The organism is Barnesiella propionica (genome assembly GCF_025567045.1).
GTDB classification, from domain to species: domain Bacteria; phylum Bacteroidota; class Bacteroidia; order Bacteroidales; family Barnesiellaceae; genus Barnesiella_B; species Barnesiella_B propionica.
The window spans coordinates 230686-288356 of sequence record NZ_JAOQJK010000003.1 but is presented as its reverse complement, the minus strand read 5'-3'; the positions used below and the strand labels follow the sequence as shown (position 1 = coordinate 288356).

General features: G+C 40.6%; 52 protein-coding genes (2 of these 52 only partly in view). 27 read left to right on the top strand and 25 right to left on the bottom strand.

Translation table 11 applies throughout. From position 1 onward, the window contains the following. From OCV73_RS05925 to OCV73_RS05880, 10 genes are all read right to left on the bottom strand, one after another. A protein-coding gene (locus OCV73_RS05925; RefSeq protein WP_147550307.1) for a zinc-dependent metalloprotease crosses the window boundary here: on the bottom strand, positions 1–1216 show its 5' portion. Its footprint begins 1361 nt before the window's first position; 1216 of the gene's 2577 nt are visible here — the first part of the coding sequence; the start codon lies at positions 1214–1216; its stop codon lies beyond the left edge, outside the window. 159 nt (positions 1217–1375) lie between these two features. Continuing rightward, on the bottom strand, positions 1376–2164 hold the full coding sequence (proC, locus tag OCV73_RS05920; protein ID WP_147550304.1) for a pyrroline-5-carboxylate reductase: 789 nt from the start codon (positions 2162–2164) through the stop codon (positions 1376–1378). A gap of 11 nt (positions 2165–2175) precedes the next feature. Continuing rightward, a complete protein-coding gene (locus OCV73_RS05915; RefSeq protein ID WP_147550301.1) occupies positions 2176–3297 on the bottom strand; it encodes an aspartate aminotransferase family protein in 1122 nt (373 codons plus the stop codon). A gap of 18 nt (positions 3298–3315) precedes the next feature. Further along, positions 3316–4284, bottom strand: coding sequence for an N-acetyl-gamma-glutamyl-phosphate reductase (gene argC / locus OCV73_RS05910; protein WP_147550298.1), 969 nt, complete (start codon positions 4282–4284; stop codon positions 3316–3318). A 55-nt stretch (positions 4285–4339) separates the two neighbouring features. Next, complete coding sequence (locus tag OCV73_RS05905) at positions 4340–5539, bottom strand: argininosuccinate synthase (RefSeq protein WP_147550296.1); 1200 nt, start codon at positions 5537–5539, stop codon at positions 4340–4342. Between the two features lie 27 nt (positions 5540–5566). Then, complete coding sequence (locus OCV73_RS05900) at positions 5567–6112, bottom strand: GNAT family N-acetyltransferase (protein WP_147550293.1); 546 nt, start codon at positions 6110–6112, stop codon at positions 5567–5569. A 53-nt stretch (positions 6113–6165) separates the two neighbouring features. After that, entirely contained in the window at positions 6166–6645 is a 480-nt protein-coding gene (locus OCV73_RS05895; protein WP_147550290.1) for an arginine repressor, read from the bottom strand. Positions 6646–6913: 268 nt separating this feature from the next. After that, complete coding sequence (locus OCV73_RS05890) at positions 6914–7696, bottom strand: M48 family metallopeptidase (RefSeq protein WP_147550287.1); 783 nt, start codon at positions 7694–7696, stop codon at positions 6914–6916. Positions 7697–7718: 22 nt separating this feature from the next. Then, a complete protein-coding gene (gene surE / locus OCV73_RS05885; RefSeq protein WP_147550284.1) occupies positions 7719–8492 on the bottom strand; it encodes a 5'/3'-nucleotidase SurE in 774 nt (257 codons plus the stop codon). A 140-nt stretch (positions 8493–8632) separates the two neighbouring features. Further along, on the bottom strand, positions 8633–9484 hold the full coding sequence (locus OCV73_RS05880) for a nitroreductase family protein (RefSeq protein WP_147550281.1): 852 nt from the start codon (positions 9482–9484) through the stop codon (positions 8633–8635). 381 nt (positions 9485–9865) lie between these two features. On the opposite strand from OCV73_RS05880, the gene OCV73_RS05875 reads away from it, so the two are divergent. The 6 genes from OCV73_RS05875 (at position 9866) to OCV73_RS05850 (ending at position 18097) form a co-directional block, all read left to right on the top strand. Further along, complete coding sequence (locus tag OCV73_RS05875; RefSeq protein ID WP_147550278.1) at positions 9866–10630, top strand: ParA family protein; 765 nt, start codon at positions 9866–9868, stop codon at positions 10628–10630. Between the two features lie 18 nt (positions 10631–10648). Further along, positions 10649–11524 (top strand): ParB/RepB/Spo0J family partition protein, encoded by an 876-nt coding sequence (locus OCV73_RS05870; protein WP_147550275.1) that lies wholly within the window; start codon positions 10649–10651, stop codon positions 11522–11524. A gap of 113 nt (positions 11525–11637) precedes the next feature. Beyond that, positions 11638–12303 carry a DUF5683 domain-containing protein gene (locus OCV73_RS05865; RefSeq protein ID WP_262512886.1) on the top strand — a complete coding sequence of 222 codons (666 nt, stop codon included), beginning with the start codon at positions 11638–11640 and terminating at the stop codon, positions 12301–12303. A gap of 10 nt (positions 12304–12313) precedes the next feature. Next, the gene (locus OCV73_RS05860; RefSeq protein ID WP_147550272.1) at positions 12314–13861 is read left to right on the top strand and encodes a lytic transglycosylase domain-containing protein; all 1548 of its coding nucleotides are present in this window, start codon (positions 12314–12316) and stop codon (positions 13859–13861) included. A 244-nt stretch (positions 13862–14105) separates the two neighbouring features. Then, on the top strand, positions 14106–15251 hold the full coding sequence (locus OCV73_RS05855; protein WP_167551217.1) for a toll/interleukin-1 receptor domain-containing protein: 1146 nt from the start codon (positions 14106–14108) through the stop codon (positions 15249–15251). Between the two features lie 2 nt (positions 15252–15253). Further along, positions 15254–18097: a tetratricopeptide repeat protein gene (locus OCV73_RS05850; RefSeq protein WP_167551216.1), complete on the top strand. Its 2844-nt coding sequence runs from the start codon at positions 15254–15256 to the stop codon at positions 18095–18097. A gap of 112 nt (positions 18098–18209) precedes the next feature. Here OCV73_RS05850 and OCV73_RS05845 read toward each other — a convergent pair whose 3' ends face one another. Together OCV73_RS05845 and cls are read right to left on the bottom strand one after the other, a co-directional pair. Then, on the bottom strand, positions 18210–20453 hold the full coding sequence (locus OCV73_RS05845) for an inorganic phosphate transporter (protein ID WP_147550263.1): 2244 nt from the start codon (positions 20451–20453) through the stop codon (positions 18210–18212). Between the two features lie 157 nt (positions 20454–20610). Further along, on the bottom strand, positions 20611–22050 hold the full coding sequence (gene cls / locus OCV73_RS05840; RefSeq protein WP_147550260.1) for a cardiolipin synthase: 1440 nt from the start codon (positions 22048–22050) through the stop codon (positions 20611–20613). A gap of 225 nt (positions 22051–22275) precedes the next feature. Here cls and OCV73_RS05835 point away from each other — a divergent pair, with 225 nt between their 5' ends. From OCV73_RS05835 to OCV73_RS05790, 10 genes are all read left to right on the top strand, one after another. Next, a complete protein-coding gene (locus OCV73_RS05835) occupies positions 22276–23706 on the top strand; it encodes a GDSL-type esterase/lipase family protein (RefSeq protein WP_147550257.1) in 1431 nt (476 codons plus the stop codon). Next, positions 23696–24940 (top strand): GDSL-type esterase/lipase family protein, encoded by a 1245-nt coding sequence (locus tag OCV73_RS05830; protein WP_167551215.1) that lies wholly within the window; start codon positions 23696–23698, stop codon positions 24938–24940. Before OCV73_RS05835 ends, OCV73_RS05830 begins: the two co-directional genes overlap by 11 nt. Then, on the top strand, positions 24912–26417 hold the full coding sequence (locus OCV73_RS05825; protein WP_147550251.1) for an MBOAT family O-acyltransferase: 1506 nt from the start codon (positions 24912–24914) through the stop codon (positions 26415–26417). The genes OCV73_RS05830 and OCV73_RS05825 overlap by 29 nt, the downstream gene beginning before the upstream one ends. 56 nt (positions 26418–26473) lie before the next feature. Then, on the top strand, positions 26474–27625 hold the full coding sequence (locus OCV73_RS05820) for a DUF6359 domain-containing protein (protein WP_147550248.1): 1152 nt from the start codon (positions 26474–26476) through the stop codon (positions 27623–27625). Positions 27626–27680: 55 nt separating this feature from the next. Next, entirely contained in the window at positions 27681–29666 is a 1986-nt protein-coding gene (gene pulA / locus OCV73_RS05815) for a type I pullulanase (protein WP_147550245.1), read from the top strand. Positions 29667–29795: 129 nt separating this feature from the next. Continuing rightward, positions 29796–30089: a hypothetical protein gene (locus OCV73_RS05810; RefSeq protein WP_147550242.1), complete on the top strand. Its 294-nt coding sequence runs from the start codon at positions 29796–29798 to the stop codon at positions 30087–30089. 8 nt (positions 30090–30097) lie between these two features. Next, on the top strand, positions 30098–30400 hold the full coding sequence (gene zapA / locus OCV73_RS05805) for a cell division protein ZapA (protein WP_147550239.1): 303 nt from the start codon (positions 30098–30100) through the stop codon (positions 30398–30400). A 107-nt stretch (positions 30401–30507) separates the two neighbouring features. Next, positions 30508–32049, top strand: a complete 1542-nt coding sequence (gene rny / locus OCV73_RS05800; protein ID WP_147550236.1) for a ribonuclease Y — start codon at positions 30508–30510, stop codon at positions 32047–32049. Positions 32050–32179: 130 nt separating this feature from the next. Next, complete coding sequence (locus tag OCV73_RS05795) at positions 32180–33532, top strand: PSP1 domain-containing protein (RefSeq protein WP_147550233.1); 1353 nt, start codon at positions 32180–32182, stop codon at positions 33530–33532. 13 nt (positions 33533–33545) lie between these two features. Next, positions 33546–33986, top strand: coding sequence for a gliding motility lipoprotein GldH (locus OCV73_RS05790; RefSeq protein WP_243764731.1), 441 nt, complete (start codon positions 33546–33548; stop codon positions 33984–33986). Between the two features lie 161 nt (positions 33987–34147). Here OCV73_RS05790 and OCV73_RS05785 read toward each other — a convergent pair whose 3' ends face one another. Beyond that, positions 34148–34963: a C40 family peptidase gene (locus OCV73_RS05785; protein WP_147550228.1), complete on the bottom strand. Its 816-nt coding sequence runs from the start codon at positions 34961–34963 to the stop codon at positions 34148–34150. Positions 34964–35044: 81 nt separating this feature from the next. After that, complete coding sequence (gene rsgA, locus OCV73_RS05780; protein WP_147550225.1) at positions 35045–35977, bottom strand: ribosome small subunit-dependent GTPase A; 933 nt, start codon at positions 35975–35977, stop codon at positions 35045–35047. Between the two features lie 126 nt (positions 35978–36103). On the opposite strand from rsgA, the gene OCV73_RS05775 reads away from it, so the two are divergent. Then, entirely contained in the window at positions 36104–37771 is a 1668-nt protein-coding gene (locus tag OCV73_RS05775) for a formate--tetrahydrofolate ligase (protein ID WP_147550220.1), read from the top strand. Positions 37772–37841: 70 nt separating this feature from the next. On the opposite strand, the gene OCV73_RS05770 is transcribed toward OCV73_RS05775, so the two are convergent. From OCV73_RS05770 to pyrH, 4 genes are all read right to left on the bottom strand, one after another. Further along, positions 37842–40034 carry an LruC domain-containing protein gene (locus OCV73_RS05770; protein WP_147550217.1) on the bottom strand — a complete coding sequence of 731 codons (2193 nt, stop codon included), beginning with the start codon at positions 40032–40034 and terminating at the stop codon, positions 37842–37844. A gap of 239 nt (positions 40035–40273) precedes the next feature. Next, positions 40274–40834 (bottom strand): ribosome recycling factor, encoded by a 561-nt coding sequence (gene frr, locus OCV73_RS05765; RefSeq protein ID WP_147550214.1) that lies wholly within the window; start codon positions 40832–40834, stop codon positions 40274–40276. 98 nt (positions 40835–40932) lie between these two features. Beyond that, positions 40933–42039, bottom strand: a complete 1107-nt coding sequence (locus OCV73_RS05760) for an acyltransferase (protein ID WP_147550211.1) — start codon at positions 42037–42039, stop codon at positions 40933–40935. A gap of 232 nt (positions 42040–42271) precedes the next feature. After that, entirely contained in the window at positions 42272–42985 is a 714-nt protein-coding gene (gene pyrH, locus OCV73_RS05755; RefSeq protein WP_147550208.1) for a UMP kinase, read from the bottom strand. A gap of 207 nt (positions 42986–43192) precedes the next feature. Here pyrH and OCV73_RS05750 point away from each other — a divergent pair, with 207 nt between their 5' ends. After that, a complete protein-coding gene (locus tag OCV73_RS05750) occupies positions 43193–44086 on the top strand; it encodes a tetratricopeptide repeat protein (RefSeq protein WP_147550205.1) in 894 nt (297 codons plus the stop codon). Here the strand turns inward: OCV73_RS05750 and OCV73_RS05745 are convergent. Genes OCV73_RS05745 through OCV73_RS05735 form a run of 3 tightly spaced genes read right to left on the bottom strand, consistent with a single transcriptional unit; the run spans position 44072 to position 45559 of the window. Further along, positions 44072–44812 carry a biotin--[acetyl-CoA-carboxylase] ligase gene (locus OCV73_RS05745; protein WP_147550202.1) on the bottom strand — a complete coding sequence of 247 codons (741 nt, stop codon included), beginning with the start codon at positions 44810–44812 and terminating at the stop codon, positions 44072–44074. The two genes, OCV73_RS05750 and OCV73_RS05745, sit on opposite strands and share 15 nt — an antisense overlap. After that, a complete protein-coding gene (locus OCV73_RS05740) occupies positions 44809–45183 on the bottom strand; it encodes an MmcQ/YjbR family DNA-binding protein (protein WP_147550199.1) in 375 nt (124 codons plus the stop codon). Before OCV73_RS05740 ends, OCV73_RS05745 begins: the two co-directional genes overlap by 4 nt. 1 nt (position 45184) lies before the next feature. Beyond that, positions 45185–45559, bottom strand: a complete 375-nt coding sequence (locus tag OCV73_RS05735; RefSeq protein ID WP_147550196.1) for a YraN family protein — start codon at positions 45557–45559, stop codon at positions 45185–45187. A gap of 472 nt (positions 45560–46031) precedes the next feature. Here OCV73_RS05735 and OCV73_RS14555 point away from each other — a divergent pair, with 472 nt between their 5' ends. From OCV73_RS14555 to OCV73_RS05710, 7 genes are all read left to right on the top strand, one after another. Then, positions 46032–46202: a GmrSD restriction endonuclease domain-containing protein gene (locus tag OCV73_RS14555; protein ID WP_394802948.1), complete on the top strand. Its 171-nt coding sequence runs from the start codon at positions 46032–46034 to the stop codon at positions 46200–46202. Further along, positions 46183–47478, top strand: a complete 1296-nt coding sequence (locus OCV73_RS05730; RefSeq protein WP_394802947.1) for a DUF262 domain-containing protein — start codon at positions 46183–46185, stop codon at positions 47476–47478. Before OCV73_RS14555 ends, OCV73_RS05730 begins: the two co-directional genes overlap by 20 nt. After that, entirely contained in the window at positions 47382–47666 is a 285-nt protein-coding gene (locus OCV73_RS14550) for an HNH endonuclease family protein (protein ID WP_394802950.1), read from the top strand. The genes OCV73_RS05730 and OCV73_RS14550 overlap by 97 nt, the downstream gene beginning before the upstream one ends. Positions 47667–47927: 261 nt before the next feature. Further along, positions 47928–48641, top strand: a complete 714-nt coding sequence (locus tag OCV73_RS05725) for an SIMPL domain-containing protein (RefSeq protein WP_262512884.1) — start codon at positions 47928–47930, stop codon at positions 48639–48641. An 81-nt stretch (positions 48642–48722) separates the two neighbouring features. Then, a complete protein-coding gene (locus OCV73_RS05720) occupies positions 48723–49160 on the top strand; it encodes a nucleoside deaminase (protein WP_147550193.1) in 438 nt (145 codons plus the stop codon). Between the two features lie 148 nt (positions 49161–49308). Next, entirely contained in the window at positions 49309–51102 is a 1794-nt protein-coding gene (rpsA, locus tag OCV73_RS05715; RefSeq protein WP_147550190.1) for a 30S ribosomal protein S1, read from the top strand. A 127-nt stretch (positions 51103–51229) separates the two neighbouring features. Further along, positions 51230–52153 (top strand): ribonuclease Z, encoded by a 924-nt coding sequence (locus OCV73_RS05710; protein WP_147550188.1) that lies wholly within the window; start codon positions 51230–51232, stop codon positions 52151–52153. Between the two features lie 3 nt (positions 52154–52156). On the opposite strand, the gene OCV73_RS05705 is transcribed toward OCV73_RS05710, so the two are convergent. Then, complete coding sequence (locus tag OCV73_RS05705; RefSeq protein ID WP_147550185.1) at positions 52157–52666, bottom strand: cob(I)yrinic acid a,c-diamide adenosyltransferase; 510 nt, start codon at positions 52664–52666, stop codon at positions 52157–52159. Positions 52667–52931: 265 nt separating this feature from the next. Between OCV73_RS05705 and OCV73_RS05700 the strand changes: the two genes are divergently transcribed. Both OCV73_RS05700 and OCV73_RS05695 read left to right on the top strand, forming a co-directional pair. After that, positions 52932–53135: a winged helix-turn-helix domain-containing protein gene (locus OCV73_RS05700; RefSeq protein ID WP_147550182.1), complete on the top strand. Its 204-nt coding sequence runs from the start codon at positions 52932–52934 to the stop codon at positions 53133–53135. 224 nt (positions 53136–53359) lie between these two features. Further along, positions 53360–53551: a CDGSH iron-sulfur domain-containing protein gene (locus OCV73_RS05695; protein ID WP_147550179.1), complete on the top strand. Its 192-nt coding sequence runs from the start codon at positions 53360–53362 to the stop codon at positions 53549–53551. 163 nt (positions 53552–53714) lie between these two features. On the opposite strand, the gene OCV73_RS05690 is transcribed toward OCV73_RS05695, so the two are convergent. The 3 genes in view from OCV73_RS05690 to OCV73_RS05680 are tightly spaced (at most 12 nt apart) and all read right to left on the bottom strand, a layout consistent with a single transcriptional unit that may run on beyond the window. Beyond that, positions 53715–56708, bottom strand: coding sequence for a glycoside hydrolase family 3 N-terminal domain-containing protein (locus OCV73_RS05690; RefSeq protein ID WP_147550176.1), 2994 nt, complete (start codon positions 56706–56708; stop codon positions 53715–53717). 7 nt (positions 56709–56715) lie between these two features. Beyond that, positions 56716–57483: a 5'-nucleotidase C-terminal domain-containing protein gene (locus OCV73_RS05685; protein ID WP_147550173.1), complete on the bottom strand. Its 768-nt coding sequence runs from the start codon at positions 57481–57483 to the stop codon at positions 56716–56718. 12 nt (positions 57484–57495) lie between these two features. Further along, on the bottom strand, positions 57496–57671 hold the 3' portion of the coding sequence (locus OCV73_RS05680; RefSeq protein ID WP_262512883.1) for a bifunctional metallophosphatase/5'-nucleotidase. 703 nt of this gene lie beyond the right edge of the window; only the last 176 of its 879 coding nucleotides appear in the window; its start codon lies beyond the right edge, outside the window; it ends in the stop codon at positions 57496–57498.

The window sequence follows — 57671 nt, the reverse complement described above, 5'->3', positions numbered from 1 at the left end:
GAGAAATAATGTTATGATACCAGATGACGTCTGCGGTAAGTATTTCACCGCTTCTCGGGTCTATGAAACTGGGACCCATTGCATTCGCTGTTTTTGTTGTAGCATACTTGACACAACTGAAACGCATATCGTCGGGATCGAAAGACGAATTGTTTTTAGGATAGTCTTGTGCCCTGACCGCATTTTTAAATCCGGCATTTTCAAAAGCTATATTCCAGTCTTCGATACCTTGTTTTATTGCGTTTCTCCATTTTTCGGGGAAAGCGGAATCCACATAAAATACGATAGGTTTGCGGGGCTCTACCAACTCTCCTTTCAGGTAGTTGTCCATTTCATCTTCTTTAGGTTCCAGTCTCCATCGGTGAATAACGGAGAATGGAATTATTTTGTCTTCGGACGATGTATAAAGATTTTTATTGGAACGGAAAAATCCTATCCGAAAGTCATGTAGACGTGCCCGCATGGGTTCATCAGGCAAAAGGATAATAGAACGGTTCACAATAACAGTGTAAGGATTGTTTCCCTGTGATGTGTTATAAGTGAGTATACTGCGTATCTCTATGTTGAAAGGAAATGTTTTTGTGGCTATTATAGCTGATGCGTCCGAAGAAAACGAGCCTTTGACCGGAGAGTTGCTGCCCAGCGTTTTTTCAAGAGGGCTTGCTGGCTTTACGGGACTTATGATTTTTTCATTTCCTCCGAAAAATGAAGTAACGTCGATAACTATATTTTTTCCGTTCCGGGCTGTAATTTTAAATCCTTTCAGGATAGGGCTTAAAAAGTTTTTATTGAATGCACTGGATATAGGATCATTTTGCCCGACGATATTCTTCGTTTGTATTAAATGCATATAAACGCTATTTTCGTTTTTACTAAAATTTATCATTATGGGCTGTGTCGCCATTTGTCCTGCCACGAAATCCTGAGTGTTACTGGTCTCCGCGATGCGGTTTGAGAGAAGATAGGTGTGGTTGAAAACCGAGTCCGGAAGTTCAAAATACAGTTTTCCTGATTTTGTAAAATGAGTAGTAAAGAGTCCGTTTTTTGTAGTGGCTCCTTTTATTATTTTTGAGTAATCGGAATTTACCGGAACGGAGTCTTTCTTTATTTCGATAGTATTTTTTTCTTTTTTGTTTTTGTTGGATTTGTTACGGCTGTTTGCTGGAAAAGGAATTACTAATGCTGTTAAAAGCAGGGCTATAATTATTTTTTTCATAAAGGATCCGGGTATATGTTTATGGTATGTGCGCAAAGATATTAAAAATAAGGAAAACAAAGAGATGAGTTTTTATTCTTTCTGTTTTTTGGGAGTATATCAAAAATCCCGTCCCATGTTTTAGTTTCCCGGACGGGATTTGTTCCTTTGTTTTCGGTACTATTTGCTGGCTTTAAGGCCGCGTATCACAGCCGATGAAAATCCTGCAGATTCCATTTCATTAAGTCCTTTTATAGTAATACCTCCCGGGGTGGTAACTTTGTCTATTTCTGCTTCGGGATGGGCATTATGAGCCAAGAGCAGTTCCGCCGCTCCTTTTACTGTTTGTGAAGCGATAAATTTTGCCTGTTCCGGATACAAACCCATTTCAACTCCGCCTTCCATTGCTGCCCGTATATAACGCAGTGCGTAAGCTGTCCCGCATGAACAGAGAGCTGTTGCGGCAGTCATGAGCCGTTCTTCTATAACGATGGTTTTTCCTAATTCGTTGAATATTCCGGTGATAGTTTCAATTTGTGCTTCTGAAGCTTTGTAAGCGGAGATGACGGTCATACTTTGTAGTACGGATATGGCTGTATTGGGTATGAGCCGGAAGAGAACAGGCGTTTTTTCCTGTACCTGGAATATTGTTTCCAGATGTTCGAAAGGGACTCCTGCAACGACTGATGCCACTATTTGGTTTTTTGGATTTAGGGATTTGCATATTTCTTTGGCAACCGAATCAATGAGCCATGGTTTTACGGCGACAATGATCAGTTCCGCTCCTTTTACGGCTTCGGTATTATCGGTAGTAGTATGGAATTCGGGATATAATTTTTTGAGCTGATCCAGTGTTTTCTCGGTCTTTGCTGTAATTGTTATATCTTTTGCGTTAATGAGACTGCCTTTTGCCAGTCCCCGTGCAATAGATCCTCCCATATTTCCGGCACCGATAATTGTTATTTTCATGACTTATGCGTTTATAATATTTTTTTTAGTCGTTTTATGAATTCTTCAGCTTGTTGTGTGGTAAGTATCAGGGGCGGAAGCAAACGTATTACGTTTGTTCCGGATGCTCCTGTAAAAACTTTTTGTTCATATAACAGTTTTTTTCTCAATTCTGTTGAAGGCTGTTCGAATACCAGTCCTAACATCAGCCCTTCTCCTCGTACTTCCTTGATCTGCGGTAGTTTCTCAAGTTCTGTTTTCAGGTAAGATCCTACGCGTGCCGCATTTTCAATTAGATTTTCATTTTCAATAATATCGAGGACAGCTGATGCGGCTGTACAGGCAAGATGGTTTCCTCCGAAAGTTGTTCCCAGCAATCCGTAGGACGGAGTGAACATAGGACTTATAATTAGTCCGCCGACTGGGAAACCGTTACCCATACCTTTAGCCATCGTAATAATATCGGGGCGAATGCCGGCATGCTGGTGAGCGAAGAATTTTCCGCTCCTTCCATAGCCCGATTGAACTTCGTCCAGAATTAGTACGACACCGTGACGCGTACATAATTGTCTTATTTTTTGCAGAAAGCCGGGATTCGGGATTTGTATGCCTCCCACACCTTGTATGCCTTCTATGATTACAGCACAAACGTCTCCTTTGTTTATTTCCTGTTCGACCGTTTCGAAGTCATTTAGTTCAGGGAATACAACCTCGAAAGTATCGTTGATAGGCGCTACTATCTTAGGGTTGTCAGTAACTTTTACAGCGGCGGAGGTTCTGCCGTGGAAAGCTTTGCGAAATGCGATGACCTTTTTCTTTCCGGTATGGAAAGACGCCAGTTTTAGAGCATTTTCATTGGCTTCGGCTCCGGAATTGATAAGGAACAGAGAATAATCGTCATATCCTGAAATTCGTCCCAGTTTTTCAGCCAGTTTTATTTGAAGATCGTTAATGACCGAATTTGAATAAAATATGAGCTTGTGTGCTTGTTCGGTCAGTTTTTCCGTATAATAAGGATGTGTGTGACCGACAGAAATAACAGCGTGTCCTCCATAAAGGTCGAGATATTCTGTTCCTTCCGTATCGTAAGTATAACATCCTTTACCGGAAACGATGTTTATATCGAATAACGGATATACGTCAAATAATTTCATTTCAATTGTTTTTTATAATTAAAAGGCTGACGGCTTCAGGTGTAAACCTGTTTTTTCATGAAGTCCGAAAAGCAGATTCATATTGTGCACGGCTTGTCCGGATGCGCCTTTTAACAGATTGTCAATAACGGAAACGATCAGTAATTTATCTTCGTGTTTTTCCAGATAAAGCAGGCATTTATTAGTATTGACGACCTGTTTCAGGTCAGGAGCTTTATCGGTGACGAAGGTGAAATTATGGTCGTCATAGTAATTTTCGTATAATTCCCTTATCACATTTAATTCAACCGGACAATTCAGATATAATGTAGAAAATATACCCCGGGAGAAATTTCCTCTTACGGGAATAAAATTTATAGCTGAACTGAAACTTGTCTGGAGTTGCCCGAGACTCTGTTTAATTTCAGCCAAATGTTGGTGTGTAAAAGGTTTGTATATGGATATATTGTCGTTCCTCCAGCTAAAGTGCGATGTTGAAGTTGGTTTCTGTCCGGCACCTGTAGATCCGGTAATGGCGGTTACCTGTATTTCGTTGTTCAGCAAGAGATTTTTTGCCAATGGTAACAGAGCAAGCTGTATAGCTGTAGCGAAGCATCCGGGATTGGCTATACGGTTTCCGCGAACGATACGTTTGCGGTTCAGTTCGGGAAGTCCGTATATGAAGCCGTGTTCAGGAGACTCTATCCGGTAGTCCATAGACAAGTCTATAAGCTTAAGATCGGGAGGTAATGTATGTGATTCTATAAATTTACGTGTATCTCCGTGGGCCGTGCAAAAAAACAATACGTCTATTTCTTCAAAGGGAGTTTTATCGGTAAAATACAAGTCGGTTTCTCCATAGAGCCCCGTATGTATATCGGTAATCTTATTCCCGGCGTTGCTGGAGCTGTTGACGAAAATGATTTCGGCATCGGGATGATTGATTAACAACCGGATGAGTTCCCCCGCCGTATATCCTGCTCCTCCTATAATACCTGCTTTGATCATTAGTTTTTTCTTTAGTTACTACTGGATTGATTTAGGTGCTAAAGTACTATTTTTTTTATTTTTTCTTACTTTGTACGGAATGAAAAATCTTCATCTGGTTTCCGAGTATCTTGGTAAATCCTTTTACATCATCGGCACTCCAGGCTTTATTTATCTCTCCGTATTCGCCGAAATCGGATTTCATTAAATCATATTCACTGTCTATTCCTACCAATACGTAATGATAAGGCTTTAATTGTATCGTTACGCGTCCGGTTACATTTGCCTGGGAACTTTGCAGGAATGCTTCCATATCGCGCATAACCGGTTCCAGGTATTGTGCTTCATGCAGGAACATACCGTACCAAGTGCCGATCTGGTCTTTCCAGTATTGCTGCCATTTGGTAAGAGTATGTTTTTCCAGCATTTTATGGGCTGCAATAATCAATATGGGAGCCGCGGCTTCGAAACCTACACGACCTTTAATGCCTATTATCGTATCTCCAATATGCATGTCCCGGCCTATTGCGTGTTTAGAGGCAATAGCCTCGACAGCCTGAATGGCGGCGACTTTATCGGTATATTTTATTCCGTTCACTCCTGCGATCTCTCCCTGTTCGAAATCGAGGGTTAGAGTTTCTTCTTCGGTTGCAGTCAGTTGTGACGGATAGGCTTCCTCAGGTAAAGTCTGATCGCTTTTGAGGGTTTCTTTTCCTCCAATACTTGTTCCCCATAATCCTTTGTTAATGGAGTATTCCATTTTCTTGAAATCGGCCGTATATCCATGTTTTTTAAGATAATCTATTTCATATTCCCGGGTCAGAGTCATATCCCGGGTCGGAGTCAGTATTTTGATACCGGGAGCTAATATCTGGAACGTCAGGTCAAAGCGTACCTGGTCGTTTCCGGCTCCGGTACTTCCGTGGGCGACATAATCGGCTCCGATCTCTTTGGCGTAATTTATGGTTGCTATAGCCTGAAAAATACGTTCCGAACTTACCGATATGGGATAAGTGCCGTTTCTTAATACATTACCGAAAACCATGTATTTGATACTTTTATCATAATATTCCTGGGTTATGTCGAGTGAGACGTGTTTTACGGCCCCCAGTTTATATGCTTTTTCTTCTATGAGCTTCAAATCTTCATCGGTGAATCCTCCGGTGTTGGCGATAGCGGTATAAACATTATAACCGCAATCTTCCGAAAGATATTTTACACAAAATGAGGTGTCCAGTCCTCCGCTAAAAGCCAATACTACTTTTTCTTTTTTCATATCATTCATCATTTATGGTCGGTAAAATTATTCTTTGTGCTCTTTGGGATCGTAGAGCATTCCGGTACACAGGCACATGCGTCGTCCCGTTCTCTGGAGAATGTCATAATTTACGCAGCTTTGACAGCCTTTCCAGAAAGCTTCGTCGTCGGTAAGATCGGCAAATGTAACGGGACGATATCCCAGTTCTGAGTTTATTTTCATTACGGCTGCGCCTGTTGTTAATCCGAATAGTTTTGCCTCGGGAAATCTTTCTCTGGAAAGCTCGAAAGCTTTTCGCTTGATTTTCTTGGCAAGACCGTGTCCCCGGAATTCGGGAGAAACAATTAATCCTGAGTTCGCTACGAATTGTTTATTACTCCAGCTTTCGATATAGCAAAATCCGGCAAATATACCATTACAAAGGGCGATGATCGCTTTTTGCTCCAGCATTTTCTGCCTTACATATTCAGGGGTACGTTTGGCGATACCTGTACCTCTAACCTTGGCAGCTTTCTCGATTGTTTCGAGAATAGTTTCCACGTAGCCAATATGTTCTTCGCCGGCTACAAGAACTTCGATATTATCTTCCATCTCTTTAATTTTAGGCCTGTCCGGCCCGAACCGTCTGCTTGTATTGTAAATGTTTACTGTATACCGGGAATTATAGGAACTAAAGTTTGGATAACTTGTTGCTGTGTAGCACCTTCCTGTAATACCAGCAAGATGGTATCGTCACCGGCGATGGTTCCCAGTATAGTGTCTTTTTCGTTGGAATCGATGTCGTATGCAATGCCTCCCGCGTATCCGGGACGCGTTTTTATTACTGCGAGATTCCCCGAAAAATTTATGGAAATGAATCCTCCTGCGAAAGAGGTATGCGGAGAAATCATTTTTGCATGCATCATTTTTCCTAAGCCGGCGACTTCGGGCAGCACGTATACGTACCCTCCGTCATTTCCGGGTACTTTTGCAATTTTAAGTTGTTTCAGGTCTCGCGATAAAGTCGCTTGTGTCAGATTATAACCATTTGCCGATAATAGTTGCAATAGTTCTTCCTGGCTGCCTACGCGTGTATTGATAATGATCTCTTTGATAGCTTGCAGCCGGTTGACTTTCTTTTTCATTCTTCCTATTATTGTGTATAATTATTCTATATTCTCGACAAATATAAGTATAAAAATTTGTTTCTAATGTTTTTTTGAATAAAAAACGTATAACTTTTGTATTAAATTTACGATATGCGATGAATAGTTGCATATTTATGCAATAAAGAGTATGTGATTTTTACTCCCTGTAATTCATAAAATTCACAGGGAGTAAAAATGTTTTATTATAATAAAGGACTAAATTTTTTTGAGATGATTAAGCGTCCGAAAAAGAGTAACCGGATTACTATTTATATTTTCTGGCTTCTGGGATCGCATCTTGTAAAGCTTTAATACGGTTCCCGTCAGCAGGGTGAGTGCTCATGAATTCCGGAACTGTTGCTGAATTTGCTGCCATACGTTGCCAGAATTCCGGTGCTTTTTCGGGAGTATATCCTGCCATGGTCATGAATATAAGTCCTAATTTATCTGCTTCGTATTCCTGGGTTCTGGAGTAAGGGAGCATAACACCGTATTGTGCTCCTAATCCGTAGATGGTTGAGGCAAGTTTTTTTGATTCGTTGCTTTTTCCGGTCATAAGTGCGTCTATTGCCATTTGTCCGTATTGTGCCATCATTTGCTGGCTAAGCCGTTCGCTGCTATGTTTAACTACTGCATGGGCTATTTCGTGGCCCAGTACGACGGCCAGACCGTCATCATCTTGGGGGTATGGGAGTATTCCGTCATTTACGACAACTTTCCCCCCTGGTAAAGCAAAAGCATTCGGGGTTTTGTCTTTTACCAGAATGAATTGCCATTGGTAGTTAGCCGGTTCGTTGCCCAATCCCGCATTTTTGAAATAACGGATAACAGCCTGTACAATTTTATTTCCAACCCGGCTGACTTGTTGGCTTTGAACGGTATTGGAAGATATTTTTGCCGTTTTCATATAGTCGTTAAAACTCTGATTACTCAGAGAGAGGACTTCTGCATCCGATACGAGATTGAACTGTTTTCGTCCGGTAATGGGAACAGTTCCGCATGCTATCGATAGAAAGACAATCGGTAAGATGTATAGATATTTTTTCATGTGCCTGGCTGGTAAGGTCGTTTTAATCATGCAGTAAACTATCGATCATACCGATCTGATGGAAGCCCGTACGATCTCCGAGCACAGGTACTACGGTCGCTATTCCCCGGGATAACAGATATTCGTCGGTATCTTCACATTCCGGTTCCATGTTGTGGAAATGTCCGGTCAGCCAATAGTAATTGTGTCCGGCAGGGTCGGTTCGTTTGTCATATTCTTCGGTCCAGTGCCCTCGGGCCGCTCTGCATACTTTTATTCCGGATAAGGAACCGACAACCGGAATATTCACGTTAAGGCCGGTTCCTGCCGGAAGTCCTTTCCGGAGCACTTTGTTGCATATTTCGGTAACGACACTTTCACAGACAGAGAAATCCGCATCGGGTTTATGCGAACATAAAGAGAACCCTATGGAAGGAACTCCCAGCATACAGCCTTCAAACACGGCGCCCATAGTACCCGAATAAATAACGCTTGCCGCAGAATTGGAACCGTGGTTGATTCCCGATAAAAGTAAATCGGGTTTTCGCTCGAGTACGATGTTCATGGACATTTTGACGCAATCGACCGGGGTCCCGTTTGTGGTATATATTTTATATCCGTTTTTATTTTCTTTCGGAATGATACGCATGGGATTGCCGACCGTAATGGCACAGGATTGTCCCGACCGGGGTCCGTCGGGAGCTACGATGATTATCTCTCCTAACGGGGAAACAAATTTGGCAAGTTCGTGGATACCTTTGGCGGAAAAACCGTCGTCGTTTGTTATCAATATAAGAGGCCGTTCTTTTTTTTGCATTGTATATAAAATTGTATAATAAAAAATTAAAATGAGGAACAGGTGATTTGATATTTCAGAATTAAACAGTGAGGCTTTATTAAGATTTCGTATCCCAACAAGACGGAAGTGATTTTTCTCTCTGGTTTAAATTTCTGTTATTAAATCCGATCCACATATTTCGGATATTTGAATGCCGGTATGCCGAGAGCCATGATAGCTTGTATTTTTCCGTCAATTCCTAACATTCGGGAAAAGGTCTTTTTTTTGTCTTGTTTAATAGCAGTAAGTATAAATCCCATATAAATCTGACTGATTCCTAATGACTGAGCCATTAATGATGCATTTTGGTAAGCCAGGTTGGCATCTTCACAGCCGAAACGATTGGAATAGGGCGTGTGAATAATTAATAGGGCCGTTGCTTTTCGAAGGATAGGGTCTTTGCCTTCCAAATGTTTTTGTTTAAGGATTTTAAATGCAGGGACATATTTATAAACATCCGGCATAAAGGGTTTCAGTAAAATTTTTATGGCCGGATTCGTCAGTTTTTTTACCAGGGATTCGAATGTTTCGATGGTGAAGTTACTGATTTGACGCAGTTTTTCTGGATCGGTAACAATCGTAAAAGCGACTTGTTGTGAATTTGTAGCGGTCGGGGCATACCGGGCTGCTTCAACAATTTGCTCTAAACTCTTTTTGTCAATGGGTTTGGATGTAATCGTCCGGTTGGAACGGCGCGATTTGACCAATAACATGATTTGTTCGGGGGTCGGCAGCAGTGAATAATTGATAGGGTGTATCTTTTCCGGGGGGAAGTCGCTGTGTATCACCGAGCCGGTCGGGCATACATCCACACAATGTCCGCAGCCGATACAAAGACCGACCTGTTCCAAGCGAATTTCTTTCGTGGTTTTATCTTGAATCATTATTTCGGCAGGGCACACTTGTGAACATTTTCCGCATTTGATACAACTATTTTTTTCGATATGTATCGTTCTGTTATTTGATTCCATTCAATTTCTTTTATTATATGAAAACATTGATTTTCCGGTCTGTTTTTTTGTTTTGTAATATATTGAAAGTTAGATGTATAGTCTGAATATACCCGATCCTTTCATGACCGGTGGTTTCAATAACTCTTACTTTACAAAAATAGCTTAAAATATAGATATATCAAAAAGTAATATTTTTTGTTGTACTAAAATAGATAAAACGCTTTTCGGCCATCGGATAAAAATATTATCTTTGTCATCAAACATCTGTTAAAAAAGATGAGGGTCACAGGGTTATTAACAAAAGAACCGACTTTTCAACAATTAGGATATTTTGTAGGTGCATGTTTTAGTTATGCAAATAAAAAGCATTTTCTTTGTTCCTGCATAAAATACTAAGTTATGAGTAAAACAATAGCTATTGCAAATCAAAAAGGAGGGGTAGGAAAAACAACCACTTCAATAAATTTGGCCGCATCGCTTGCAGTTTTGGAAAAGAAAGTGCTATTGATTGATGCCGATCCGCAGGCTAATGCTTCTTCCGGACTGGGCGTGGATCCCCGTTCAGTAACGACTTCGGTATATGAGTGTCTGGTGAATGGCACTCCAATTAAAGAAGCGGCAGTGAAGACGTGTATTGACGGATTGGAAATAGTGGGTTCCCGTATAGACTTGGTGGGGGCTGAACTTGAATTACTCAATGTCCCGGGCCGTGAGAAGGTATTGGACGGGTTGTTAACGGATGTGAAAGATAACTATGATTATATACTCATTGATTGCCTGCCTTCTCTGGGACTGATAACAGTGAATGCGCTTACCGCTTCGGACTCGGTTATCGTACCGGTGCAGGCTGAATATTTCGCGTTGGAAGGTATTAGCAAATTATTGAATACGATAAAAATAATAAAGTCTAAACTAAATCCGAAACTGGAAATAGAAGGCTTTTTGCTGACGATGTATGACGCCCGTTTGAGACTGGCGAACCAGATATATGAGGAACTGAAACGTCATTTCGGAGATATGGTTTTTTCTACTGTCATTCAGAGAAATATAAAATTGAGCGAAGCTCCCAGCCACGGTTTGCCCGCTATTCTTTACGACTGTGATTCGAAAGGTAGTGTGAACCATATGCAACTGGCGAAAGAATTGATAAAGAAGACCAATTAAAAAGGTTTAGAGAACGATATGGCAACACAGAAAAGAAGCGCATTAGGAAGGGGACTGGATGCCCTGATAACGATGGATGATATTTCGACCAGCGGCACATCTTCTATTAATGAAATAGAACTTTCCCAAATTACACCCAATCCGGATCAACCCCGTAGGGAGTTTGACCGGGAGGCACTCGAAGAGCTGGCAGCATCCATTCGTGAACTGGGTATCATCCAGCCTATTTCGTTGAGACAGACCGGTATGAATTCGTATCAGATTATTGCCGGGGAACGAAGATACCGTGCGGCATTGCTGGCCGGACTTGCTTCGGTGCCCGCATATGTGCGTACGGTTGAAGATGAAACTTTAATGGAGATGGCTCTGATCGAGAATATTCAGCGGGAAGATTTGAACTCCATAGAGATAGCCCTTACTTTTCAGAAACTAATAGAACAGTATGCCCTTACTCAGGAACGTCTTAGCGAACGCATAGGAAAAAAACGAACTACTGTCGCCAATTATCTGAGACTGCTTAAATTACCGGCAGAAATACAGATAGGGCTTCGGGATAAACGGATAGATATGGGTCATGCGAGAGCATTGCTGTCTATAAATGATCCGGCAGAGCAGCTGAGCTTATATGAAGCGATACTTACTGATAATCTTTCGGTGAGAAAGGTGGAAGAACTGGCCAAGGCGATAGCCGAAGGAGGGAGTGTGAAGAAAAAGGCCAAGAAAAAAATGGTCATGAATAGGGAATATGATATTCTTAAAACTCATCTTTCCGATTTTTTCCGGACAAAGGTTCAGTTTAGTTGTGATGAAAAAGGAAAAGGAAAAATAAGTATTCCGTTTAAAAATGAAGAAGAGCTGGAACGGCTTATTGCCTTGTTCGATAAACTGAAATAATTTTGTTAAAAGAGAAAAATAACATAGAGCGGTTTCAACGGCCCGGCGGTAGTCGGGCTCTGCTCGTTTTATTATTTATCTGTTTCTCGTTATTTTCAGGACATTCCCGAGAAATGGAGAGGACTGTTTCTCCGGTTAAGAATAACGGGACGAAAGAAATAGCACCCGGACTGGAAGAAACGCCTGTCGTATTACCCGATTCCCTGAACGGTATATATAATGACAGTATTCCGTTATTATTGCCCGATTCTACATTGACCCGGGTAACGATAGAGAACGAAAAGGTTTTTAATCCCGATCCGATGCGTGCCGTATGGTTATCGGCTTTATGCCCGGGATTAGGGCAGATATATAACAGGAGATACTGGAAACTCCCTATCGTAATAGGCGGATATGCCGGACTTATTTATGCTACATCCTGGAATGGAAGGATGCTGAAGGATTATCAGAACGGATACAGGGATATTATGGACAGCGATCCTGCCACCAATAGTTATATGAATTTTTATCCTTCTACCGTAAAGGAGGAAGATATAGATAAAGATTATTTGAAGAATGTATTGAAACAAAGAAAAGATTTCTACCGGAGGAACCGTGATTTGTGTATCATATCTATGGTAGGAGTTTATCTGGTATGTATGATAGATGCTTATGTGGATGCACAACTCTATCATTTCGATATTACACCCGATCTTTCCGTACGCTGGAACCCGGCTGTAATAGAATCTTATCAGTGCGCATTGCCTTCGGTGGGAATACAATGCGCTATAACCTTTTAAATTTGACATTATGCGACGAATTCTATTATCCATTACCGTAGCAGGAGCGTTTCTTTCGGGAACGGCTCAATTAAAATATAATGTACCTAAAACGGTGCAAGATACCATAACCGATGAAGATATCGTTTATCCGGAGAGCTTCGAGACGGATGTACAAAATATGATGACGGACTGGTATATGCAGAAATATGCCGTATTGGATGACAGTTGTGTAAAACACAGCTCGATTGTGACATATCCCGATTCTGTATATATACGGAAATTATCCCAGTTGCCTACAGCTATAGAGATGCCTTATAATCAGATCGTACGCAGTTATATCGACATGTACACCGTGAAACGCCGCATGCTGGTGGAAAGTATGCTGGGGCGGAGTACTTATTATATGCCCATTTTCGAACAAGCGTTGGAAAAGGCCGGTTTGCCTATTGAATTGAAATACCTTCCTATAATTGAATCTGCTCTTATTCCTAATGCGACGTCCCGGGCCGGAGCTGCCGGCTTGTGGCAATTTATGATAGGAACAGCTAAGAATCTGGGCCTGGAAGTGAACAGTATGGTGGACGAGCGCCGCGATCCGTATAAGTCGTCCGAGAAAGCGGCCCAATACCTGCGCGACCTGTATGCCATATATCACAACTGGCCTTTGGTAATCGCTTCATACAATTGCGGTCCGGGTAATGTAAATAAAGCGATTCGCAGAGCTGGAGGAAAAACCGATTACTGGGAAATATACGAGTTTCTGCCGAAAGAAACCCGGGGATACGTGCCTGCTTTTATCGCGGCAAATTATGTAATGCATTATTACAGAGACCATAATATTTGCCCTGTATTGACGAAACGGCCGTTAATTGTCGATACGATAAATGTAGACCGCCAGGTGCATTTTCAACAGATCGCCGACGTGTTGCAAATACCTATAGAACAAATCAGGGATTTAAATCCTCAATATCGTAAAGATATTATACCGGGCCATATCAAACCGTATATGCTCGCTCTTCCCTCCCAGCAAGTGTTTTCCTTTATCGAATCGCAAGATACGATCTATGCACACAATGCCTCTGATTATACCCGCCGTACTACTGTGGAGCCTGCCAGTTTTGCGGCTGTCTCTTCTGCCGGGAACAGTACCGGAAATGTCAGATCGGCCTATCATCGCGTCAAGAGAGGCGAGAACCTTTCCGTTATTGCCAACAGGTATGGAGTGAGTGTGAGTAATCTTCGTAAATGGAACGGGCTTAAAAATAATAATATACGGGCCGGACAGCGTTTACGCGTAGGTTCGCGGGCTGTGGCGGCTAACGACGATTCAGTGCCGGATTCACCCGGACCGGAAACCGTACAGAAAAGTGTGAAGAAACAGGAGGTTAAATCGACAAAATCTAATCAGAAATCCCCGGGGGGTAATTTCCGTTATCATACGGTCGTTTCGGGAGAGAGCTTATGGTCTATTTCCCAAAAATATAAGGGGGTAAGCGATAAGGATATCAAGAGGGCCAATAACCTGCGGAATAATTCTATTCGTCCCGGACAAAAATTAAAAATTCCCCGTACCTGACTTTAAAAAATAACGGGAGAAGTAGAGTTAATAAAGAATAGATTTTTATTTAAGGCGGTTCACATGAATTCGAAGATTGTGTGAACCGCCTTGAGTTTTTGTATGAGTGTGGTTTAAGTAATAATATATATATATTTAATAGGAAATATAGAATAATGAATATATATTTGAAAACAAAATTTTAATTCGTTTTAAACATTCTTCTTTTAACGGAAATGGAAGAATATATGAGATAGAATGTACCGTGGAAGAAAAATATAAATATTATGCTTTTATCAGCTACAAGCGTGAAGATGAGAAATGGGCGAGATGGTTGCAGTATAAAATAGAAAATTACCGTCTGCCTTCGACTATCCGTGTCACAGATAAACGATATCCCCGGAAATTAAAACCTGTTTTCCTGGACCGTACCGATATACAGCCGGGGTTTCTGAAGGATGAATTGCGAAAGGAGTTGAAGCAGTCCCGGTATTTGATAGTTATATGTTCATCCCGTTCGGCTAAATCGGCCTGGGTAGGCAAAGAAATATCCGATTTTATCGCCATTGGGCGCGGAAAGAATATAATCCCTTTTGTTATAGAAGGAATCCCGTACAGTAACGATCCTCAAACGGAATGTATTCATCCGGTTCTTAAAAGCAAACTTCCCGAGTTGATAGGAATAAATATTCATGAGGAGGGACATGACAACCGGTTTATAAAGAGGGAAAAAGCTTTTGTCCGGGTACTTTCGGCAATTCTCGGCGTTTCTTTTGATTCGTTGTGGAACCGCCACCGCAGGCGTATCATAAAAAAAATCGTCGCGGCTACTATCGGTTTGTTGGCTGTATTGTCGGTCATATACGGAGTCTGGAGATATAACCGTCCGTTCGATGTAAAACTTTTATTTGAAGAGACAACTTTCCGGAATGAAAGTCTCGGTTTTCCCGAAGACGGCGGACAGGTGCTGCTTATCTATAATAAAGATACGTTATGCAAAGTGATTGGCAGCCTGGAGAACCCCGTGTCGTTCAGTGACATTCCGGGGAGATATTCCGGAAAGAATGCCCAAATAGTATTCCGGTCGTGGGGATATGTATATACGGATACCGTCATGCCGTTGAAGCCTTCTCTCATCCTGCCGGTAAGCCGCGACAATACTTATGGGACGGTGCAGGGTTTTGTGAGGAATGCCGGTTCCGATATGCCCGAGGAAGGAGTGGTGGTGGAAATTGCCGGAAAAATATCCGTTACGAATCACAACGGATATTTTTCCATGGATATACCGCTATGTGCGCAAAAGAAACGTTACGAAGCAGTTATCCTGAAAAAAGAGAAAAGAGCTGCTATTCAAACCGTTTATCCTACACAAGGAGAAGAAAAACTTTTAAATACTGTATATATACAATAGCTATGAAATACAAAATAAGCTTTTTGGTTATTATGTTTTTTCCCTCTCTGTTATTCTCCCAGATAATATCACAGCCAGGGCACGTGAGGAAGATCTCTTACAATAAATCGAACCAGACGGTTCCGGTCTCCGATGTCCGTTTAAAAGTAGAGACGGAATCCCGGAGTGATGATAAGGGCGATTTTACCTTATTTATTACATCCAATAAGCGGGACACATTCGTTTTCGAGCGAATTTACAAACAGGACTATACTCTTATTTCTCCTCCGGCAAAAGAGCTGAGCAGTACAAAATACGCATTGAACCCTCACGTAAAAGTGGAAATAGTAGTTGCGAATACCAAAGAGTTGCAGGCCGAGCGCCGCCGGATAGAGACGAATATACGTACCCGGAAAGAATCAGAGATAGCCCGTTATGAAAAAATAATATCGGAAAAGGATGCGGAGTTGTCGGCGATGAAAGAAAAAAATGCCCGTTATGATCAGTTGCGGGCCGAACGCGACAGTTTGGAAAAAGTCTTGAATGAATTTTCCGTACGTTATTACGATTCGGATAAATATATACTGGAAGAGGCGGATAAATTATCCCGAATAGATTACCAGTCCCTGGATTCGATAGAAATTGTTAACACGGACTTGCGAAAACAAGGAAAAGGCCGCGAGATGGTAGAATATAATAAAAGTTTGCTGCCGGTGAATGAAGCCTCAATTGCGGATTTCCTGCCGGATATGATTGCCCGTACCGAGTCTGATCTGAAAAAACAGAAAGAGTTACGTGATTTTCTGGCTCAGCGGTATAAAGATATTGCCGACGGTTTCTGGCTGGAGTATCAAAATGATTCTGCATCATGTTATTTGGAAAAAAGATTAAATTTGGAGCCGGATAATTATGATTATCTGACGGAGTGCGGTAACTTTTTTCTAATATATATAGCGGATTATAAGAAAGCAAAAGAGTATATAACCCGTTCGTTAGATATCGCCCGTAAAGAGAATGGAGAGGAGAGTAATCAAGTTGCCACATCGTATAATAATATCGGGCTTGTTTATAGTTCCCTGGGCGATTATGTAAAGTCTTTGGAATATTATCATAAGTCTCTGGTGATACGTGAAAAGGTCTTCGGTCCGGACCATCCCGATGTTGCCACATTGTATAATAATATCGGGCTTGTTTATAGTTCCCTGGGCGATTATGTAAAGTCTTTGGAATATTATCATAAGTCTCTGGTGATACTTGAAAAGGTCTTCGGTCCGGATCATCCTGATGTTGCCACATTGTATAATAATATTGGTGGCATTTATTCTTCTCAGGGCGATTATGCGAAGTCACGGGAGTATTATCATAAGTCTCTGGTGATACTTGAAAAGGTCTTCGGTCCGGATCATCCTGATGTTGCCACATCGTATAATAATATCGGGCTTGTTTATGATTCTCAGGGCGATTATGCGAAGTCGTTGGAATATTATCATAAGTCTCTGGTGATACTTGAAAAGGTCTTCGGTCCGGATCATCCTGATGTTGCCACATTGTATAATAATATCGGTGGCATTTATTCTTCCCTGGGCGATTATGCGAAGTCGTTGGAATATTATAATAGGTCGCTGTCGATACTTGAAAAGATTTTTGTTCTGGACCACCCCAGTGTTGCCACATCGTATAATAGTATCGGGTTTTTTTATTCTTCTCAGGGCGATTATGCGAAGTCGCTGGAATATTATCATAAGTCTCTGGTGATACGTGAAAAGGTCTTCGGTCCGGATCATCCTGATGTTGCCACATCGTATAATAATATCGGGTTTGTTTATTTTTCTCAGGGCGATTATGTAAAGTCTTTGGAATATTATCATAAGTCTCTGGTGATACGTGAAAAGGTCTTCGGTCCGGACCACCCCGATGTTGCCACATTGTATAATAATATCGGGCTTGTTTATAGTTCCCTGGGCGATTATGCGAAGTCGTTGGAATATTATAATAAATCATTGTCGATACTTGAAAAGGTCTTCGGTCCGGATCATCCTGATGTTGCCGCATCGTATAATAATATTGGTGGCATTTATTCTTCTCAGGGCGATTATGCGAAGTCGCTGGAATATTATCATAAGTCTCTGGTGATACTTGAAAAGGTCTTCGGTCCGGATCATCCTGATGTTGCCACATCGTATAATAATATCGGGCTTGTTTATAGTTCCCTGGGCGATTATGTAAAGTCTTTGGAATATTATCATAAGTCTCTGGTGATACGTGAAAAGGTCTTCGGTCCGGATCATCCTGATGTTGCCGCATCGTATAATAATATTGGTGGCATTTATTCTTCTCAGGGCGATTATGCGAAGTCGCTGGAATATTATAATAAGTTACTGTCGATACTTGAGAAATCCGGCAAAGATTCTCCGGATGTATTGGACGTGCGTAATATCGTAGCGCTTTTATTATCCCAATTAATAGAGTCGGATTTGATCGAAAAGAGTTTAAAAATATCTTATAAAGAAAGATTATGCAAACTTTTGGCGGAATGTGTCTTTACGGGAGAGGTAATAAAAGGCGATCATCAGGCCTATCGTAAAGGTTTACGCGGAAAATATTATATATTATGTTGTGGCGGATGGGAATGTATAAATAACGATAACCTTTTTGTGTATAAAAATCAATTAGAAAATAAACCTAAAATGGTAATATTTATGCAGGACGGGAAAATTATACAAGAGTATTTCGGGCCTGAAGCAGTCGGGTTGAAATTTTCGTTAGAACTTTTATCCGGAACGGATAAGGAAAAGTTATTGAACCGGTATAAAGATTGGAAAAAAAGGAACGGGTCTGTTGTGGACGAAGTCATGATGGCACAATGATTTAAACAGAACGTTTTTTGTTGTGTAAATGTAAAAAATATTCCTGATTTTCTCTAAATAATCATTGGAGAAAATCAGGGATATTTATTTCGTGATAAAAAATTATAGCGGCTTATTCTTCCTGGAATTTCTGGTCTATTTTGAGCAGGTTTATCGCCAATGCCACAATATTTTGGGATTCCTGTATCATCGTGAGGAATACCATACCTACTTTAATATAAGAGGATTGTTCTTGCATGTGGTGCATTTCTTCCCGTTTTATTTGTGCCAATTGGTTGATCAGTATATTCCCTGTGGAGATGAGGTCTTTGAAGCCCTCGCCTTCGTTGCGTGCGATCCACAATTCGCAATCTTTCAGGAATTGCGAAATGCCTGCGGCTATTTCGGAGAAGTGTACTTTTTGTTCCGGTTCGAGAGGATTAAAGTTGTTGTCGGTATGTTCCAGTGCGGGTTCACAGATACGTTTTACACTGTGTAATATATCGGTGGCAAAATCGTTTCCCTGAAAAAGATAGAGGCTCTTTTCAAGAGCGTCTTTATCACTCAGTTTGGAAATCCCCATAGTACCTATTCGTTTGACCTGTTTGAAATAGCGGCGTTCCACTTCGATATGGTTCATCGCTTTGCGCAGGGTACGGTAACTTTCGTTGATGAATCCTGTTACCATTTGATTATAAATAACGGAACTCCATTCCATGAGTTTTGCATATTCTTCCCGGCTGAACTGGCGTAAAAGTACGAGTGCTTTATTGTTGTCTGTGTTTGCCAGCATTTGTTTAACGAGAGTATCGTTCTTTTCTACTTTCATTTTACGTTTGTAAACGATCTGGCTGCGGATGAGGAGATAAGCGACCAGAGCTCCGAGCAGGATAATAGCGATTGTTCCTCCGAAATAAATGAGCATGGTTACCATGAAACAAATCATGAATGCGGCTCCTGCCGTAATGAACCATCCTCCGATGACAGAGATAACTCCGGTTATGCGGTATACGGCGCTTTCCCGTCCCCAGGCACGGTCGGCCAGCGAGCTACCCATCGCGACCATGAATGTAACGTAGGTAGTGGAAAGAGGAAGTTTCATTGATGTTCCTAACGCAATAAGCAAACTGGCCAGTACCAGGTTTACGGACGCTCTTATGAGGTCAAAGGAGGCTCCGTTTTCCAAGATAACATCATCTTTATCGAAACGGGAATTAAGCCAGCTCCTTACCTTAGGAGGAATCGCATTGATAAGATTGGATGTGGAACCAGTAGTCAGCCTCACCAGCTTCCGGGCTATGGGAGAAGTACCGAATGTTTCTTCTCCTTCTTCCTGCCGGGACAGGTCGAGAGCTGTTTTTACAACGTTATGGGCTTTTTTGGATGTAAACAATACATATACCATAATTGCTCCCGACGATATGAGGAATATAATCGGGGTCTTTGCCGATTGGGTAAGCGAGGTCATCAGGAAACTGTCCGGTGTTGTTCCGTTGGCATTATGGATAAAATCGGTATAGGAAGAGAACGCGGCGAGGGGGACTCCGATAAAATTGACCAGGTCATTTCCGGCAAATGCGAGCGCCAGTGCGAAAGTTCCTAATAGAACGACGATTTTAAGTATATTGATTTTGAGCCATTGGAATATTTGCATCAGTACGGTGAATCCGATGAAGCACACGCCCAGGATATGAGTCGTATACTCTTGTATAAGTTGTTTGATTTCAGAGGTCATGAATGACGATTCTTTCAATCCCTTAAAAAGAATGAAATAAATGATCGCGGTAGTGGCAAATCCTCCGAACAGGGCCCCGAAATATTTGAGCTGCTTTTTATAATTGAATTTAAAAATAACCCGGGATATATATTGTACGATAGTTCCGAAGAAAAATGCAATGGCTACCGAGACGAATATCGCCAGTATGACCGATAAGGCTTTGTCCGTATTGATAAGGTCTCCCAGCACGAGATTGCCATTGGATTTGATGGTTTTCACCATGGCCATGGCAAACGTTCCTCCTAATAGCTCGAATACCATCGATACCGTTGTGGAAGTGGGCATTCCCATAGAATTGAAAATATCCAGCAATACCACGTCGGTAAGCATCACGGCCAGCAATATGCACATTATTTCGTCGAAATAAAAATATTGCGGTTGATAGATTCCGTGTCTGGCTATATCCATCATGCCGTTTGAGAAAGATGCCCCTATAAAAATACCGATACCGGCGATGATCATTACGGTTCTGAAAGATGCTGCTTTGGAACCTATGGCGGAATTCAGGAAGTTGACGGCATCGTTACTTACACCCACAGCCAAGTCAAATATAGCTATAATGAAAATGAATACGATAATAGCCAGATAAAAAGTTTCCATATGAAGTGTTTAACGTTATATCTTTTTTCGGTTGCAAAGAAACGACTTTCATGTTACAAAACGATTACAATATTGTATCTATCCTGTTTCCGGAAATTATTGATACTCTGTATTTGATACAACTCAGTATTGTTAAAGTTCGGCCTATATTGATTTTTTATAATACCGGACTCATAAGACGCACGACAGATTCTTTAAATTTTTCCCAGGTGGGGCGTCTGCGCCATACGGATGGTTTAATACGCTGGCAGTTTTCCAGGTCTTTAAAGAATATTTCTTTCATTTCTATCGCTTTTTCCTTATCGTACATAAATGCGTTTCCTTCGAAATTATGTTCAAAGCTGCGGAAATCTAGATTGGTGGAACCGATGGTGAAGAATTCGTCGTCCGATACGATGGTTTTCGCATGAAGAAATCCGCCTTGGTAGAGATATACTTTTACACCGGCTTTTAACATTTGGGAGACATAAGAAAATGTAGCCAGTCTCAAAATCATAGAGTCGGAACGGTCGGGTATCATCAAGCGTACGTCTACTTTGGAAAGAGCCGCCGTTTGCATCACTTTCAGCAGTGCCTCGGTGGGCAGGAAATAGGGCGTTTGTATATAGAGATAGCGTTTTGCATTGGAAATGGCTCTTAGAAAACCAAGAGCAATATTACTCCACTGTCCAATGGGACCACTGGTGACTATTTGTATCCCGGTATTGCCGCACATGGTGGTAGGAGGAAAATAATCGGGACCTGCGAGAAGTTCTTTCCGGATAAAACTCCAGTCTACCGAGAAGGATGCTTGCAGACCATGTACGGCCGGTCCGGTGATACGCGCATGCGTATCGCGCCAGAATCCTAATTTCGATTCCGACATATACCGGTCGGCGATATTAAGCCCTCCTATATAACCGACTTTTCCGTCGATAACGACAAGCTTCCGGTGATTCCGGTAGTTGATCCTGTTGGCAAGGCTGGGAAATGTTACTTCCAGGAAGGGATATACTTCGATACCGTGAGTTTTCATCTCGTTGAAAAAACGATTCTTGACCTGCCAGCATCCTACATCGTCATATATCACTCTTATTTCTATTCCTTCTTTTGCACGTGCGATGAGGAGATCCCGTATCTTATTTCCTAATTTGTCATTTTCAAAAATATAATACTGTATGTGTATGTATTTATGGGCGCGATTAATGTCCTGGATGAGCCGTTCGAATTTTTCCTTACCTGAAATAAATATTTCCACTTCGTTATCCGGGTAGAATGTCATTTGTCCCATCGAAGAGCATAGGCGGATGAGTTGTTTGCTGTCTTCGCTCAGGTTCAGTTTGCTTATTTCTACAGCGGGATAAAAATCTCCTTTACGCAGTTTGCGTTTACTTTTCCGGGAAATCATCCGGTGCCTTCTGAAATCCTGTCCGAAAAACAAATAAAAAATAAGGCCGACGAACGGTAATGAAATAAGTACGACAATCCATGCGATGCTCTTGACCGGATTGCGGTTTTCGAGTATGACAACAATAATCGTACCTATGATAGTGATAGCGTATATCAAATACAAGGCATAATATAACCAGTCGGCCGGATGTATGATCAGTTCTGTCATGTAAAAGATTTGACGACTAAAATAGCTAAAAGTTTTTTAAAAAACAATCGTAATGTTATTTTGTTGGAGTGTTGAAACCTGCTAAGGTGCGGATATATGAATTTTTATCGTATAAATCTTATTATAAATCGGGATGTAACTTCTGAATTTTATCTACTTTTGTGATCTCAATCGTGCGATGTTATTTTAATGTTTACAATTTAGAATTTAAAAAAGTAGGGGCAGATGAAGAAGGATTCTTTTAACCAGATAATATGGTTGTTCCTGTTTACATTGTTGTTTCTTGTCGTCTTCTCTTTTTTGCCAACTGTCGAGTGGGGGCCGTTAAAAACCAAAAAGATCGATCTTATATCGGATATACGGGTTAAGGATATTCCTGCATATGTCCCGGAAAAGGAGGTGCGATATGCTGATGAGGTTTTGCCTGAAGATACTACCCGCATACAAGAAGATACCCGTGTTGCGATTCAGAGCGGCGATACGACGGTAATACGCCGAAATCCTCCCAGGCTTTCCAACGGGACGGTGGTTTTTGAAGATTTCTCCCCGTCTGGAGACGGTCTTTCTCGCTTTCTGGATGCCTTGCGTACTTGTAAATCTTCGGACAGACCTGTGCGGATTGCATTTCTGGGGGATTCTTATATCGAAGCGGATATATTCACACAAAATATACGGGAGGAGCTGCAAGCCCGTTTCGGGGGAGGTGGAGTAGGATATGTCAACATGTATTCGGAATTTCCCGGATTCCGCCGTTCGATCGTGCAGAGCGGGAAAGGATGGATTACTCATAATGTGGTGAATCCCAAAGCAATGGAATGGGATAAAATGACTTTGCTTCATCAGTATTATATTCCGGAAGAAGGTGCTGTAGCGACATATAAAGGGACGAACCGTTTGAAAGGTGCGGATAAATGGAATGTATCCCGGTTCCTTTTTATAAACAGAAATCGCAGTACTGTTAGAATGCGCTTAAGCGACGGAGTATGGATGTCGTATTCACCTTCTTCGTCCGGAGAAATTCAGGAATTGGTGCTCGAAGGGGAGACTTCTTCTTTTCAAGTTAGGGTAGACAGTGTTTCCGGCTTTACGGCTCTTGGTGTGTGGCTGGACGGGCAGACAGGAGTTTCGGTCGACAATATTTCTATCAGAGGGTATTCAGGTACTTCTCTCGGCAGAATGAATGTGGGAAAAAGTTTTGAAATGAACGGTTTTATACCGTACGATCTGATAGTATTGGAATACGGATTAAATGTCATGACAGCTGAGATAACCGATTATCGTAAGTATGCAGGGCAAATGAAACAGGCTGTTTCCCATTTGAAGGAATGTTATCCGGATGCAAATGTAATGATCTTAGGCGTGGGTGACCGCAGTTACCGTAAAGACGGAGAGTTCATAACGATGCCTGCTGTCCCTGCTTTGGTGGAAGCACAGCGCGAGGTGGCCCGTTCGTTAGGGGTTGTTTTCTGGGATACTTATCAGGCGATGGGAGGATATAACAGTATGCTGTCTTTCGTAGGGCATAAACCGCCTTTGGCAAATAAAGATTATACACATATCAATCATGCGGGGGGCAAACAATTGGCTGGTTATTTCGTACGGTCACTGGAACTGGCTTTGGAACCTTCAGAAAATATTACGGGACATGAGGATTAAACTATTCTATATATTGGGGCTGGCATGTTTGTCGATGCTCTCATCCGGTGCTTATGCACAAGGTGATATCGCTGTTCTATCCTGTATAAAAAAAGATTCTAACCGGATAAAAGACCCTGCGGGGCTATTACATGGTTTTTATGATAAGCTATATGCTTTAAAAGATTCGGGACACGTGGTGAGAGTGCTGCATATCGGGGATTCCCATTTGCAGGCCGGTTTTTTTTCGGGAGAGGTAATGGCCGAGTTGCAAAAAACTTTCGGAAATGCGGGTAGGGGACTGATTGTGCCGTTGAAGTTGGCGAAGACTAATGAACCCCGGGATTATTCTATTACATCGGACATAGACTGGGATTTTTCCAGATGTGTGGGAAAATATAATAAATATCCTTTGGGTGTAGGAGGAATATCTTTAGTTCCGGAGAGCCGTGAGATAGATCTGAACATAGAGACATTGAGCCAAACTGCATGCAATAGTTTCAACCGTATAGAACTTTTCCATGCGCCTATGTCGCCGCGTCTGCATATTTCGGACGGGATGCAGGCGTTGAGGGTAGATTCTTTATATCCTTTCATGACCTGTTATGAATTGGCTGAACCGGTTTGTAGTCTGCGTTTGCGAGGATTGGTTACAGGGGCAATCGATTCTTGCCTGTTTTATGGTGCCAGCCTGGAGAACGGAGAAAAAGGTGTTTTGTACCATGTCGTAGGGAATAACGGGGCTATGTACGAAAATTATGCGTCCATACCTGATTTTACACCCCAGGCCGCTGCTCTTCATCCCGATATTGTCATCATCTCATTGGGAACCAATGAGGCGTTCGGTAGCCGGGCCGATGCTATGGTTATCAGACGAAATATAGATATGCTGGTTTCTTCCTTGCAAAAAGATATGCCTGAAGTTCCTGTGCTGCTGACTACCCCCGCGGAATGCCAGAAACGCATGCGCGGACGTAGGCGGAAAGGAGGTCGCCGGACTTATTTTGCGGTGAATCGGCAGATTTCCGATGTGCGGGATATTATACTGAATTATGCCGGAGATAAAGGACTGCCTGTATGGGATTGGTATATGGTGTCCGGGGGTACGGGTTCTTCTTCGAAATGGGTGAGATCGGGATTGATGGCCCGGGACCGTATTCACTGTACAGCTGAAGGTTACCGCATTCAGGGCAATTTACTGTATCAAAGTTTAATGGACGATTATCATGGATATATTCAACATAGATTTGAGTAAAATTATTGATTTCGGGAGGTTGGGGAAACTTTTCCTATATGACGAACGTAATCCGTTATTGTTTAACAGCGGGCTATTCTTTTTCATTTTTACCGGTTTTCTGCTTTTATACAGATTATTGAAGCATCATGAATCTTTACGTATTATTTATGTCATCCTTTTTTCGTTCTACTTTTATTATAAGTCGAGTGGCGTTTATGTACTTACGTTGCTGGCCGTAGGTATCTGGGATTATTGTATCGGTATGGGGTTAGGGCGGACGGAAAACAGGGTTTTGAGGCGCTTACTGGTACTGCTCAGTATATCAGCGAATCTGGGCATGTTATGTTATTTTAAGTATACCAACCTTATATTTGAAACCATCGCTAATATACGTCAGCAGGATTTCGATCCTTTTAACATTGTACTTCCTATCGGCATTTCTTTTTTTACGTTCCGTTCTCTTAGTTATATTATAGATGTATACCGTAAAGAGATGGATCCTTTAACGAGTTTGCGTGACTATATATTTTTCCTGTCTTTTTTTCCGCCTCTCGTTGCGGGTCCTGTTGTACGAGCCAAGGACTTTGTCCCCCAGATACACCGTCCGTTGGAGATTACTCCCGAAATGATGGGCGAAGGGCTTTTTCTTGTCATTACCGGATTAATAAAGAAGGTGGTTATTTCTGATTATATCAGTGGTAATTTTGTAGACCGTATATTCGATAATCCATTGTTATACAGTGGATTCGAAAATCTTATGGGCGTTTATGGTTATACTTTGCAGATTTATTGTGATTTTTCGGGATATTCGGATATGGCTATAGGGCTTGCTCTTTTGATGGGATTCCGGTTTAAAATAAATTTTGATTCGCCTTATAAGTCTGCTTCCATAACCGAATTCTGGAGGCGCTGGCACATTTCATTATCGAACTGGTTGCGCGATTATCTTTATATTCCCATGGGAGGTAGCCGCGTTCCCCGGTGGCGTATTTATGTGAACCTTTTCATCACGATGGTAATAGGCGGTTTATGGCATGGTGCCTCCTGGTTATTTATCATTTGGGGGGCGTGGCACGGTTTTTTACTGGTCATACATAAATTTTTCAGACATATATTTCCCGAAAATAAAAATAAGCCGGCGGGAAAATTTCGTCATTTTATAAATGTATTTTTTACATTTAACCTGATTTGCATAGGCTGGGTATTTTTCAGGGCTCCTTCGCTGGAGGTAGCCGGACAGATATTTACTCAGATATTTACGAATTTCCACCCTGAGATTATTCCTGCTTTTGTGGACGGATATTTGTTGATCGTTGTTACAATGCTGATCGGATTCATTCTTCATTTTACGCCTCATAAGTATTCTTTGCGAATACAGAAGGGGCTCGAGTGGCTGCCATTGGCCGGTAAAGCTTTTGTTTTTGCGATGGTTATATTTTTAGTGTTACAAGTGCGTTCCAGTGAACTTGTACCATTTATTTATTTTCAGTTTTAAATTGAAAATAATTTTTTGTATATTTGAAAATTAATAAGTCAAATAACGACGTATATATGAATAGAAATCTACTTACTTTAATTATATCTCTCTTTTTTTCTCTTTTTGCTTTTGCCGGTTCCGGGACGCAAGAGTCTCCTTATTCGGTAAATGAAGCATTGGACAAGAAAGGAACAGTTTACGTGCGCGGATATGTCGTGGGAGAAATGAACGAATATTCGAATAATAAATATTTTTATCATGTCGCTCCTCCTTTCTCCGGATCTTCCGCGTGGCTGATTGCTGATAACAAAATGGAAATAAATCTGGATAAGTGTTTGATCGTGAAGATAGACGCAGATAATTATAATCTTGACGAAAATCCTCGGTACTGGGGTGCTGAAGTGTTGGTATCAGGGGCCCTGGTGGATTATTTTAATAAGAAAGGGATTAAGAATCCTATAAGTTCCGAAGTCCTTTCCCAAGATCTGTCTGATAAGACACAATATTGGAATCTTTTTGAAGATTTTGAAACGAAAAAGGGATATACTCCTAATAGTTCGCTCATGTATGGAGGAGGTACTTATAAAGGAGAGACAGGGACCTGGATATTCAAAGGTGCGACTTTAGGAATGACTGGCGGTGATGCCAAGTGGGACGGTGCTGCTGCTCACCTGAGATTGACGGAGAGTACGTCCGGTGAGCCCGGATATATTGTTATGGGAGATGATAAATCCGACGGTATCGGTTATATTCGTTTTTGGGCGGCTTGGTATGATACCGATAAGAACGGGACGGTTTCTGTTTATATTTCGCCGGATGGAGGAAAAAACTGGGAAGCAGTTGCCAAGAATATAAAATTATCGAAAAGCCTCAAAGAATTTCAATATTATGTAAATAAACCCGGAAATTGGCGAGTGAAATTTCAGAAAGGTGAAAATACCCCATATGGAATAAATATCGACAATATCCATGTCAGTGATTATGAACCGACAGCATCTGTTTCTTTGCCCGATGCCCAGGAATTTGTTTTTCTGGCAAAAGGAGGGAATGGACGTATAGAGATGTCTTGCAAAGCGGAACCGGGTTTGAATATTCAGGTTTATTCTATTACCGGACAATTATATAAGCAGGTTTATGTCCCTTCCGGAAATTCGGTAATACAGGTTTCTCCGGGTTGTTATTTAGTGCGTTCACCTTTGAAAGTAGCAAAAGTTATAGTACAATAATCAAGCAAAAGCGCGGCTTGTTTGTTATAAAGTTAGAATCTGAAAAATTAAGTTTATGAAAAGATATCTGACTGTTTTTTCTGCAGTGCTCCTCACTTTTTCGGGCTATAGTGCCCTTCCTTATGATAAATATCCCGCTTATAGCGGAGATGACCTCGAATTAACCGTAAGCGGTGATACGACCCGTTTTGCTTTATGGGCTCCAACTGCCCGTGCCGTAAAACTTCGTTTATATAATGACGGAGAAAAAGGGGCTCCCTATGCTATGGTGGATATGCACCGTAGTAGTCCGTATTCTCCGTGGAGGACAGAGATAGATTCTTTGCTTTACGGTAAATTCTATACTTTCTCTATTCAGACGAAGGACGGAAAATGGTTGGCCGAAACCCCCGGAATTTGGGCAAAGGCAGTGGGGGTAAACGGAAAACGTGCCGCGATTATCGATATGGCCGCTACCAATCCCGAAGGTTGGGAGAATGACCGGAAGCCTGAACTGAAAAATTTTACAGATATTATTTTGTATGAAGTGCATCACAGGGATTTTTCTATAGACTCGACTTCCGGTATACGGAATAAAGGAAAGTTCCTGGCATTGACCGAAGAAGGTTCCCGTTCTCCCCAAGGGCTAAAAACCGGAATAGATCATCTGAAAGAATTAGGAGTTACTCATGTACATATATTACCTTCTTATGATTTCGGTTCCATTGACGAAACCCAATTAGGGGATAATAAGTATAACTGGGGATATGATCCTCAAAACTATAATGTTCCGGAAGGTTCTTATTCTACCGATCCTTATGATCCGGCTACGCGGATACGTGAAATGAAAGAGATGATACAGGCTATGCATAAAAACGGGTTACGTGTAGTTATGGATGTAGTATATAATCATACATATACCGGAGACGGTTCTAATTTCAGTCTTACCGTGCCCGGGTATTTTTACCGGCATAATCCGGACGGGAGCTATTCCGATGCATCCGGGTGCGGAAATGAAACGGCTTCGGAACGGGAAATGATGCGCCGTTATCTCATAGAGTCCGTCCTGTATTGGGTAAAAGAGTACCATGTGGACGGCTTTCGTTTCGATTTGATGGGTATTCATGATATCGAGACAATGAACCAGTTGCGGGCCGAACTCGATAAAATAGATCCTAGTATATTCATTTATGGCGAAGGCTGGGCTGCAGGTAATTCCCCCTATCCTGCAGAAAAGCGCGGATTGAAGGTAAATGCGCCGAAAATGCCGGGTGTGGCAGTATTCAGTGACGATATCAGGGATGCAGTAAAAGGCAGTGTGCATAAAGATAAAGAGCCGGGATTTGCCTCCGGACAACGGGGATTGGAAGAGAGTGTGAAATTTGGTATTGTAGGTGCTACCCGACATCCTCAGATAGATTATACACAGGTTAATTATTCGGATGCTCCGTATGCATTATCTCCTGCAGATGTGATTAATTATGTTTCCTGTCATGACGATTTTTGCCTGGTCGATAAATTTAAAATATCTGTACCGGACGCTTCGGAGGAAGATTTGCTCCGGTTTGATAAGCTGGCCCAGACTATTATTCTTACTTCGCAGGGCGTTCCTTTTATTTTTGCAGGAGAAGAAGTTTTCAGAGACAAAAAAGGAGTGAAAAATTCGTACGAATCTCCCGACAGTATAAACCGGATAGACTGGAGTCAAAAGGAAAAATATAATGATCTTTTCAGCTATTATAAGCAATTGATAGAATTGAGGAAGAACCATCCTGCTTTCAGAATGACAACTGCCGAAGATATACAAAAACATCTGGAATTCGCTCCGCAGACACAGCCTAACGTGGTTTCTTACTTGTTGAAGGATCATGCAAACGGCGACAGTTGGGCCGATATCTGGGTAACCTTTAACGGTAATGATAAAGATGCGGTGGTCAGGATACCCCAAGGCACATGGACTGTGATATGTGATAACGGGCAAATAAATGAGAATGGAATACGGCAGGTATCCGGAGGAAATGTCGTGGTTCCCCCTTTCAGCGCATTAATCATGAAACGTTAAAAGTGTGTCGGCTATTTTCTAAATGGTTGTGAAAAAGTATTAATATACCGGTGGCTTTCGATAAAAAGAGCCGCCGGTTCTTTAATTTTCGATGATAATACTTATATTTGTGTAGAATTTGGTATAGAAATGGCCGAAAGTCCTAAGAAAATACTGGAAATCTTCGGGGATAAGCTGAACAGGCTTATTTCGGAAAGCAGAAGGCTGGAAAACGAGAACAAGGTATTGGAAAATCGTTTGGCTGCGCAGCAACAAGTGTGCGACGAATTACAGACGAAACTGGCGGAGGCTGAAACAAAATATAAAAATTTGAAAATGGCCCGGGAATTGTCGCTTGGAGAGGGCGCAGACCAGGAAGCTAAGGCCAGATTTGCCAAATTGGTGCGGGAAATCGATAAATGCATCTCTCTGTTAAATGAATAGGCGATGCTATGAGCGATAAAATTAAAATTTCTTTGAAAATAGCTGATATCCAAAATAAGTTTCCTCTTGAGGCTAAAAGCGTAGAGGAGGAAGCTTTGATAAGGGAGGCGGCAAAAAAGGTGAATGACCGCTGGACAGCCTATAAGGAACGATACAGGGGTAGTAATCTGGGATCTAAAGAATATCTGGCTATGGTGGCTTTGCAATTCGCAAGGTTATTTCTGGAAGCCTCTCAGGAACGTAATACATTTACCTCAGGCATAGAAAGCCTGGAAAATGAAATAGACAAATATTTTAACGCCGGGCGTTGAAAGTAGTTTTGTAAATATTTTTTTAGAGACAATATCCTGCACTGCGAACGGAGTCTGAAAAAGACTTGGTGAGTAGTGCTTTTTTATAATTAATAACTTACGAACAAATGGATTACATATTATTAATCGGAATCGGCATAGGATGCTTGTTGTTGGGAGGATTTATCGTGTTCCTCATCAACCGCTATATTCTCGACGCCAGGGCCAAGGCAATTGTGGACGAAGCTACGAAAGAGGCCGAAGTAATTAAAAAGAATAAATTACTGGAAGTAAAAGAGAAATTTCTGCATCTGAAGACCGAGATGGAAAAACAGGCTAATGCCCGTAATGCAAAAATCCAGTCTGCTGAGGCTAAACAGAAACAACGTGAATTGCAGTTGAATCAACAACAACAGGACTTGCAGAGAAAAAAGACCGAGATCGAGGCGGTACGGACTAATCTGGATGCACAGCTCGAAATCGTAGAGAAGAAAAAACAAGAACTGGATAAATTACATAAATCGGAAGTAGAACGTCTGGAACACCTTTCGGGACTTTCGGCCGAAGAAGCGAAAGAAAAACTTATAGAGTCCTTAAAAGAGGAAGCTAAAACCGAGGCTGCATCCTATATCAACGATATAATGGATGATGCTAAATTGACGGCAAATAAAGAAGCAAAACGAATTGTTATACAGAGTATCCAGCGCGTTGCTACTGAGACGGCCATAGAAAATGCCGTAACGGTGTTTCACATCGAATCGGATGAGATTAAGGGCCGGATTATAGGACGGGAAGGCCGGAATATACGAGCCTTGGAAGCCGCTACAGGAGTGGAAATTATCGTGGACGATACCCCGGAAGCTATTGTACTCTCGGCTTTTGATCCCGTGAGAAGAGAAATTGCCCGTTTGGCATTACATCAGCTGGTAACTGACGGGCGTATCCATCCTGCCCGTATCGAAGAGGTTGTAACTAAAGTTAAGAAGCAAATAGAGGAGGAAATCATAGAGACCGGAAAACGTACCGCTATCGATTTGGGTATTCATGGGCTTCATCCTGAACTTATCCGTCTGGTGGGCAAAATGAAATACCGTTCTTCTTACGGACAGAATTTGTTGCAACATTCCCGTGAAACAGCGAATTTGTGTGCTGTAATGGCTTCGGAACTGGGACTTAATCCTAAAAAAGCAAAACGTGCCGGATTGTTGCACGATATAGGTAAAGTGCCCGATGAAGAACCGGAATTACCGCACGCATTGTTGGGTATGAAACTGGCGGAAAAATACAAAGAGAAACCGGACATTTGCAATGCAATCGGGGCGCACCATGATGAAACCGAAATGTCCAGTTTGTTAGCTCCTATTGTACAAGTTTGTGACGCTATTTCGGGAGCACGTCCCGGGGCACGCCGTGAAATCGTTGAAGCATATATCAAGCGTCTGAACGATCTCGAGCAGCTGGCTTTGTCGTATCCCGGAGTACTGAAGACTTATGCTATTCAGGCAGGTCGCGAGCTGCGTGTGATTGTGGGAGCCGATAAGATTGATGATACGGAGACCGAAAAGCTGTCGACAGAAATCGCAAAACGGATTCAGGATGAAATGACATATCCGGGACAGGTGAAGATCACAGTTATACGTGAAACCCGCGCCGTAAGTTTTGCAAAATAACCGAGGCTGATTATTTCCGGTAAATAATATATTCGGACAACCACAGTTGCCGCTCACTATCTTTGATGGTTGTGTGTCGTCTGTGGTTTTGTCCTGTAAACGGGGCTCATAGTCCTAAAGAATAATTTTTATGGATAATACGAACGATAATAACAATAATAACGAAAAACAGCCGGACCCTTGCTGTTGCCGACGTAAAGGTGCGAAATTGCAGTGTTATGACTGGCTGGCAGACCTGCCTGAAGCTCAGGATGATACTGAGATGGTGGAGGTGCAGTTTAAGAATACCCGAAAGGGGTATTATAAAAATTCGACGCATATAAAGCTGGAAAAAGGTGATTTGGTTGCCGTAGAGGCAACTCCGGGCCATGATATCGGCGAAGTTACCCTTATAGGACGCCTTGTTCTTTTACAGATGAAAAAGAACGGGGTAAAAACGGATAGTCCCGACTTGAAAAGAATCTATCGCAAAGCTAAGCCTAACGATCTGGAAAAGTTCGAAGAAGCCAAAGCTAAGGAACATAGTACTATGCTGAAAGCGCGTAAGATAGCAGAAGACTTGAAGCTGAATATGAAGATCGGAGATGTGGAATACCAGGGTGACGGAAATAAAGCTATTTTCTATTATATTGCCGATGACCGTGTAGACTTCCGCCAGTTGATAAAAGTACTGGCAGACGCGTTCAGAGTGCGTATAGAAATGAAACAAATCGGTGCCCGTCAGGAGGCCGGGCGTATAGGAGGAATAGGCCCTTGCGGGCGTCAGCTTTGTTGTTCGGCATGGATGACCAGCTTTGTTTCGGTAGCAACGAGTGCCGCCCGGTTTCAGGATATATCCCTGAACCCGCAAAAACTGGCCGGACAGTGTGCGAAACTGAAATGTTGCCTGAATTATGAAGTGGATGCTTATGTGGAATCTCAGAAAAAACTCCCTTCCCGGGAGGTCGTTCTTGAAACGAAAATGGGTTCTTACTATCATTTCAAGACCGATATATTCAAACGTCAGTTAACATATTCGACCAGTAAAGATGTTATCGCCAATCTGGTGACGATTGATGCCGACCGGGTGTTCGAGATAATCGCTTTGAATAAACGCGGTATAAAGCCGGATGAGCTGGTGCGCGAAGGATCACAGGAGCCGGTGCGTAAGGAATTTGAAGATGTCGTGGGCCAAGACAGCCTTACCCGGTTCGATAAAACCCGGAAGAAAAATAACCGTAAGGGTAAAGGTAATAGTAACGGAGTCAATAATCAGGGCGGTAATAAACGACAAGATGCAGAAACCCAGGATGAGAGACGTTCACAGAACCGTCAGGAGAATAGGGAACCGGGAAATAATAACCGTCCGAAAAAAAGAAATAACGGACTTAACCGGAATGGTAATAATAACGGCGGTAATAATAACAATAATGTCCGAAATAATAATTCTGTAAATAATAACAACAAGAGCAAGGATAAAGAAAATGAAAAGCCCGCGGAATAAGTGTTTTATCTTTATGTTTTCCTTGTTAATGATTTCATGTTCGGGAACGAATGATGTGTATAATACTTTTCTTCACCTGCCTAAGAACGGATGGTATAAAAGAGATGTACAGAGATTTACTCCCGAGATAACCGATACGGTAAGTCATTATGATATATATCTGGGGTTGCGGCATAACGATAATTTCGATTATCGAAATCTGTGGCTTTTCGTAACTTATTCCAGCGAGTACGGACGATTGAAGACCGATACGGTGAATTGTGAACTGGCTGATGAATTCGGGCGTTGGTCCGGATCGGGCTGGGGATCTTTATACCAGCATGAAATAAAGTTGAAAGGAAATGTAAAGTACGGTCGTTCGGGTAAAAAAATTATTACTGTACAACAAGCTATGCGGGACGATATGGTACAGGGAGTGGCAGATATAGGTATCCGTATTGTCAAACGTCCATAATACTAATTAATCATAATGCGGAATGAAAGTTTCTACCGAAAACTTTCATTCCGTTTTTTATGAATGTATCGAAGATATAAAATAGTCGAAACCGATTGTCGAATTCGGTTTATTGAGATAGATATCTTAGTATAAATGAATATCGGAGGAGTCTTTATCGTTTAGTTCCTGTTCACTGTTTTACGACCGTTGCTTTTTGTGCTTTTTTGTACCTGTTTTATGTTTATGGCCGTAGGAAGAATTTCTTGATGTTCGGGTTCCGGTCGTTCCTTGCCGAGTTGTGTCTCCACGAAAGGTGCGGCATTGTCGAAATCTTCTTCGTCTGTAAGTACTATAGCATTCATAATGATATCCGCCGGGGTTTCTATGATAATTCTTCGGGCTCCTACATAGCGTCTTTCATAGTAAGGGGCAGTGCTCATATCTTCACGTATTCCCTGTGACGAAGCCGAATGTATAAATTTAAATTTACCGTTAGGATATACTTCTGTTATCATTCCTACGTGACCTATGCGTGATGCTTTCGAATTGCGTCCTTTGAAAAAGACAAGATCTCCCCGTTTCAATTCTTTTTTATCAATGGATATGCCTTGCAGATACTGGGCGGCGGAATTGGGGTTCAGGTTATAGTCGAAGTGTCCGTAAACATGTTTGGTGAAACCCGAACAATCGAATCCGTATGGTCCTTTACTTCCTCTTCGGTAGGGTTTTCCTTTTTGTTTTTTTGCATATTCCAGAATCTTATCTACTAATTTGTCCGGTGCTCTGAATGAAAGGAATGAAGCATCGTATTGCTGTTCTGTAGAATCGGGATTGAACGGAGGTTCCTGGACTGTTCTGTTCTGAGTTTTTCCTGTTATGTGATTGTTATATTTATGTTTAGCGAACGCATGATACGCCGGGGCAAATAAAACGCATATTACTAAAGAGAATCGTATGATCGCACTTTTTATATTTGGTTTATTATAATATATCATGTGATGGTTATGAAATTCCTTTTCGACAAAAATAAGGAAAAATAGGAAACGAACGACAGGTGTTTCGTAAAAAAATCTGAATCAAAACGGAGCTCTGTATTTTCCTTCCGTGCTGTCTTCAATAATACTCAGATAACTGTTATATCTCGACTCGCTTATTTCGTGATTTTCAAGGGCCTTGAGTACAGCGCATCCGGGTTCATGGCGGTGCGTGCAGTTATTGAAACGGCAGTTATGCGAGATGCGGAATAGTTCGGGAAAGTAGTGTGCAACTTCTTTCGGGTCAAAGTCTATAGTTCCGAATCCTTTTATGCCCGGCGTGTCAATGATATATCCTCCTTGTGGCAGTTCGAACATTTCGGAAAAAGTAGTGGTATGCATTCCTTTTTTGTGTGAAGCGGAGATTGTACCTGTTTTCAGATGAAGTCCCGGCATAAGGTAATTGATAAGCGTGGATTTGCCGACGCCGGAATTTCCGGAAAAAAGGGTGACCTTATTTTCGATTATGTTTTTTATTTTATCCATTCCTTCCCCTGTCTTTGCCGAGACCTGATAACAATTATAACCTATCGTTTTATATAAGAAACAAAGCGCATCGGCATATTCTTTGTCTCCTTCTTCGTAACAGTCTGTTTTATTTATTACGATGTTTACCGGGATGCGGTAAGCTTCTGCCGAAGCCAGGAAACGGTCTATAAAGGTCGTATTGGTCTGTGGATAATTTACCGTGACGATCAATAATGCCTGATCTATGTTAGCGGCTAATATGTGGGATTCTTTGGACAGGTTGGAAGATCTGCGTATTATATAATTCCTGCGTTCTTCTATTTCATAAATGAAAGCGGTTCCTTCTTTGTTAATTTCTATTTTTACGCGGTCTCCTACTGCGATAGGATTGGTACTGCGGATACCTTTCAGTCTGAAATTCCCTTTTATCTTACATTCGATAAACTGGCCGTCATCGGTCTTGACCTGGTACCAACTGCCTGTATTTTTAATTACGAGTCCGTTCATTCATTTATCATTTTATGCAAATATACGATTTGGGGTATGGACTGCAAAATTTAAGAGAGATAAGTAAGAAAAATAGACTGACTTTATCTATTTTTGCACATCCATTAACCGAATAAATAATCCTGCATGAAGACAGATATCGAGATCGCCCGCAGTATTGAATTGCACAAAATAAACGAGATTGCCGGACAACTGGGAATTCCTGAAGACGAAATCAGGAACTATGGACCTTATATAGCCAAAATCCCTGAAAAATTGATCGACAAAGAGAAGCTACAGCGTAGTCGTCTTATCCTTGTAACTTCGATATCTTCTACGAAGGCCGGAATAGGTAAGACAACGGTTTCGGTAGGTCTTTCATTGGGATTGAACAGAATCGGGAGAAAAACCACAGTGGCTTTGAGAGAGCCGTCTTTGGGGCCTTGTTTCGGCATGAAAGGCGGTGCAGCCGGCGGCGGCTATGCTCAGGTCCTTCCTATGGAGGATATCAATCTTCATTTTACGGGTGATTTCCATGCGGTAACTTCGGCGCATAATATGATTACGGCGTTACTGGATAATTATTTATATCAGAATCGTTCTACAGGTCGAGGACTGAAGGAAGTATTATGGAAACGAGTGCTGGATGTGAATGACCGTTCATTGCGCAAGATTGTTACGGGGCTTGGAGGCGCCGGCAACGGTATTCCCGGAGAGTCTGGTTTCGATATTACTCCGGCTTCGGAGATTATGGCTATTCTTTGTCTGTCTACGGGATTGAAAGACCTGCGCCGCCGTATAGAGAATATCTTGTTGGGATTTACTTATGAGGGGAAACCTTTTACGGTAAGAGACCTGGGAGTTGCCGGAGCTATAACCGTATTGCTTAAAGATGCTATTCATCCTAATCTTGTACAGACTACAGAGCATACTCCGGCATTTGTACATGGCGGCCCTTTTGCTAATATCGCTCATGGCTGCAATTCTGTTCTGGCTACCCGTATGGCAATGACATTTAGCGATTATGTAGTGACAGAAGCCGGTTTCGGCGCTGATCTTGGTGCTGAAAAGTTCTTTAATATAAAATGCCGGAAAGCCGGCCTTCAACCGTGCCTGACAGTAATAGTCACAACGGCACAGGGGCTGAAAATGCATGGGGGTGTGGAGCCGGATAAGATTAAGGAACCGAATGAGGCCGGACTGGTTGCGGGCCTTCCGAACTTAGGAAAACATATCAGGAATTTAAAGTCGTTCGGACAAAACATTGTTGTCGCATTTAATAAATATTCTTATGATGCGGAAGATGAAATCGAGACGGTACGTAATTATTGCAAACGTTTAAAAGTTGGTTTTGCCGTTAATAATGCATATATGCAAGGAGGAGCGGGTGCAGAGGAGTTAGCTGCCCTGGTGGCCGATACCATCGATAAGGAACCTTCATTGCCATTACAGTTTACTTATAGAGATGGAGATTCGATTGAAGATAAGATAGATAAGGTAGCGAAAGGTATATATGGAGCACGCCAAGTGATATTCAGCACGAGGGCTTTAAAGATGTTGAGTTTGGTGGATAAGATGGGAATTTCACATTATCCTGTTTGTATTGCTAAAACTCAATATTCTTTTTCCGGAGATCCTAAAGCATACGGTGTTGTAGACGGGTTTGATCTGGATATCAAAGATATTATTATTAATAACGGTTCGGAAATGATCGTTGCGGTCGCCGGTGATATGATGCGTATGCCGGGACTGCCTAAAGAGCCCCAAGCCACAAAGATTGATATAACCGATGGAATTATTGAGGGATTGAGTTAGTGCAATTTTTCCGGAAGAGAAAAAAGTAATGAGCTGTTTCTTGAAAAAACAGCTCATTACTTTTTATTATTTAGTTTCCGGTTCCGATGGTTAAACCGGCATTAGGCTTTTTATACCATGTTGCCATATCTTCATTCGTTCCCCCACTGATTACCCATTCTTTAAAACTCGGATAGGCGCTCATGATACTTACGCCTTCTTTCGGATAAGCAAATAACGGTTCGGGAATTCTTAAAGCCCACATCATGTTATTATAGTCCGGATCTCCTTGTAGTTTTCCGTTTTTGTTATATATGGCTTTATATTTATAATCCCAACTGGTTGGAGATGTAGCTGCTTTGTCGGTGCCTTTGTAATAAGGCATGTGTATCTCATTCCGTTTTTCTTTATCCATGCCGCCCCATACGATGAAAGGGTTTACATCGTCAATACTGATAACTCCGTCGATAGGCGAATTGAAAGTAATATCACCTGCTATAACAACGGGTTCTTTGGTCTTAGTATAGGTGTTTACCATATTATTCTTTCCTATGCCGAATAAATCGTGAACTTCGTCGAATAAACGGATAACTGCATATGTCTGGCCACTTTCGGAATTGTTTACATTTCCTGCGGATATGCCGTCCAACTGGAATGCTGCTCCATAAGGTTTTGCAGCTCCGACAGCATAGACGATAGCTTTGTATTTAATACCGATTGTTTTGTTTCCTTTTTTCTTATTCGAAATCTGCAGTGACATCACCAAGTCGTTCATGTCATAATCTCCGAAAGCCGGCCAGTTGTCTTCAAATATATATGTGTAAGCCAGTGTTTGTACCTCTTCATAATCAGGATCTGTATCAGGATTTCCGGATTCCCCGGGATTTATATTTCCTTTGTTGTCGTTACATTCTCCTTTAGGTATTTCTGCGCTCGGAGCTCCTTTTGCAAAACAGGCGGGAGCAATGAGGTCGTATTTATTCTGCCATTGTCCATTCTCGGTATGAAGTTCTGCTTTTATTTCTACTTTACCGGAATATTGCACGGCCAATCCACCACCTTCTATGACTATGTTTTTCGCTAGTATGAGCGCAAAATCGTCTGTCGAACCGGTCACATAATTCATTTGTGATGAAAAATGGAGATTTTCGCATTCCATCATTGAAAGTGCGTCCATATTTAGTTTTAGTCCTCCGGCCTTTATTTTTTTACTTTCGAGAATAGAGCCCGATGCAAGGTTGATAGTTCCGCCGTTTGTGTCGATATCCTCGCATTTGAATACACAGGCATTATAAATTATACCGTTTGTCAATGTCAATGAATTCTCAATATTGAAATCTTTTGTATTGACTATTTTTGTCGTATTGTCTGTCGTACTTAAGAATTTTACTTCAAAATTTCCGTTGTTGAATATCTGAGCTCCGCTCGTAGCTTTTATCTCATCCAGTTTTGCGTTGCCTTCGTTGATTAGTGCTGCGTAATCTGTAAGAGATAATTGAAGTTTACTGCTATTGTCACCCAATATTCCACGGGAATCGACAGCGATACGAGAATTGTTTACACAATATAAGGTCTTGTTGGCTTTACTAACGACTTTACCCTCGTTCAATACAAATATTTTTCCTTTGTTCTGTAAAGTACAATTATTTTCTATTATTACGGTTCCTGCTACATACAAAGAGAAGTTCCCTTCACCCGGTAAATTTTTAATGGACAAGGTATTTCCTGATTCAACTATATAGGCATTTCCTGCCTTTATTTGTTCATCATCTTTGATTGGTCTTACATTTCCGGGGATAGTATAGTCGACAGAAGGAATGGTAAAATTGTTGCTGTCTGTGAAAGCCCTGCTTGTTTTTTTATTCGTCTGGTTCAGATTACAGTTCATTTTACCTTTTTCCACCTCAAATGAATATACTCTTTTTCTTTGGAAAGGATCGGTTTGGAGAATGTAAATGTCTTTGTAAGCGTTTGGAATAACGATGTTTGCCGTATATGGCATTTTTTTGTTCGTTTTACCTCCGGAGATGAGTTGGGCGTTTGCATCGATGGCGGGATTACCTAAATAAATTTCTATTGTATAATAGAATTGTCCGTTATACTGGTCTTCTACATTTACGGTTAATTGGGTATTCCTGGAGTTTGACCAATCAAAATCGTCGGAGATGCCGTTCGAAGAAACGGTGGACGTACTATTTTTTTGTTCCGGAACATCCGAAACACATGCGGTAAAAGATAACAATACCGCAATTAGAATTGAAACTATTCTACCTTGCTTTTTCATAACGATACACCTAAAATTAAAAACTACACCTATATAATATATAATAAATACAAATTTATATATTTATGCCGGAATATTAGTTTATTTTCAAGTTAAAAAGTTGTAATGTGTTAATTTGTTAATGAAATAAACGAATGATGTAGAAATGTAGATATGGATAGGTAGAGGATGGTATTTTTTATGAAAAGGACCAGGCATAATTTTTTGCCTGGTCCTTTATATGTTAAAAAAGTTTATTATTACACGGTGAGTATTTCTTTTTCTTTAGCACCAAAAAGTTCGTCTATCTTTTTCATGTATTTATCATGTAGTTTTTGTACACTGGCCTCTCCGTCTTTTTCCACGTCTTCAGGCATGCCGTTCTTAAGGGCTTTTTTAAGACCTTCTATGGCATCCCTGCGTGCGTTGCGAACACTAACTTTGGCATTTTCGGCTTCTTGTTTGGATTGTTTTACCAAAGTTTTACGACGATCTTCGGTCAACGGAGGAATTCCTATACGAATTATTTCTCCATTGTTTTCGGGGGTAATGCCCAGTTCGGAATCGATAATTGCTTTTTCAATTACCTTGAACATGGGTTTTTCCCACGGAGTGATAACGATCGTACGTGCATCGGGAACAGATATATTCGCTACATTACTGAGGGGAACGAGGCTTCCGTAATAATCAACCCGTATGCCGTCCAGGATACGTGGGTTCGCTTTTCCTGCCCGGATATGTGCAAGGGCTTCGTCAAGGTGCATAATGGCCATATCCATTTTCTCTTGCGATTCGTCGATATAAGTCTTTATGTCTGTCATATTATTTTATTTTTAATGGTTTGTTCCCTTATTGGTATAGAACAAAAGTATATTATTTTTTTATTATCTGCAAGAATGTGGACATAATTGGGAGAATCTTATCTCCGGATTTTATTAAAAACATTTCCAGCGTATACTATGGCGTGGTCTGCCAGCTTGTTTATATGTATATATGTAAAGAGTTTGGCCCGGAAATAATCGATGCCCGTACAAATGCCGTAAATGAGTATTACAGACAAGAACAGTACGGGTAAAAGATATCCTGAATCCAAGTACCGTGTGGGTTTTATCCAGTGTTCCCATAACAATTCTCTAATATACCGGTTATCATGGATTAAATATATGCCGAATGCGTAAGGAGCAATCTTTACCATCAGGCGGTAAATAGTCTTTTTTCCGAATGTATGATATTTTGTCCATAAGAATAAAAGGACTGCAGAGAAAAAGGTATATCCGTTGTAATCCGTTTTACCGTATACGGGTAACTGGCCGTAACGCAGGTAGGAAATACCTGCTTTGGCGAGATAACATACAGCCAAAAAGAAGCAGAAAAGCAGAAATATTTTTCCAAAAGAATATTTGAATTTTTCGAATGGACTGTATAGACGAATATATGCAGCTACATAGAAGAGGAATATGAACCATAATAAACTGTAGGATCCGGAATAAATGTCTCCATAGGGGAATCCTTTATTCAGACTTACATTGAGAACGAACAAGGCCAATAAGAAGTACTGAAATTTCTTTTTCTCTAATGCAAGCGCCAGTTTCGCCAGAAAAGGAGAAAGTATAAGCAAGCCCAGGTATTTGGAAACGAACCAGTATGCATCGGAATGGATAGGCAGTGCGGATTGAACAAGATCTTTGAATCCCAAGGGCAATAGTCCTGATAGTTTTATCAACAAACAGATAAAGAAGGAATAGAAAAAAGTTTGTATCCATATTTTCAATATTTTATTCATCCTGAATTCTGATTTGACCAGAAAGTAACCGCTTATCATAACAAAGCAATTTACCCCTGTCCCGGTAATGTAGACGAGATATTCTAAAATGACGAAATTGGAAATACCCCAGGCAGAAGACATGTTTACGAAGGTGGCCTGATGGTTCGATACAAATGTGATGCCGTGTATGATGAAGTGTCCTATGACGATAAAGAGCATCGCTAATGTTCTTAATATCTCAAAATTGGGTTCTCGTTTCATGTTTGTGCAGATAAATTGGTTTTTACTGTAAATAGGGTATAACAAAATGTGAAAATTTATAGGGGGCTGAAGGTATATTGCAGCTTATAGATATAAGAAATAGCGTTGCTTCGCAAAAAATATTTGATTGAGAACGATAATGGAAATAAATAGAGATAGTATGCTTGTTTTGCGAATTATTTATTACCATACGATCCTCACCTGAAACGGATCGTATGGTTTTGTGATAAGTTTAGTTGTGTACCAGTGTTCCTATATTTTCTCCTGATAAAACTTTTTTCAGGTTTCCTACAGTATCCATATCAAAAACGATAATAGGCAGGTTATTTTCTTTGCATAAGGTCGTTGCCGTAAGATCCATTACTTTAAGGCCCCGGTTATAAATCTCGTCGTATGTTATTTCATCGAACTTGACCGCATCGGGATGTTTTTCCGGATCGGCGGTGTATATGCCATCGACGCGGGTTCCTTTGAGCATTACATCTGCTTCGATTTCTACGCCTCTCAATGCGGAGCCTGTGTCGGTGGTGAAGAACGGATTTCCGGTTCCGCCCGATATAATAGCTATTTCTCCGTTTTTCATAGCTTCAATAGCTTTCCATTTGCTATAGTATTCGCCGATAGGGAACATGTTGATCGCTGTGAATACCCGTGCTTTCTGACCTAAGGTGTCCAGTGCGGAACTTAGTGCCAGGCTGTTGATAACCGTGGCAAGCATTCCCATCTGGTCTCCTTTAACCCGATCTACTCCTTTGGCTGCTCCGCTCAGGCCACGGAAAATGTTGCCGCCTCCGATAACTATCCCTATTTCAATTCCCATAGCGGCGATATCTTTGATTTGTTCGGCATACTCACGTACGCGGTTTTCATCTATGCCATATTGTTTTTCTCCCATAAGCGATTCGCCGCTTAGTTTCAATAAGATACGTTTGTATGTCTGTTTCATGATTTTGTTTTTTGTTTGCTGACAAAAGTAAAATATAAATTAGAATGTAGCAAATAAATGAATATTCATTCTTTAGTATGAAAGATTCTGTTCAAAAATATTTCGGTGTATAAATTATACTAAAGATAGGACATCCTTTTTCCCGATAATGTGAAAAATGTGGTATCTTTGTAAATAACGATTGTCGTCTTTGATAAACGATGGCTTATGAAAAAGATGTTTTGTTTCTTTTTTTTATTTTTATTTACTGTGTCGGCGTGGCCGGTTACTTCGTATGAGACTTTGGCAAAAAAAGCTGCCAATCACTATGAAAACAGGGCATGGCGGGAATCATTAGCGATCTATGACCTTATGCTCGATATGAAACCTCGTGTAACCGATGTTTATATTCAGGCTATACTGGCTTCTTCTTTACTGGAAGATAATTCTTCGGTAATGAAATATGTGGAGGGTTCGGAAAAGAACGGAATACCTTTGGAAGATATATTTAAGGGGGTGGATCCTAAAGCCCGCCGAATGAGTAATTCGGGTATTTATGAGAATATGTTACGGTTAATAAAGGAAAAGCAGCCTTGGTTTTCAAAATTAGTAAATAATTATCTGCTGAATTTTTATCAGTTCAGGAACGATGCGTCAAAGACTTTGATAATCGCTGATGAATTGCTGGTATCTTCTCCCGATAATGTAGAATATTTGAAAGCTAAGGCAAATGCGTTTTTTATTTTGGGTAACGATTCTTCTGCAATAACGATTTATAAGAACATATTGACTGTTGAAGCAACCGATTTTGATGCGGCTTCTTTTCTGGGTAATTTTTATGCCCAGCAAGGCATGGATAAACTTCGTTCGATAGACGAGGATTTCGGTAAGATATCTTCTCCTACCCGAATGCAGTACCATGATTTCAGGGAACAAAAGAGAGAAGTAATAGCAAATGAAATAGACAGTGCCAAGATATATCTGAATTTGGCTTTTCAGCAGAAAAAGACTCCTTATTTGCAGGAAGTAATAGCTCAGCTGGAATCTCTGTCCGACCGCTTGCCATATCCGGCTGGTAAAACTAATGTTTTTTCCCGCATTAAAAAATCAAAGCAGGAATGATACTTCTTTGAACGCGTAACGGCGTTCTTCTCCTGTTTCGGTTTTTAATACTATCAAGCCGCTATCTTCGATTTTCGTTATGCATGCTTTAAAAATTTCACCTTTGCTTTCGTAGGGATAATAGCCTGTATGACGGAATAATTGTCCGGAATAATCTTTTCTCAGACTATTGATTTCTTTTTTTGAAGATTCATAGCGTAACGCTATAGCATATACAATCTTGTGGAGTAACTTTCCGGTGTCGTAGCTTTTTCCTGTAATTTGTCGTAAAGAGACTGGATTAGGCGCATCTGAAATAAATTCCTGCTGATTTACATTTAATCCGATTCCTATAATTGCCTGTGAATAGATTTCACCTTGCAGCGTGTTTTCAATAAGTATGCCGGCTATTTTTTTATCCTTCCAGTAAATATCGTTAGGCCATTTGATAGAGAATCCCGGAGCATATTCGCTGAGTACATCTGTGACTCCCAATGATACGATCTGAGATAGAAGGAATTGTCCGGACGCCGGGATGTGTGTCGGTTTAATCAGCAGGCTCATGGTGATATTTTGTCCCGGTTCCGACTCCCACCTGTTTCCTCTTTGGCCCCTTCCCGCTGTTTGTGCATGAGTATATATTACAGTCCCGTCTTCTATATCACTTTTTTGGCATAGCTCTTTTAGATAGGTGTTGGTTGAAGCAGCCGATTCTATATGTATGAATTTATTCTTGTTGTAGATCATAGATTTGTTTCGTCGAGTAATTTTAAAATTTGTTCTCTTCGGTATTTCGGCATTTTCTTTACAACTTCTTCATAAGAATGACGTATCCATTCTTTGATGAGTTTTTCCCCGATACGGGGTGTGATATATACTGTATTCCAGTATTTCTTGTTGGAGTGAAATCCGGGTATTACTTCATTGTATTTTTCCCGGAGTTCGAGTGCAAATTCCGGGTCGCATTTTACATTAAAAGCCGGTTCCGGATTACTCAGATCGGTGTAAAGAAACATTTTTCCTTCTACTTTAAATACCAGTACGTATTCGTCGAAAGGAAAACATTCTGAGACCAAAGGGAACGAGAGACAATATTCCCGTATTGATTCAATGTCCATTTTAATGATATCGGGTTAAAGGTGGGTAAAAAGCATCGATAATATGTTCCAAATTAAAATTATCTCCTGTACCTACGAGGGTAATAATGTCGAAACGTGTTTCAAAAGGAATATCATGCATGTGTATATACGCTTCTGCCGCTTTGACAATATTGTTTATCTTACGTTCGTCAATAGCTTCTTCGGGGTATGCGAAATCTTCGTTTCTTCGGGTTTTGACTTCAACAATGACCAGCGTTTTCCCGGAATACGCGACGATATCCAGTTCATATCTTCCGCTTTTCCAGTTTACGTCCCGAATAATATATCCTTGGGTAACTAAATATTCGGAGGCTAATTGCTCCCCCGTTTTTCCCAGCTGATTATGAATTGCCATACAGGTCGTTCTTTGTTCTTAAAGACAAAACTACTAAATTTTTGTTATATCGATTATTTTGTTTTTACTAAAATATGAATAGAACAGATAACTTTGAGATAGTCCTGGGATATATAACCGGATTATTTTTATTAATTTTATCTGAAAAATAGGCTTGTATTGTGAATGTCATAGCCTTTTGTAAATAGTATCTATGTATATAGAGCTGTCTGTATTATGTAACTGGTTGTCGAAGAGGATACTAATCGGAGTTATATAACCAAAACAGAACAGGCAGATATGATTAAAGACTTTATATTGATAAAAAGAAGATTATGCAAATATGTCTGAAACAATGAATTTCTATAAGGATATTTTGTATGTATATGATCAGACTTGGAAATTTTGAAGCGACAGAAGTTAAATTGAAATAGGAGAAGTGACTTTGTCGCCATGCTTTTCAAATTTATTATGGATAATACTAATTGGGGTTATGAGTAAGACAGTTAAAAATATTCAGAGCCTGTTCAAAACAGCTGAATGTATTAGGATTCCGGCCTATCAACGGGCATATAGCTGGGAGAATAAGCAGTGTTCTCAGTTTCTTAGTGATCTTATGGAACAACGGGGGGAAACGTTATTATTTGGGACAATTCCTTTTTGAAAAAGAAGAAGATACACTTTTTATTATTGACGGGCAACAACGTTTAACTACTACGATTTTATTTCTTTCAGCGATTGCCAAAGTCAAAGCAAATAGGGGAGGCAATATTGAATGGATAAAAAGAACCTATTTAACCGATATTTTTAGGACCATTGATGATGATCAGGTAATTTTTAAAAGGATCACACAGAAACATTTAGTTTCAATTACCGATAATACAGAAACTATTTCACAGAAAAGGATTATTGAAGCATTTATTTTTTTTGAGACAGAATTGAATAAGTTGCCTGATGAAGATTTAAATCAGGTTCAACAAACATTAGAGAGTGCGGTAATTAGTACTTTCTATATTTTAGATAAAATTGAAGCTACACAAGTTTTTGAATATCAGAATAATCGAGGAAAGTCTCTTTCACGGTTTGAAGTGATTAAGGCATATTTGATGCATCAGATATACATTCATAGCTGTAGTAAAAAGTCGGCAAATAACGATATTGTGGAAATACAAAGTATTGTTTCCAAAACTTACAGATATATTGAGGCTGTAGAAGGTTATTTCACAGAGAATGAGCTTTTGGATAATTGTTGCAATCTTTTTTACAATATTGGAGGGAGCCTTGAAGAAATAAAAGAAAGGCTAAATAAAGAAGAGGATAAGAAACAGTGGATTAAATCGTTTTTTGAAAACTTGGCAGAGCTGGCTCATTGTGCAAAAAGTATTGTAAATAATAAGTGCCAAACCGAAATAGCCAATCTTTTTTTCGTAGGTAATAAAGTAAATTGGAAATTTGTATTATTGACTATATTCAATAGGGGCGATAATAAGGGAGAAGTTTATTTTAAGATCCTTAAATTATTGGAAATTCTTAGTTTTAAACTTAAATTGGGAGATTACAGGACAGATTATCTGCCGTCTTATGCGAAGAGTTATTTTAATTCGGATGATTATAGTATTGAGGACCTTTATCGGGATGTTAAAAATTCAGCGGAAACCGGATTTAAGTGGTATTGGAATGACGGTAATAGGTTTAAAAATATTATCTCAGAATATTTCGATCATACAAAATGGCATTATGACCGGAACATAATCAAGTATGTTTTATGGCAGTATGAGAATCATTTAAGATTAGAAAAACGTTCGGGAGCCTTATTGGATAAAGATCTGTATGACAGTATACCATTGAACATATCAGGCCTCAGAGTCCGGAAAATGAAGTATATACAGAAGATTTTGCACAGAATTATCTGCAAATTGCAGGGAATCTGGCTCTTTTGACACAAAGTCAGAATAGCAAGTTCGGTAATAAGTCTTTTGAAAGAAAAAAAGAACTTTTTCAAGATACGGCACTTTCAAGTTATACGGAAATCAGGGAAAAAAGCGAATGGACTGAAATTGAAATAGCTGAAAGGCATAGGCGTATTTCAGACTTTGCAAAACGATATTTTGACACAACGGATTTGTAATAATATACAGATTAAGATAAACCGGCTAAGATGCTTGGTGGGAAGTTTAATGCGGCTGGATGTTTATTTTTTCGTGTAAATCGACGATGCAGATATTCTTGTTTTATTCATTACAGAACAATTATAACAATTGTAGAATTCTCGTTTTGTAAATTATTTTTATTATTTTCGAAGGGAGATTTTATATTATTGTATGTAAAAGAGATGACAGAATTCTCATCTATAATGTTTCTTTGTTAAGTAATAAATATAAACAGGAGAATGATGAAAAAAGGTTCGGTAATTATTGCAGCTACGGTTGTAGCTTTGGGAATTTTTTTCGGTATGCTTGTCTTGGGCACATCTTTAAGTGATGCATTGAAAAACCGTAACAGGGCGGTGGCAGTGAAAGGCCTGGCCGAGAGGGAAGTCGCGGCGGATCAGGTAATTTGGCCTTTGGTATATAAGGAAATCGGTAACGATTTACCGGACTTATATAAAAGGATGAGTGATAAGTCGGATATTATTATCGGTTTCTTGAAGGATAATGGGTTGAAAGATAGTGAAATATCTATTTCAGCCCCTCAAATAATAGACCTTCGGGCAGAGAGGTATGGAAATACCAATGCTTCATATAGATATAATATTACTTCGGTTATTACCGTATCGTCCGGTCAGGTGGAACAAGTGCGGAAACTTATGAACGAGCAGGCGGCCTTGTTGCAAAAAGGAGTTGCGATAGTCAGCGGAGATTATCAGTACAATTCGGAATTTTTGTTTACTAAACTGAACGAACTTAAGCCTCAGATGATAGAAGAAGCAACGAAGAATGCACGGGTCGCTGCTGAACAGTTCGCAAAAGATTCTGATAGTGAACTGGGTAAGATATTGAACGCCACTCAAGGACAGTTTTCTATTGAGGACAGGGATGCCAATACTCCGTATCTTAAAAAGGTGCGTGTCGTGACTTCTGTTACTTATTCCCTTGAGGATTAACAAATATAAATGTTTTTATGGTTGCCGGATCTGCAATACCCGGCAATTTTTATGAAATGTAATTAGCTGATATAATAATATATGGAACAGTCTCATGAATTTTATATGAAAAAAGCACTGGAAGAAGCAAAGGAGGCTTTTAAACGCGGAGAGGTTCCTATCGGGGCAGTTATCGTGAATAACGGGCAGATCATAGCGCGCGGATATAATTTGACGGAAACCCTGAACGATGTGACAGCTCACGCGGAGATGCAAGCCATAACTGCTGCCAGTCATGGCCTCGGAGGTAAATATCTGACTGGTTGTACTCTTTATGTAACGGTAGAGCCATGTGTAATGTGTGCCGGAGCACTGGGATGGGCTCAAATATCGCGTCTTATATACGGGGCTCCGGATGAAAAAAGAGGTTATCGGAAATTAGCACCTGAGTCGTTACATCCCAAAACAGAGGTGATATGCGGAATACTGAAAGATGATTGCGCGTCTCTTATGAGAGATTTTTTCAGAAAAAAGCGCTGAATATCCTTAAGACAGAAGGTGATAGATATAAAAAAGAATGTTCTCATTATTTGTAAAATAGGAAAAGAATATATACCTTTGCCCCGATTTTAACAGACCATATAATGTCTAACTTATTAACAAGAAGATCAATTATTTAATTATTAACATGGCAGAACTTGAAAACAATCCCGTTGAAAATTTCGATTGGGAAGCCTATGAAAAAGGCGAAGTTTATGGTGATAAGAGCCGCGAAGAGCTGGTAAATACTTATGACCAGTCTTTGAATACAGTCAAAGACAAAGAGGTACTCGAAGGAACTGTAATTTCTTTGAATAAAAGAGAGGCAGTTGTAAATATCGGGTATAAATCCGACGGTATCATTTCAATGAATGAATTCCGTTATAATCCTGACTTGAAAGTAGGTGACAAAGTAGAAGTGTACATCGAAAATCAGGAAGACAAAAAAGGACAATTAGTTCTTTCTCACAAAAAAGCGCGCGCTACACGTTCTTGGGATCGTGTTAATTCGGCTCTTGAAAACGACGAAATCATCAAGGGATACATTAAATGCCGCACGAAGGGTGGTATGATCGTCGATGTATTTGGTATCGAAGCATTCTTGCCCGGTTCTCAGATCGACGTTAAACCTATCCGTGACTACGATGTATTCGTTGGCAAAACAATGGAATTCAAGGTAGTTAAAATCAACCAGGAGTTCAAAAACGTTGTTGTTTCACATAAAGCTCTCATTGAAGCCGAACTGGAACAACAGAAGAAAGATATTATCGCTAAACTTGAAAAAGGTCAGGTACTTGAAGGTACTGTTAAGAATATCACCTCTTACGGTGTATTCATCGACTTGGGCGGCGTAGACGGCCTTATCCACATTACAGACCTTTCCTGGGGTCGCGTAAGCCATCCTGAAGAAGTGGTTAGTCTCGATCAGAAGCTGAACGTGGTTATTCTTGATTTCGATGATGAAAAGAAACGTATCGCTTTAGGTCTTAAACAATTGCAACCACATCCCTGGGATGCTCTCGATACAGAACTTAAAGTGGGTGACAAGGTTAAAGGTAAAGTGGTGGTTATGGCCGATTACGGTGCATTTATCGAAATCGCTCCGGGCGTAGAAGGTCTTATCCACGTATCCGAGATGTCTTGGTCGCAGCACTTGCGTAGTGCTCAGGATTTCATGAAAGTGGGAGATGAGGTAGAAGCCGTCATACTTACATTGGATCGTGAAGAACGTAAAATGTCATTGGGAATCAAACAATTGAAACCGGATCCCTGGGAAAATATCGAAACTAAGTATGCTGTTGGCTCTCGTCATAAAGCTAAGGTTCGTAATTTCACAAACTTCGGTGTATTCGTTGAAATAGAAGAAGGAGTTGACGGACTTATCCATATCAGTGACCTTTCCTGGACGAAGAAGATCAAACATCCGTCTGAATTTACTCAGATAGGTGCAGAAATTGAAGTTCAGGTGCTTGAAATCGACAAGGAAAACCGTCGTTTGAGTTTGGGACACAAACAACTTGAAGAAAATCCGTGGGATGTATTTGAAACTATCTTTACGGTAGATTCCATACACGAAGGAACGATCGTCGAAATGCTTGATAAGGGAGCCGTTATCGCTCTTCCTTATGGGGTTGAAGGTTTTGCTACACCTAAACATCTGGTAAAACAAGACGGAACTCAAGCTCAGGTTGAAGAAAAACTCGACTTCAAGGTGATAGAGTTCAATAAGGATGCAAAACGTATCATTCTTTCTCATAGCCGTATTTTCGAAGATGAAGCAAAAGCCGAAGCTAAGAAAGAAAATGCTGCTAAGAAAGCCGCTAAAAAATCATCCACTAAAGCAGAAGAACCTGTTATGAACAGCAATGTGGAAAAGACTACATTGGGAGATATCGAGGAACTGGCTGCCTTAAAAGAAAAGCTGGATGCTGCTAAGAAATAATTCCTGAAAAGGATTGTTATAAGGGGCCGGATGTTGTATTTGCAACATCCGGTTCGTTTTTTATATCGGTTAAGTTGTTTTATCCCTGTTCATAATTGTTATCTTTGTCTTCAATAGTTTTGTATTTATGTGTAAATTCGAAATAAATATATTGGGCTGCGGTTCGGCACTTCCTACTTTACAACATTATCCTAGTTCTCAGGTATTGAATATCCGGGATAATCTTTTTATGATCGATTGTGGAGAAGGCGTACAAATGCAATTGCGACGTTTTAGATTGAAGTTTAACCGCATAGGGCATATTTTTATCAGCCATCTGCATGGAGATCATTGCTTCGGGTTAGTTGGGCTTGTTTCTACTCTTGGTCTGGTCGGTCACTCAGGGGAACTGACGGTTCATGCTCATTCCGATGCTGAAAAGATTTTTTCACCTATGCTCGACTATTTTTGCAGGGATTCACCTGTAAAAGTAAGATTTGAACCTGTAGGTAACCGGCAAAATGAGGTTATATATGAGGATAAGTCTATTATCGTGCGCAGCTTACCTTTGAAGCACAGGGTTCCCTGTACCGGTTTCCTGTTTGAAGAAAAACCGAAAGACAGGCATTTGATTGGTGATATGGTTCGTTTTTATGAGATACCCGTCAGGGAATTGCCTTTAATAAAAGCAGGAGCCGATTTTATTACAAAAGAGGGTATTGTTATACCTAATAGTCGTTTGACTACGGCTCCGGATTCATCGGTACGGTATGCTTATTGTTCCGATACGGCTTATCAGGAAAAATTAATTCCCTTGATTGAAGGTGCAGATTTATTATATCATGAAGCGACCTTTGGCGATGATGCCCGTATCCGGGCAAAAGAAACAATGCATTCGACGGCCCGTCAAGCGGCAATGATCGCACAAAAATCGGGAGTAGGCCAATTGGTCATAGGTCATTTTTCTGCCAGATATACCGATGAAGATATACTTTTACAAGAGGCAAGGGAAGTGTTTCCCAATACAATTCTGGCGAAAGAAGGATTGAATATAAGATTGGACGGCAAATGATATTCAGCGTTCTATTCCGTCCCTGGCTTCTACGCCTTTAGTGTAATAATGTTTTATTTCCTGCATATCGGTTACTAAATCTGCAATATTTATTAATTCGCGTGTCGCATATCTTCCGGTAATAATCACCTCGGTGTGTAGGTTACGGCCGAGTAGGGTGGTAATAACATCTTTTTCATTCAGTAATCCTAAGTATATAGCAATAGTTAGTTCGTCCAGAATAATGATATCGTAAGTGCCACTGGCAAGTATATCTTTGCATTTTCCCCAACCTTTAAGAGCGTTTTCTTTATCTTTTATACCGGGAGAGCGGTTGATGCAACAGCCATATCCGAATTGTTCTATTTTAATGTCTTTGCATATTTCTGCTATATGAGTTTCATGATATGACATGCTTTTTACGAATTGTCCTATAAAAATCTTTTTACCGGCGAATGAGGCGCGTATGGCCAAGCCGAAAGCGGCTGTGGTTTTTCCTTTTCCATTTCCTGTATATAATTGTATATATCCCATGATTAAATATTTATGGTTGCTATGGTAAAAGTAATAAATTATGAACTATTAATGAGATTTTTTGTTACATAATGACATGAGAATGTAATAATTAGCTTGCAAAATAAATTGAATTTATGTGTCTAAGTCTGTAATTTGATAGTCTCAAAATATACGTAGTATAAATAATATTAATTTATTTTAATCGACTGATATAAAAGTCCTATCTTTGTATTGATTTTTAAATCAGGTTTTCATTTAATATATAATTAAATTAAGGAAAAGAATGAACACAGAAGTAATCGGAACCTGGGCTGGTCTTGTATGGACTGCTTTAAATGAGTCTGGTAAAATGAATGTGAAGGCTTTGAAGAAGGCCACTAAATTGAAAGAAAAAGAGTTGTATGCCGGAATGGGCTGGTTGGCTCGTGAAGGTAAACTTTCGATTGCCGAAATAGAAGGTGATGTAGAACTTGAGCTTATCGGATAATAGTATAAGAGTATTTGAAAAGCGGGGCATGGTTTTTATTTTCCATGCCCCGCTTTTATTTATGTATTATTGAGATTGAACGTATTAGTATTTTCTGTTTTCCAGGAGGCGATTTGGTTTTTCCTTTTTAACGAATGAAGTCTTATTTTGTTGTTTAACCGGAAACATTCGGAGGGCTTCTTATGTTTAGTAATTACGAAATAACTATTAAATATATAATTACTATGATTAAGTCAATTGTCCCGATAAAACCCGAAGTAGAGGTGAGAGTTATTGAATGCGGGCCCCTGCGATTGGGAGGCCATGTGCGGATCGTATTTCCTGACGGCTCTATGATTATCAAACAAAGAGCTTTTATTTGCCGTTGTGGGAAATCAAAGAACCAGCCTTTTTGTGACGGATCACATTCTGAATAGATTTATGGAGGAGAACCGGGTATATTTTATATATAATTGAGTTAGGCTCTTTTATTACCATCAATTGATTGTATTCTTGATTTTTATTGAATAATCATAACCGGACTTGAAACAGGAGCGGTTATGATTTTCTATAAAAGGATATATCTGTTTTTGTTATGCTTTATTTATGTGGCTCTATAATAGAATGGTAAATTTCGGAAAACAGTTTTACCCGGATATTGAGATCTCCCAGAGTATTAGGCGTTCTGCAAGGATTAACCCGGTTACAAAGGAAAATATATATAAGGTCTTCTTTGGGGTCTATCCAAAAACAAGTTCCTGTAAATCCCAGATGCCCTACGGTTTCTGCATTTGCTTCGCTGCATGTTGGGCTATTGCCGGGATTTTCCATATCGGGTTTGTCAAAGCCGAGGCCTCTCCGGCTGTTAGGGCTTTTCGATGAAAGAAAAAGGCGAACTGTTTTTTCCGAGAGGATTTGTTCTCCGGCATAATCTCCTCCGTTCAGCCACATCTGGCAAAGTTTTGCCAGATCGCCTGCATTAGAGAACAATCCGGCATTACCAGATATCCCTCCTAATAAACAAGCGGTTTCGTCATGAACATAGCTATGCATTATTTGTTTCCGGACAAACGGATCGTTTTCGGTCGGTGCGATTTTGTCAAGGGCGATGTGATCTCCCGGGCGGTAAGTCGTATGATATGCCTCCAAAGGCGAGAATATTTCATCTTTAAGCCATGAGTCTATTTTTTGTCCGGTAGAGTTTTCGACGGCATTTTGTAAAAGAATAAAATTCAAACAGCTGTAACGGTAATTTTTGTCGGATTTCAAAGGTATTGTATATATCCGGTTCATAACAGAATCGTGTAACGCTGTAGTCCCATAGAAATGGTGTGCCAGTTTTACAGGATAGGTTGTGGATGAGTCACGTGCGACCAGATCGGAGCGTATACGTGCATTTTTATTTCCATAACTATCATCGGTAATTTTTATGGGATATTCCGAATCTCTTTTTCTTTTTATGAGTACTCCCTGGTAAGATGACGGATCCATTATCATCGTTGTCGTGTTGAGAGCTGCCGGCATTCCTGTTTCATGGTATAACGCTTCCCGCACTGTCATCTCTTTTTTGTCAGAATTTTTTAATTGCGGTATGTAATGACTGAGCGGTTTATCCAAAGCGATATGATGTGTTTCCCAGGCTTTCATTACGGCTGGTAATGTACCTGCTGCTTTGGATACGGATGCCAGGTCATATATATCGGAACGTTCTATTTTGTGTTTTTTGTCATACTCGAAATAGCCATATGCCCGGTCGCAAATAATCTTACCATGCCGGGCGATTAACAGCTGGGCTCCCGGAAATGCTTTTTTTGAAATTCCGTCTTCAATGATAGAATCGACGCGGCTTAATAAGGAACTGTTTAAACCTGCGTCTTCGGGAATAGAATAACCTAAGCGAATGACTTGTGTTAATTCTCCAGTCCCCCGTGAGCACAGTCCGGATAATGTAACGGGTATTTTACCGGTGGCTGGACTTCCTCCGAATAATACCTGAGCGGCATATTCCTGGGCCAGAGAAGTATTCTCATATGCCAGAAGGATAGCACTGGCGTTGGTAATAACATCCTTGTAAGATGCCATTTGATACGGGTTAATAAAGAATACGACCGAGACATTGTCTTTATTATTACATATTTCACGAAGTAACATTCTATCTGCTTTGTCGGTATGCACCGCGATGATTACGCGGTTGTTCCGGCGTATATTCCTGATTTTTTCTTCAATGATATTTTTTGTTTCTTTTTCCGATATATTAAACCAGGACACAGGTGCATAGTTTTGAAGGGTATTGAAGAATTCGTTTTTTTCAGGGTTTCCCAAAGTTACTAATGTAATACTCTTATTTGCCAGGTCTTTATAGGGTATGAGGTGTTTCTGGTTTTTTATGAGCGTGATGGCTGCTGCATTTAATTTACGATTTATCAGTTCTGCCTCGGGAGAATTGAGATCATTTATCAGATTTTTCGTTTCGACGGGTGCGTAATGGCTTAGGCCCAATATAAATTTATATTGCAGTACCTTTTTGCATTTTTCATCAATAAAGTCCTGGGAGATAGTGCCGTTTTTCAGAGCGTCTTTGATATCGTTGATCTGGGATGCTATATTGGATGGATTCAATGCCAGGTCATTTCCGGCTATAAGGGATTTTAAGGCAGCAGAAGGTTGGTTGGAGGCGCCTTTCATCGCTAATGCATCGGTAAAAATGATGCCTTTGAATCCCAGTTTTTTCTGAAGTAGTTCGGTACATATTTGGGGTGATAGCGAAGTGGGTAATCCTGTGCTGTTGTCCAATGCGGGTATATTGAGGTGGCCTACCATAATACCGGATAAGCCTGCATCTATATATCGTTTAAAGGGTAATATTTCACAATTTTCGAGGCGAGCTTTACTCAGATTAACTTCCGGGAGTGTTTTATGGGAATCTTCGGATGTATCCCCATGACCCGGAAAATGTTTTGCAACAGCCATTATTCCGGCCGATTCCAATCCTTTAGCGTAGGTAATAGCTTTACGGGCTACCATTTCGGGGTCTTCTCCGAAAGAGCGACGGCCGATAACGGGATTAAGAGGATTACTGTTGACGTCCAGCACGGGAGCAAAATTGATATGGATACCCATCCGGCGGCATTGCCGTCCTACTTCCCGCCCATATTCATAAATAAGTCTGTCGTCCTGGATAGCTCCCAGCATCATATTTACAGGGAAACGCGGTGTATCTTTCAGTCTCATGGAAAGTCCCCATTCTCCGTCCAGGGTAATCAATAAAGGAACTTTAGATATAGATTGTCCGTAATTTGTAAGTTGTGCCTGTTCTTCGGAGAGACCGTGACTGAACAATACGCCTCCGATTTTATATTTTTTAATGAGTTTTGTAAGTTGGTTTTTATCAGCTTGCCAGTCTCCGGTCTTCACTGTCATAACGAATAGTTGTCCTATACGCTCGTCCGGTGTTAATGAGGTGAATACCGAATCCACCCATTCATTCATTTCCGATTTATCTGCATTCCGGAATAATGAGGGTGCTTTGGCTTGTAATGAAAAAGATCCTATGGCTAATGTGATTAAAAATATAAGAGTAATTTTATTTTTCATGAAAAAATTATTTATCTACTGTAATTCGTTCTTCGAGTGATGATTTTATGGGTTTTTTATTCGCTGTCAGCTTTTTTATGTACTCTATGGTAATGTCTCTCATGGTACCTGGGAAATTTTTCCGCTCTGTGGCTTTTCTGAATGATACCATGTCGTCATTGCCGTCGGCTACATAATCGATGGTGGCTATCGTGTATATTTTATTATCATCGATTGGTTTTCCTGCTATGGAGACTGATTGGGTGCTGTTTCCTTTGATTACCAGCCTGATTTCATGGCTTACTCCTTCTCCCCCTCTTCGGGAAATGATCTCAAAAAGGTCACGTACGTCGCTGCCTTTCATTTTTACCAGGCTTAAAGTGTTCTCGAAAGGGAATATTGAAAAAATATCTCCTATGGTGACATTTCCTTTTCTTAAAGAGGTACGTATGCCTCCGGTGTTCATGATAGAAAAATCACATTTTTGTCCGGAGATTTTTTCTACGACTTCTTTAACCATATCGGCTGTCCAGTTGGTCATGAGGCTTTCGGGTTTATCTACAGGCATATTTTGTGCCGATTGTCCAATAACGATATTCATCGTGCTGTCGAGTGCCTGCTTGTAAGGGGCCAAGGCCCGTACAAGTGCTGTGTCCTGTCTGGTGTCCCAGCGTGAATCGACGGAAAGAACTTCGTATTTTATAGGACCTGTAATAACTTGTTCGGTACGGCAAGATAAAAGGGACGAACCTATGGCGATGTAAATGAATAATCGGATGTTTATGAAGGTTTTCATATGCGGTTATTTTTATTCTTTAGTGAAAGGTATGGTAATGCAGCCGACATAGGCTCCGCTTTTTCCTGTTTGTGATATAATAACTTCCTTGCCGTTTTTATTGGCGACTTTATATGGATACGGATTATCGGGATCGTCTGGATTGATAACTGTGTGCGAATGCCCTCCGATAATAATGTCTATGTCTG

Bases quoted from the DNA above. Each gene is read 5' to 3' on its own strand.
- proC (WP_147550304.1), bottom strand. From the start codon at position 2,164: ATGAAAATAACAATTATCGGTGCCGGAAATATGGGAGGATCTATTGCA.
- OCV73_RS05915 (WP_147550301.1), bottom strand. From the start codon at position 3,297: ATGAAATTATTTGACGTATATCCGTTATTCGATATAAACATCGTTTCC.
- argC (WP_147550298.1), bottom strand. From the start codon at position 4,284: ATGATCAAAGCAGGTATTATAGGAGGAGCAGGATATACGGCGGGGGAA.
- OCV73_RS05905 (WP_147550296.1), bottom strand. From the start codon at position 5,539: ATGAAAAAAGAAAAAGTAGTATTGGCTTTTAGCGGAGGACTGGACACC.
- OCV73_RS05900 (WP_147550293.1), bottom strand. From the start codon at position 6,112: ATGGAAGATAATATCGAAGTTCTTGTAGCCGGCGAAGAACATATTGGC.
- OCV73_RS05895 (WP_147550290.1), bottom strand. From the start codon at position 6,645: ATGAAAAAGAAAGTCAACCGGCTGCAAGCTATCAAAGAGATCATTATC.
- OCV73_RS05890 (WP_147550287.1), bottom strand. From the start codon at position 7,696: ATGAAAAAATATCTATACATCTTACCGATTGTCTTTCTATCGATAGCA.
- surE (WP_147550284.1), bottom strand. From the start codon at position 8,492: ATGCAAAAAAAAGAACGGCCTCTTATATTGATAACAAACGACGACGGT.
- OCV73_RS05880 (WP_147550281.1), bottom strand. From the start codon at position 9,484: ATGGAATCAAATAACAGAACGATACATATCGAAAAAAATAGTTGTATC.
- OCV73_RS05875 (WP_147550278.1), top strand. From the start codon at position 9,866: ATGAGTAAAACAATAGCTATTGCAAATCAAAAAGGAGGGGTAGGAAAA.
- OCV73_RS05870 (WP_147550275.1), top strand. From the start codon at position 10,649: ATGGCAACACAGAAAAGAAGCGCATTAGGAAGGGGACTGGATGCCCTG.
- OCV73_RS05865 (WP_262512886.1), top strand. From the start codon at position 11,638: ATGGAGAGGACTGTTTCTCCGGTTAAGAATAACGGGACGAAAGAAATA.
- OCV73_RS05860 (WP_147550272.1), top strand. From the start codon at position 12,314: ATGCGACGAATTCTATTATCCATTACCGTAGCAGGAGCGTTTCTTTCG.
- OCV73_RS05850 (WP_167551216.1), top strand. From the start codon at position 15,254: ATGAAATACAAAATAAGCTTTTTGGTTATTATGTTTTTTCCCTCTCTG.
- OCV73_RS05845 (WP_147550263.1), bottom strand. From the start codon at position 20,453: ATGGAAACTTTTTATCTGGCTATTATCGTATTCATTTTCATTATAGCT.
- cls (WP_147550260.1), bottom strand. From the start codon at position 22,050: ATGACAGAACTGATCATACATCCGGCCGACTGGTTATATTATGCCTTG.
- OCV73_RS05835 (WP_147550257.1), top strand. From the start codon at position 22,276: ATGAAGAAGGATTCTTTTAACCAGATAATATGGTTGTTCCTGTTTACA.
- OCV73_RS05830 (WP_167551215.1), top strand. From the start codon at position 23,696: ATGAGGATTAAACTATTCTATATATTGGGGCTGGCATGTTTGTCGATG.
- OCV73_RS05825 (WP_147550251.1), top strand. From the start codon at position 24,912: ATGGATATATTCAACATAGATTTGAGTAAAATTATTGATTTCGGGAGG.
- OCV73_RS05820 (WP_147550248.1), top strand. From the start codon at position 26,474: ATGAATAGAAATCTACTTACTTTAATTATATCTCTCTTTTTTTCTCTT.
- pulA (WP_147550245.1), top strand. From the start codon at position 27,681: ATGAAAAGATATCTGACTGTTTTTTCTGCAGTGCTCCTCACTTTTTCG.
- OCV73_RS05810 (WP_147550242.1), top strand. From the start codon at position 29,796: ATGGCCGAAAGTCCTAAGAAAATACTGGAAATCTTCGGGGATAAGCTG.
- zapA (WP_147550239.1), top strand. From the start codon at position 30,098: ATGAGCGATAAAATTAAAATTTCTTTGAAAATAGCTGATATCCAAAAT.
- rny (WP_147550236.1), top strand. From the start codon at position 30,508: ATGGATTACATATTATTAATCGGAATCGGCATAGGATGCTTGTTGTTG.
- OCV73_RS05795 (WP_147550233.1), top strand. From the start codon at position 32,180: ATGGATAATACGAACGATAATAACAATAATAACGAAAAACAGCCGGAC.
- OCV73_RS05790 (WP_243764731.1), top strand. From the start codon at position 33,546: ATGTTTTCCTTGTTAATGATTTCATGTTCGGGAACGAATGATGTGTAT.
- OCV73_RS05785 (WP_147550228.1), bottom strand. From the start codon at position 34,963: ATGATATATTATAATAAACCAAATATAAAAAGTGCGATCATACGATTC.
- rsgA (WP_147550225.1), bottom strand. From the start codon at position 35,977: ATGAACGGACTCGTAATTAAAAATACAGGCAGTTGGTACCAGGTCAAG.
- OCV73_RS05775 (WP_147550220.1), top strand. From the start codon at position 36,104: ATGAAGACAGATATCGAGATCGCCCGCAGTATTGAATTGCACAAAATA.
- OCV73_RS05770 (WP_147550217.1), bottom strand. From the start codon at position 40,034: ATGAAAAAGCAAGGTAGAATAGTTTCAATTCTAATTGCGGTATTGTTA.
- frr (WP_147550214.1), bottom strand. From the start codon at position 40,834: ATGACAGACATAAAGACTTATATCGACGAATCGCAAGAGAAAATGGAT.
- OCV73_RS05760 (WP_147550211.1), bottom strand. From the start codon at position 42,039: ATGAAACGAGAACCCAATTTTGAGATATTAAGAACATTAGCGATGCTC.
- pyrH (WP_147550208.1), bottom strand. From the start codon at position 42,985: ATGAAACAGACATACAAACGTATCTTATTGAAACTAAGCGGCGAATCG.
- OCV73_RS05750 (WP_147550205.1), top strand. From the start codon at position 43,193: ATGAAAAAGATGTTTTGTTTCTTTTTTTTATTTTTATTTACTGTGTCG.
- OCV73_RS05745 (WP_147550202.1), bottom strand. From the start codon at position 44,812: ATGATCTACAACAAGAATAAATTCATACATATAGAATCGGCTGCTTCA.
- OCV73_RS05740 (WP_147550199.1), bottom strand. From the start codon at position 45,183: ATGGACATTGAATCAATACGGGAATATTGTCTCTCGTTCCCTTTGGTC.
- OCV73_RS05735 (WP_147550196.1), bottom strand. From the start codon at position 45,559: ATGGCAATTCATAATCAGCTGGGAAAAACGGGGGAGCAATTAGCCTCC.
- OCV73_RS14555 (WP_394802948.1), top strand. From the start codon at position 46,032: ATGAGTAAGACAGTTAAAAATATTCAGAGCCTGTTCAAAACAGCTGAA.
- OCV73_RS05725 (WP_262512884.1), top strand. From the start codon at position 47,928: ATGATGAAAAAAGGTTCGGTAATTATTGCAGCTACGGTTGTAGCTTTG.
- OCV73_RS05720 (WP_147550193.1), top strand. From the start codon at position 48,723: ATGGAACAGTCTCATGAATTTTATATGAAAAAAGCACTGGAAGAAGCA.
- rpsA (WP_147550190.1), top strand. From the start codon at position 49,309: ATGGCAGAACTTGAAAACAATCCCGTTGAAAATTTCGATTGGGAAGCC.
- OCV73_RS05710 (WP_147550188.1), top strand. From the start codon at position 51,230: ATGTGTAAATTCGAAATAAATATATTGGGCTGCGGTTCGGCACTTCCT.
- OCV73_RS05705 (WP_147550185.1), bottom strand. From the start codon at position 52,666: ATGGGATATATACAATTATATACAGGAAATGGAAAAGGAAAAACCACA.
- OCV73_RS05700 (WP_147550182.1), top strand. From the start codon at position 52,932: ATGAACACAGAAGTAATCGGAACCTGGGCTGGTCTTGTATGGACTGCT.
- OCV73_RS05695 (WP_147550179.1), top strand. From the start codon at position 53,360: ATGATTAAGTCAATTGTCCCGATAAAACCCGAAGTAGAGGTGAGAGTT.
- OCV73_RS05690 (WP_147550176.1), bottom strand. From the start codon at position 56,708: ATGAAAAATAAAATTACTCTTATATTTTTAATCACATTAGCCATAGGA.
- OCV73_RS05685 (WP_147550173.1), bottom strand. From the start codon at position 57,483: ATGAAAACCTTCATAAACATCCGATTATTCATTTACATCGCCATAGGT.